Annotated in this window: 56 protein-coding genes (1 of these 56 only partly in view); 52 read left to right on the forward strand and 4 right to left on the reverse strand. The window is 44.3% G+C overall.

Going from position 1 to position 57,671, the window contains the following annotated elements; translation table 11 throughout:
- From plsX to purH, 8 genes are all read left to right on the forward strand, one after another.
- Nucleotides 1-186: the 3' end of a phosphate acyltransferase PlsX gene (gene plsX, locus SM122_RS07710; protein WP_049506930.1), read on the forward strand. Its footprint begins 810 nt before the window's first position; the window shows 186 of its 996 coding nt (coding positions 811-996); its start codon lies off the left edge, out of view; its stop codon occupies nucleotides 184-186.
- A gap of 3 nt (nucleotides 187-189) precedes the next feature.
- A complete protein-coding gene (locus SM122_RS07715) occupies nucleotides 190-438 on the forward strand; it encodes a phosphopantetheine-binding protein (RefSeq protein ID WP_031574126.1) in 249 nt (82 codons plus the stop codon).
- 150 nt (nucleotides 439-588) lie between these two features.
- Nucleotides 589-1,296, forward strand: coding sequence for a phosphoribosylaminoimidazolesuccinocarboxamide synthase (gene purC, locus SM122_RS07720; RefSeq protein ID WP_031574118.1), 708 nt, complete (start codon nucleotides 589-591; stop codon nucleotides 1,294-1,296).
- Nucleotides 1,297-1,351: 55 nt separating this feature from the next.
- Nucleotides 1,352-5,077 carry a phosphoribosylformylglycinamidine synthase gene (locus SM122_RS07725; RefSeq protein WP_195327283.1) on the forward strand — a complete coding sequence of 1,242 codons (3,726 nt, stop codon included), beginning with the start codon at nucleotides 1,352-1,354 and terminating at the stop codon, nucleotides 5,075-5,077.
- Between the two features lie 12 nt (nucleotides 5,078-5,089).
- Nucleotides 5,090-6,529, forward strand: coding sequence for an amidophosphoribosyltransferase (gene purF / locus SM122_RS07730; RefSeq protein ID WP_003009289.1), 1,440 nt, complete (start codon nucleotides 5,090-5,092; stop codon nucleotides 6,527-6,529).
- Nucleotides 6,530-6,559: 30 nt separating this feature from the next.
- Nucleotides 6,560-7,582 carry a phosphoribosylformylglycinamidine cyclo-ligase gene (purM, locus tag SM122_RS07735; protein WP_023920029.1) on the forward strand — a complete coding sequence of 341 codons (1,023 nt, stop codon included), beginning with the start codon at nucleotides 6,560-6,562 and terminating at the stop codon, nucleotides 7,580-7,582.
- A 184-nt stretch (nucleotides 7,583-7,766) separates the two neighbouring features.
- Entirely contained in the window at nucleotides 7,767-8,315 is a 549-nt protein-coding gene (gene purN, locus SM122_RS07740) for a phosphoribosylglycinamide formyltransferase (RefSeq protein WP_155169918.1), read from the forward strand.
- 76 nt (nucleotides 8,316-8,391) lie between these two features.
- Complete coding sequence (gene purH / locus SM122_RS07745) at nucleotides 8,392-9,939, forward strand: bifunctional phosphoribosylaminoimidazolecarboxamide formyltransferase/IMP cyclohydrolase (RefSeq protein WP_155169916.1); 1,548 nt, start codon at nucleotides 8,392-8,394, stop codon at nucleotides 9,937-9,939.
- 324 nt (nucleotides 9,940-10,263) lie between these two features.
- Here purH and SM122_RS07750 read toward each other — a convergent pair whose 3' ends face one another.
- Nucleotides 10,264-11,283 carry a GBS Bsp-like repeat-containing protein gene (locus SM122_RS07750; protein ID WP_155169914.1) on the reverse strand — a complete coding sequence of 340 codons (1,020 nt, stop codon included), beginning with the start codon at nucleotides 11,281-11,283 and terminating at the stop codon, nucleotides 10,264-10,266.
- A 182-nt stretch (nucleotides 11,284-11,465) separates the two neighbouring features.
- On the opposite strand from SM122_RS07750, the gene purD reads away from it, so the two are divergent.
- From purD to purB, 7 genes are read left to right on the forward strand one after another with little or no spacing between them, the layout of a single operon-like run.
- Entirely contained in the window at nucleotides 11,466-12,728 is a 1,263-nt protein-coding gene (purD, locus tag SM122_RS07755; protein ID WP_324737930.1) for a phosphoribosylamine--glycine ligase, read from the forward strand.
- 39 nt (nucleotides 12,729-12,767) lie between these two features.
- Nucleotides 12,768-13,070 carry a hypothetical protein gene (locus tag SM122_RS07760; RefSeq protein WP_080554440.1) on the forward strand — a complete coding sequence of 101 codons (303 nt, stop codon included), beginning with the start codon at nucleotides 12,768-12,770 and terminating at the stop codon, nucleotides 13,068-13,070.
- Entirely contained in the window at nucleotides 13,030-13,518 is a 489-nt protein-coding gene (gene purE, locus SM122_RS07765; protein WP_003015335.1) for a 5-(carboxyamino)imidazole ribonucleotide mutase, read from the forward strand. The genes SM122_RS07760 and purE overlap by 41 nt, the downstream gene beginning before the upstream one ends.
- Nucleotides 13,505-14,596 (forward strand): 5-(carboxyamino)imidazole ribonucleotide synthase, encoded by a 1,092-nt coding sequence (gene purK / locus SM122_RS07770; RefSeq protein WP_324737931.1) that lies wholly within the window; start codon nucleotides 13,505-13,507, stop codon nucleotides 14,594-14,596. The genes purE and purK overlap by 14 nt, the downstream gene beginning before the upstream one ends.
- The gene (locus SM122_RS07775; protein ID WP_324737932.1) at nucleotides 14,597-15,547 is read left to right on the forward strand and encodes a ketopantoate reductase family protein; all 951 of its coding nucleotides are present in this window, start codon (nucleotides 14,597-14,599) and stop codon (nucleotides 15,545-15,547) included.
- 8 nt (nucleotides 15,548-15,555) lie between these two features.
- Entirely contained in the window at nucleotides 15,556-15,783 is a 228-nt protein-coding gene (locus SM122_RS07780) for a phosphoribosylaminoimidazole carboxylase (RefSeq protein WP_324737933.1), read from the forward strand.
- Nucleotides 15,784-15,838: 55 nt separating this feature from the next.
- The gene (gene purB / locus SM122_RS07785) at nucleotides 15,839-17,137 is read left to right on the forward strand and encodes an adenylosuccinate lyase (protein WP_031572837.1); all 1,299 of its coding nucleotides are present in this window, start codon (nucleotides 15,839-15,841) and stop codon (nucleotides 17,135-17,137) included.
- Nucleotides 17,138-17,600: 463 nt separating this feature from the next.
- On the opposite strand, the gene SM122_RS07790 is transcribed toward purB, so the two are convergent.
- On the reverse strand, nucleotides 17,601-18,317 hold the full coding sequence (locus tag SM122_RS07790; RefSeq protein WP_049472675.1) for a GntR family transcriptional regulator: 717 nt from the start codon (nucleotides 18,315-18,317) through the stop codon (nucleotides 17,601-17,603).
- 132 nt (nucleotides 18,318-18,449) lie between these two features.
- On the opposite strand from SM122_RS07790, the gene SM122_RS07795 reads away from it, so the two are divergent.
- From SM122_RS07795 to SM122_RS07920, 26 genes are all read left to right on the forward strand, one after another.
- Nucleotides 18,450-20,237, forward strand: a complete 1,788-nt coding sequence (locus SM122_RS07795) for a glycoside hydrolase family 35 protein (protein WP_324737934.1) — start codon at nucleotides 18,450-18,452, stop codon at nucleotides 20,235-20,237.
- Complete coding sequence (locus SM122_RS07800) at nucleotides 20,234-20,710, forward strand: PTS system mannose/fructose/N-acetylgalactosamine-transporter subunit IIB (RefSeq protein ID WP_003009322.1); 477 nt, start codon at nucleotides 20,234-20,236, stop codon at nucleotides 20,708-20,710. Before SM122_RS07795 ends, SM122_RS07800 begins: the two co-directional genes overlap by 4 nt.
- A 26-nt stretch (nucleotides 20,711-20,736) precedes the next feature.
- Nucleotides 20,737-21,651 (forward strand): PTS mannose/fructose/sorbose/N-acetylgalactosamine transporter subunit IIC, encoded by a 915-nt coding sequence (locus SM122_RS07805; protein WP_003013827.1) that lies wholly within the window; start codon nucleotides 20,737-20,739, stop codon nucleotides 21,649-21,651.
- Nucleotides 21,638-22,459, forward strand: coding sequence for a PTS system mannose/fructose/sorbose family transporter subunit IID (locus SM122_RS07810; protein ID WP_003002374.1), 822 nt, complete (start codon nucleotides 21,638-21,640; stop codon nucleotides 22,457-22,459). The genes SM122_RS07805 and SM122_RS07810 overlap by 14 nt, the downstream gene beginning before the upstream one ends.
- A gap of 11 nt (nucleotides 22,460-22,470) precedes the next feature.
- Nucleotides 22,471-22,875: a PTS sugar transporter subunit IIA gene (locus SM122_RS07815; RefSeq protein WP_003002366.1), complete on the forward strand. Its 405-nt coding sequence runs from the start codon at nucleotides 22,471-22,473 to the stop codon at nucleotides 22,873-22,875.
- Nucleotides 22,876-22,958: 83 nt separating this feature from the next.
- Entirely contained in the window at nucleotides 22,959-24,128 is a 1,170-nt protein-coding gene (locus SM122_RS07820; protein WP_324737935.1) for an SIS domain-containing protein, read from the forward strand.
- Between the two features lie 81 nt (nucleotides 24,129-24,209).
- Entirely contained in the window at nucleotides 24,210-25,250 is a 1,041-nt protein-coding gene (locus SM122_RS07825) for an aldose epimerase family protein (RefSeq protein ID WP_324737936.1), read from the forward strand.
- A gap of 496 nt (nucleotides 25,251-25,746) precedes the next feature.
- Nucleotides 25,747-26,745 (forward strand): Holliday junction branch migration DNA helicase RuvB, encoded by a 999-nt coding sequence (ruvB, locus tag SM122_RS07830; protein ID WP_021154208.1) that lies wholly within the window; start codon nucleotides 25,747-25,749, stop codon nucleotides 26,743-26,745.
- A 6-nt stretch (nucleotides 26,746-26,751) separates the two neighbouring features.
- Entirely contained in the window at nucleotides 26,752-27,318 is a 567-nt protein-coding gene (locus tag SM122_RS07835; RefSeq protein WP_324737937.1) for a nucleotidyltransferase family protein, read from the forward strand.
- 174 nt (nucleotides 27,319-27,492) lie between these two features.
- Nucleotides 27,493-27,918, forward strand: a complete 426-nt coding sequence (locus SM122_RS07840; RefSeq protein ID WP_324737938.1) for a low molecular weight protein-tyrosine-phosphatase — start codon at nucleotides 27,493-27,495, stop codon at nucleotides 27,916-27,918.
- A 25-nt stretch (nucleotides 27,919-27,943) separates the two neighbouring features.
- On the forward strand, nucleotides 27,944-28,348 hold the full coding sequence (locus SM122_RS07845) for an MORN repeat-containing protein (RefSeq protein ID WP_070586627.1): 405 nt from the start codon (nucleotides 27,944-27,946) through the stop codon (nucleotides 28,346-28,348).
- Nucleotides 28,338-30,140 carry an acyltransferase family protein gene (locus SM122_RS07850; protein WP_324737939.1) on the forward strand — a complete coding sequence of 601 codons (1,803 nt, stop codon included), beginning with the start codon at nucleotides 28,338-28,340 and terminating at the stop codon, nucleotides 30,138-30,140. The genes SM122_RS07845 and SM122_RS07850 overlap by 11 nt, the downstream gene beginning before the upstream one ends.
- Before the next feature lie 403 nt (nucleotides 30,141-30,543).
- On the forward strand, nucleotides 30,544-33,195 hold the full coding sequence (adhE, locus tag SM122_RS07855; protein WP_324737940.1) for a bifunctional acetaldehyde-CoA/alcohol dehydrogenase: 2,652 nt from the start codon (nucleotides 30,544-30,546) through the stop codon (nucleotides 33,193-33,195).
- Between the two features lie 251 nt (nucleotides 33,196-33,446).
- The gene (locus SM122_RS07860) at nucleotides 33,447-33,998 is read left to right on the forward strand and encodes a hypothetical protein (protein WP_195327300.1); all 552 of its coding nucleotides are present in this window, start codon (nucleotides 33,447-33,449) and stop codon (nucleotides 33,996-33,998) included.
- A gap of 9 nt (nucleotides 33,999-34,007) precedes the next feature.
- Complete coding sequence (locus tag SM122_RS07865; RefSeq protein ID WP_023920072.1) at nucleotides 34,008-34,313, forward strand: hypothetical protein; 306 nt, start codon at nucleotides 34,008-34,010, stop codon at nucleotides 34,311-34,313.
- Nucleotides 34,313-34,636: a hypothetical protein gene (locus SM122_RS07870; RefSeq protein WP_003009394.1), complete on the forward strand. Its 324-nt coding sequence runs from the start codon at nucleotides 34,313-34,315 to the stop codon at nucleotides 34,634-34,636. The genes SM122_RS07865 and SM122_RS07870 overlap by 1 nt, the downstream gene beginning before the upstream one ends.
- Nucleotides 34,637-34,799: 163 nt before the next feature.
- Complete coding sequence (locus SM122_RS07875) at nucleotides 34,800-35,852, forward strand: zinc-dependent alcohol dehydrogenase family protein (RefSeq protein WP_061590918.1); 1,053 nt, start codon at nucleotides 34,800-34,802, stop codon at nucleotides 35,850-35,852.
- A gap of 158 nt (nucleotides 35,853-36,010) precedes the next feature.
- On the forward strand, nucleotides 36,011-36,397 hold the full coding sequence (locus SM122_RS07880) for an ABC transporter permease (protein ID WP_324737941.1): 387 nt from the start codon (nucleotides 36,011-36,013) through the stop codon (nucleotides 36,395-36,397).
- Nucleotides 36,398-36,567: 170 nt separating this feature from the next.
- On the forward strand, nucleotides 36,568-37,266 hold the full coding sequence (locus SM122_RS07885) for an N-acetylmannosamine-6-phosphate 2-epimerase (protein WP_009731987.1): 699 nt from the start codon (nucleotides 36,568-36,570) through the stop codon (nucleotides 37,264-37,266).
- 162 nt (nucleotides 37,267-37,428) lie between these two features.
- Nucleotides 37,429-37,881: a YhcH/YjgK/YiaL family protein gene (locus SM122_RS07890; protein ID WP_023920078.1), complete on the forward strand. Its 453-nt coding sequence runs from the start codon at nucleotides 37,429-37,431 to the stop codon at nucleotides 37,879-37,881.
- 113 nt (nucleotides 37,882-37,994) lie between these two features.
- On the forward strand, nucleotides 37,995-39,344 hold the full coding sequence (locus SM122_RS07895; RefSeq protein ID WP_023920080.1) for an ABC transporter substrate-binding protein: 1,350 nt from the start codon (nucleotides 37,995-37,997) through the stop codon (nucleotides 39,342-39,344).
- A 53-nt stretch (nucleotides 39,345-39,397) separates the two neighbouring features.
- Nucleotides 39,398-40,282 (forward strand): carbohydrate ABC transporter permease, encoded by an 885-nt coding sequence (locus SM122_RS07900; protein WP_023920083.1) that lies wholly within the window; start codon nucleotides 39,398-39,400, stop codon nucleotides 40,280-40,282.
- Nucleotides 40,282-41,115, forward strand: coding sequence for a carbohydrate ABC transporter permease (locus SM122_RS07905; protein WP_045760232.1), 834 nt, complete (start codon nucleotides 40,282-40,284; stop codon nucleotides 41,113-41,115). The genes SM122_RS07900 and SM122_RS07905 overlap by 1 nt, the downstream gene beginning before the upstream one ends.
- Nucleotides 41,116-41,140: 25 nt before the next feature.
- A complete protein-coding gene (locus SM122_RS07910) occupies nucleotides 41,141-42,247 on the forward strand; it encodes a Gfo/Idh/MocA family protein (protein ID WP_324737942.1) in 1,107 nt (368 codons plus the stop codon).
- Between the two features lie 31 nt (nucleotides 42,248-42,278).
- The gene (locus SM122_RS07915) at nucleotides 42,279-43,196 is read left to right on the forward strand and encodes a dihydrodipicolinate synthase family protein (protein WP_324737943.1); all 918 of its coding nucleotides are present in this window, start codon (nucleotides 42,279-42,281) and stop codon (nucleotides 43,194-43,196) included.
- 15 nt (nucleotides 43,197-43,211) lie between these two features.
- A complete protein-coding gene (locus tag SM122_RS07920; RefSeq protein ID WP_324737944.1) occupies nucleotides 43,212-44,099 on the forward strand; it encodes an ROK family protein in 888 nt (295 codons plus the stop codon).
- A gap of 98 nt (nucleotides 44,100-44,197) precedes the next feature.
- Here SM122_RS07920 and SM122_RS07925 read toward each other — a convergent pair whose 3' ends face one another.
- Nucleotides 44,198-45,037 carry a MurR/RpiR family transcriptional regulator gene (locus SM122_RS07925; RefSeq protein ID WP_023920093.1) on the reverse strand — a complete coding sequence of 280 codons (840 nt, stop codon included), beginning with the start codon at nucleotides 45,035-45,037 and terminating at the stop codon, nucleotides 44,198-44,200.
- A 292-nt stretch (nucleotides 45,038-45,329) separates the two neighbouring features.
- Here SM122_RS07925 and SM122_RS07930 point away from each other — a divergent pair, with 292 nt between their 5' ends.
- The 11 genes from SM122_RS07930 to SM122_RS07980 all read left to right on the forward strand — a co-directional run bounded on the left by SM122_RS07930 (nucleotide 45,330) and on the right by SM122_RS07980 (nucleotide 56,281).
- Entirely contained in the window at nucleotides 45,330-45,653 is a 324-nt protein-coding gene (locus tag SM122_RS07930) for a hypothetical protein (RefSeq protein ID WP_154859268.1), read from the forward strand.
- Entirely contained in the window at nucleotides 45,643-47,604 is a 1,962-nt protein-coding gene (locus SM122_RS07935) for a V-type ATP synthase subunit I (protein ID WP_324737945.1), read from the forward strand. Before SM122_RS07930 ends, SM122_RS07935 begins: the two co-directional genes overlap by 11 nt.
- Nucleotides 47,605-47,634: 30 nt before the next feature.
- A complete protein-coding gene (locus tag SM122_RS07940; protein WP_003009435.1) occupies nucleotides 47,635-48,114 on the forward strand; it encodes a V-type ATP synthase subunit K in 480 nt (159 codons plus the stop codon).
- A 69-nt stretch (nucleotides 48,115-48,183) separates the two neighbouring features.
- The gene (locus SM122_RS07945) at nucleotides 48,184-48,774 is read left to right on the forward strand and encodes a V-type ATP synthase subunit E family protein (RefSeq protein WP_195424255.1); all 591 of its coding nucleotides are present in this window, start codon (nucleotides 48,184-48,186) and stop codon (nucleotides 48,772-48,774) included.
- Between the two features lie 9 nt (nucleotides 48,775-48,783).
- A complete protein-coding gene (locus tag SM122_RS07950; RefSeq protein WP_324737946.1) occupies nucleotides 48,784-49,803 on the forward strand; it encodes a V-type ATPase subunit in 1,020 nt (339 codons plus the stop codon).
- Nucleotides 49,784-50,104 (forward strand): V-type ATP synthase subunit F, encoded by a 321-nt coding sequence (locus SM122_RS07955; RefSeq protein ID WP_155169861.1) that lies wholly within the window; start codon nucleotides 49,784-49,786, stop codon nucleotides 50,102-50,104. The genes SM122_RS07950 and SM122_RS07955 overlap by 20 nt, the downstream gene beginning before the upstream one ends.
- The gene (locus tag SM122_RS07960; RefSeq protein WP_155169858.1) at nucleotides 50,101-50,805 is read left to right on the forward strand and encodes a GNAT family N-acetyltransferase; all 705 of its coding nucleotides are present in this window, start codon (nucleotides 50,101-50,103) and stop codon (nucleotides 50,803-50,805) included. Before SM122_RS07955 ends, SM122_RS07960 begins: the two co-directional genes overlap by 4 nt.
- Before the next feature lie 33 nt (nucleotides 50,806-50,838).
- Complete coding sequence (locus SM122_RS07965; protein WP_324737947.1) at nucleotides 50,839-52,629, forward strand: V-type ATP synthase subunit A; 1,791 nt, start codon at nucleotides 50,839-50,841, stop codon at nucleotides 52,627-52,629.
- Complete coding sequence (locus tag SM122_RS07970; protein ID WP_155169852.1) at nucleotides 52,616-54,001, forward strand: V-type ATP synthase subunit B; 1,386 nt, start codon at nucleotides 52,616-52,618, stop codon at nucleotides 53,999-54,001. Before SM122_RS07965 ends, SM122_RS07970 begins: the two co-directional genes overlap by 14 nt.
- Before the next feature lie 3 nt (nucleotides 54,002-54,004).
- On the forward strand, nucleotides 54,005-54,628 hold the full coding sequence (locus SM122_RS07975; RefSeq protein ID WP_003002380.1) for a V-type ATP synthase subunit D: 624 nt from the start codon (nucleotides 54,005-54,007) through the stop codon (nucleotides 54,626-54,628).
- Nucleotides 54,629-55,147: 519 nt separating this feature from the next.
- A complete protein-coding gene (locus SM122_RS07980; RefSeq protein WP_324737948.1) occupies nucleotides 55,148-56,281 on the forward strand; it encodes a LysM peptidoglycan-binding domain-containing protein in 1,134 nt (377 codons plus the stop codon).
- A gap of 107 nt (nucleotides 56,282-56,388) precedes the next feature.
- Here SM122_RS07980 and SM122_RS07985 read toward each other — a convergent pair whose 3' ends face one another.
- Nucleotides 56,389-57,558, reverse strand: coding sequence for a CynX/NimT family MFS transporter (locus SM122_RS07985; protein WP_324737949.1), 1,170 nt, complete (start codon nucleotides 57,556-57,558; stop codon nucleotides 56,389-56,391).
- Between the last annotated feature and the right edge of the window lie 113 nt (nucleotides 57,559-57,671).

Genomic DNA, 57,671 nt, shown 5'->3' on the forward strand with positions numbered 1-57,671 from the left:
TTGAAACAAACCTTGGATTTCTCAGATGTTGGAGGAGCGGTTTTATTTGGCCTTCAAGCACCTGTTGTTAAAACGCATGGTTCGAGTGATGCAAAAGCAGTCTATAGTACCATTCGTCAGATTCGGACTATGTTAGAGACAGATGTTGTTGGAAAATCAGTGAAGGAATTATCGAAGGAAGGATAATGTATGAGTAAACAAAACGAAATTTTAGCTACAATTGAGGAATTTCTCAAAGACCGCAAGGGACCAGATTTCCAAGTTTCTTTGAAATCAGATTTGCGCAAGGATTTACAAGCCGACTCTGTTGAATTGATGGAATTTATTATCAATCTTGAGGATGAATACCAATTGGAGATTCCAGACAAGGCTATTGATGACTTTAACACGGTAGGAGATGTCGTTGACTATATCGAAAAACGAACTGCTAGTAAGTAGTTGAAAAGGGATCGTTCAGAGATTGTTCTGGATGATCTTTTTTTCTGTCCTTTTCATTCGGTTTCTGCCTATATTGTACGGAAATTTATTGAAAATCCACTTTGTATGTGATAGAATGAAGGTGATAAAATACGAAAGGCGAACAAAGTCATGACCAATCAACTGATTTATACTGGAAAAGCTAAGGATATCTATACTACTGAGGACGAAAATGTGATTAAGTCGGTCTATAAGGACCAGGCAACCATGCTAAATGGGGCTCGTAAGGAGACTATTAAGGGAAAAGGTGTGCTAAATAATCAGATTTCGTCTCTTATTTTTGAAAAATTGAATGCTGCGGGAGTAGCTACTCACTTTATCGAACGTATTTCTGATACTGAACAACTCAACAAGAAAGTGAAAATTATTCCTTTGGAGGTTGTTCTTCGTAACGTGACTGCGGGTTCTTTCTCAAAACGTTTTGGCGTTGAAGAAGGTTTGGACTTAAAAACTCCAATCGTTGAATTTTACTATAAGAACGATGATTTGGATGACCCATTCATCAATGACGAGCATGTGAAGTTTTTGGATATTGCTAACGACGAACAAATTGCCTATATCAAGGAAGAAACGCGTCGTATCAATGAATTGCTGAAAGATTGGTTTGCACAAATTGGTCTTCGTTTGATTGACTTCAAATTGGAATTTGGCTTTGATAAGGATGGCAAGATCATCTTGGCAGACGAATTCTCACCAGATAACTGCCGTCTTTGGGATGCTGAAGGGCACCACATGGATAAGGATGTTTTCCGTAGAGATTTGGGCAATCTAACGGATGTTTATAAGGTTGTGTTAGAGAAATTGCAGGGATTGAAGTAAAGTTATACTTGGTCGTCACTACAATCTTTAAGTAGAAATAGATAAAGGAACTAAAATGGATAAACGTATTTTCGTTGAGAAAAAAGCTGATTTTCGTGTCAAATCTGACTCTTTAGTAAAAGAATTACAGCATAATCTTCAGTTGAAAACTTTGAATGATCTTCGGATTGTTCAGGTTTATGATGTTTTTGGTTTGGCAGAGGATTTGTTTGCGCGTGCGGAAAAACATATTTTTTCTGAGCAGGTGACCGATACTGTTTTGGATGAAGCTGAGGTTCAGGCTGATCTTGAGAAGGTTGCTTTCTTTGCGATCGAAAGTTTGCCTGGTCAATTTGACCAACGTGCGGCGTCTTCACAAGAAGCTTTGCTTTTGCTTGGTAGTTCAAATGATGTAACGGTGAATACAGCACAACTTTACTTGGTCAATAAGGATATTGATGCGAATGAATTGGAAGCTGTCAAAAACTACCTCTTGAACCCAGTGGACTCTCGTTTCAAAGATATCACTGTTGGTATTGCGAAACAGGATTTCTCTGAGTCTGACAAGACCATTCCAAACTTGGATTTCTTTGAAACTTATACAGCAGAAGATTTTGCACAGTATAAGGCCGAGCAAGGATTGGCCATGGAAGTGGATGACCTTCTATTTATTCAAGATTACTTCAAGTCTATTGGACGTGTGCCAACTGAAACTGAGCTTAAGGTTTTGGATACTTACTGGTCTGACCACTGTCGTCATACTACTTTCGAGACTGAGTTGAAAAATATCGACTTCTCAGCTTCTAAATTCCAAAAACAATTGCAAGCGACTTATGACAAGTATATTGCCATGCGTGATGAGTTGGGACGTACAGAAAAACCTCAAACCTTGATGGATATGGCGACTATTTTTGGTCGTTATGAGCGTGCCAATGGTCGTTTGGACGACATGGAAGTGTCTGATGAAATCAATGCCTGCTCTGTTGAAATTGAAGTGGATGTCAATGGTGTGAAAGAGCCATGGCTTCTCATGTTCAAGAACGAAACCCACAACCACCCAACGGAGATCGAACCATTTGGTGGGGCTGCTACTTGTATCGGTGGGGCCATTCGTGACCCATTGTCAGGTCGTTCCTATGTTTATCAAGCCATGCGTATCTCAGGTGCTGGTGATATTACAACACCAATTGCTGAAACTCGTGCTGGTAAATTACCACAACAAGTGATTTCTAAAACAGCAGCCCACGGTTATTCTTCATATGGTAACCAAATTGGTCTTGCAACAACTTATGTTCGTGAATACTTCCACCCAGGTTTCGTTGCTAAGCGTATGGAGCTAGGTGCGGTTGTCGGTGCGGCTCCTAAGGAAAATGTTGTCCGTGAAAAACCTGAAGCTGGTGATGTGATTATCTTGCTCGGTGGTAAGACTGGACGTGACGGTGTCGGTGGTGCGACAGGTTCTTCTAAAGTTCAAACGGTTGAATCTGTTGAAACAGCTGGTGCTGAAGTTCAAAAAGGGAATGCCATCGAAGAACGTAAGATTCAACGTCTTTTCCGTAATGGGGAAGTGACCCGTTTGATCAAGAAATCAAATGACTTTGGTGCTGGTGGTGTCTGCGTGGCTATCGGTGAATTGGCAGATGGTCTTGAAATTGATCTAGACAAAGTGCCATTGAAATACCAAGGTTTGAACGGTACAGAAATTGCCATTTCTGAGTCTCAAGAACGGATGGCTGTGGTGGTTCGTCCAGAAGATGTAGACGCCTTCGTTGCTGAATGTAACAAAGAAAATATTGATGCTGTTGTCGTTGCAACAGTAACTGAAAAACCAAATCTTGTCATGCACTGGAATGGTGAAACAATCGTTGATTTGGAACGTCGTTTCCTTGATACAAACGGTGTACGTGTGGTTGTAGATGCTAAGGTGGTTGACAAGGATGTCAAGCTTCCAGAAGAACGTCAAACATCTGCTGCAACCCTTGAAGCGGATACTCTTGAAGTCTTGGCTGACCTGAACCATGCCAGTCAAAAAGGGTTACAAACCATCTTTGATAGCTCAGTTGGTCGTTCAACAGTCAATCACCCACTCGGTGGTCGCTACCAAATCACACCAACGGAAGCTTCTGTACAGAAATTGCCAGTCCAACATGGCGTGACAACAACTGCATCTGTTATGGCGCAAGGATTCAACCCTTATGTAGCAGAATGGTCTCCATATCATGGCGCTGCTTATGCGGTCATCGAAGCAACTGCTCGTTTGGTTGCTGCTGGTGCCAACTGGTCTAAGGCTCGCTTCTCTTATCAAGAATATTTCGAGCGGATGGATAAACAAGCAGAGCGTTTTGGTCAACCAGTCTCAGCTCTCCTTGGATCAATCGAAGCTCAGATTCAACTTGGTTTGCCATCTATCGGTGGTAAGGACTCTATGTCTGGAACCTTTGAAGAATTAACAGTTCCACCAACCTTGGTTGCTTTTGGGGTGACAACTGCAGATAGCCGTAAGGTTCTTTCTCCAGAATTCAAAGCTGCTGGTGAAAATATTTACTACATCCCAGGTCAAGCATTGGCACAAGAAATTGACTTCGATCTTATTAAATCTAACTTTACTCAATTTGAAGCCATCCAAGCTGACCACAAAGTGACAGCAGCATCAGCTGTTAAATATGGTGGTGTGGTTGAAGCTCTTGCCCTTGCAACATTTGGGAACCATATCGGAGCTAACGTTGAATTAGATGATCTTGACACTAGCTTGACAGCCCAATTGGGTGGATTCGTCTTCACATCGCCTGAAGAAATTGAAGGTGTTGCCAAGATTGGACAAACAGTGACTGACTTTACACTTACTGTCAACGGTGTAACGCTTGATGGACACAAACTTGACAGTGCCTTCCAAGGTAAATTGGAAGAGGTTTACCCAACGGAATTTGCACAGGCAACTGAGTTGGAAGAAGTACCTGCTGTAGCATCAGATGCTGTGATCAAAGCTAAAGAAACAGTTGATACACCAGTGGTTTACATCCCAGTATTCCCAGGTACTAACTCGGAATATGACTCCGCTAAGGCCTTTGAAAAAGAAGGTGCAAAAGTCAACTTGGTACCATTTGTCACACTGAATGAAGAAGCTATTGTCAAGTCTGTTGACACTATGGTTGACAATATCCAAAAAGCTAACATTATCTTCTTTGCTGGTGGCTTCTCAGCAGCGGATGAACCAGATGGATCAGCTAAATTTATCGTTAACATCTTGCTTAATGAAAAAGTACGTGCAGCCATCGATCACTTCATTGAACGAGGTGGTTTGATTATCGGTATCTGTAACGGATTCCAAGCCCTTGTTAAATCAGGTCTTCTTCCATACGGTAACTTTGAAGATGCAAGTAGCACCAGTCCAACCCTCTTCTACAATGATGCCAACCAACACGTGGCTAAGATGGTTGAAACACGGATTGCCAACACCAACTCACCATGGCTTGCCGGAGTAGAAGTTGGTGACATCCATGCCATCCCAGTATCACACGGTGAAGGTAAATTTGTCGTGACAGCTGAGGAATTCGCAGAGCTTCGTGACAATGGTCAAATCTTTACCCAATATGTTGACTTCGAAGGTAAACCAAGCATGGATTCAAAATACAATCCAAATGGTTCTGTCAATGCGATCGAAGGTATCACAAGTAAGAATGGTCAAATTATTGGTAAGATGGGTCACTCAGAACGTTTCGAAGATGGTCTCTTCCAAAATATTCCAGGAAATAAAGACCAACATCTCTTTGCATCAGCGGTTAAATACTTTACTGGAAAATAAAAGGTATACAAAATGACATACGAAGTTAAATCTCTTAATGAAGAATGTGGTATTTTTGGGATCTGGGGACACCCAGATGCTGCAAAACTGACTTATTTCGGATTACACAGTCTTCAACACCGTGGTCAAGAAGGGGCAGGGATCCTTTCAAATGATGCGGGTCAACTAAAACGGTATCGTGACACGGGGCTTCTCTCAGAAGTATTTCGAAATCCTGCTAACTTGGATAAGTTGACGGGGACGGGAGCGATTGGCCATGTTCGCTATGCGACAGCTGGGGAAGCTTCGGTGGATAACATCCAGCCCTTCCTCTTTCGCTTTCATGATACCCAGTTTGGACTGGCTCACAACGGGAATTTGACCAATGCCAAGTCCCTCAAACGGGAGTTGGAAAATAACGGGGCGATCTTTAGCTCAACTTCTGACTCAGAAATTTTGGCCCACTTGATTCGTCGGAGCCACAACCCTTCTTTCATGGGTAAGGTGAAAGAAGCCCTGAATACGGTGAAAGGTGGATTTGCTTACCTTCTCATGCTGGAAGATAAGCTGATTGCGGCCTTGGATCCAAATGGTTTCCGTCCTCTTTCGATTGGGAAAATGGCCAATGGCGCTATCGTAGTTTCCTCTGAAACCTGTGCCTTTGAAGTGGTTGGTGCTGAGTGGATCCGCGATGTGAATCCGGGTGAAGTCGTGATCATCGATGATAACGGCATCACTTACGATAACTATACAACGGACACCCAATTGGCTGTTTGCTCAATGGAGTATATCTACTTTGCCCGCCCAGACTCCAATATCCAAGGGGTCAATGTCCATACAGCCCGTAAACGTATGGGGGCTCAATTGGCACGTGAATTCAAACATGAAGCAGATATTGTGGTCGGTGTACCTAATTCATCACTTAGCGCAGCCATGGGATTTGCGGAAGAATCTGGCCTACCAAATGAAATGGGCTTGATTAAAAACCAATATACCCAACGGACCTTTATTCAACCAACACAAGAACTACGAGAGCAAGGGGTTCGGATGAAGCTCTCTGCCGTATCCGGTGTCGTGAAAGGCAAACGGGTTGTCATGATCGATGATTCTATCGTACGTGGGACAACATCACGTCGAATTGTGAAGTTATTGAAAGAAGCAGGAGCTACAGAGGTCCACGTAGCAATCGGTAGCCCAGCCCTTGCCTACCCATGTTTCTACGGGATCGATATTCAAACACGTAAGGAATTGATTGCTGCCAATCACACAGTAGAGGAAACACGCGATATCATTGGTGCAGATAGCTTGACGTATTTGTCAATCGATGGCTTGATTGATTCTATTGGAATTGATACAGATGCTCCAAATGGCGGTCTTTGTGTGGCTTACTTTGATGGAAAATATCCAACGCCTTTGTATGACTACGAAGAACGCTATGTGGAAAGTTTGAAAGAACATACTTCTTTCTATTAAGAGCAGTGCAAAAGAAAAGGAATGAAACAAATGACAAATAAAAATGCGTATGCACAGTCTGGTGTGGATGTTGAAGCAGGTTATGAAGTTGTTGAACGGATCAAAAAACACGTTGCTCGTACGGAACGTGCGGGTGTCATGGGAGCTCTTGGTGGTTTTGGTGGCATGTTTGACCTTTCAAAAACAGGTGTCAAAGAGCCCGTTTTGATCTCAGGTACAGATGGTGTCGGTACTAAGCTGATGCTTGCCATCAAGTACGACAAACACGATACCATCGGTCAAGATTGTGTCGCTATGTGTGTTAACGATATCATCGCTGCAGGTGCGGAGCCCCTTTACTTCCTTGACTATATCGCAACTGGTAAAAATGAACCTGCTAAATTAGAGCAAGTCGTTGCTGGTGTTGCAGAAGGTTGTGTGCAGGCTGGTGCAGCCCTTATCGGTGGGGAAACAGCTGAAATGCCTGGCATGTATGGTGAAGATGACTATGATTTGGCTGGGTTTGCTGTCGGTGTTGCAGAAAAATCTCAAATCATCGACGGTTCAAAAGTAGCTAAAGGGGATGTGATTCTTGGACTTGCTTCAAGCGGAATCCACTCAAATGGTTACTCACTTGTTCGTCGTGTCTTTGCAGATTACACAGGTGAAGAAGTTCTCCCAGAATTGGAAGGGAAGAAACTTAAAGACGTTCTTTTGGAACCAACTCGTATCTACGTCAAAGCAGCTTTGCCACTCATCAAAGAAGAATTGGTGAATGGGATTGCTCACATCACAGGTGGTGGTTTCATCGAAAATGTACCACGTATGTTCTCAGATGACTTGGCTGCTGAAATTGATGAAAGCAAAGTGCCAGTTCTTCCAATTTTCAAAGCCCTTGAAAAATATGGCCAAATCAAACATGAAGAAATGTTTGAAATCTTCAACATGGGAATTGGTCTCATGCTTGCAGTGAAACCAGAAAATGTGGAACGTGTCAAAGAACTTCTTGACGAACCTGTTTATGAAATTGGTCGGATTGTGAAGAAAGATGGCGCAAGTGTGGTGATTAAATAATGGTGATATCACCATTTTATACGGAGAAATTGTAGAAAGGAGTGTTTAGTTAGCTAGCCTAACTGAACACGGGACTCATTTTCTAGGAAAAAAGAGAAATCATTTTGTGTGCAAGCACCCAGCAATGATTTCCTATTTTTCTACGAAACTGTTCGGCTAGCCGAAACGTCCCTTTGTATCGAATATGAAAATTGCTGTTTTTGCCTCTGGCAACGGCTCAAACTTTCAGGTGATTGCGGAACAATTTCCAGTAGAATTTGTCTTTTCCGATCACCGGGATGCCTATGTCTTAGAACGTGCCAAAAACCTTGGCGTGGTGAGTCATGCCTTTGAACTCAAGGAATTTGACAATAAAGCAGCTTATGAAGAAGCTATTGTCAAACTTTTGGATGAGCACCAGATTGACCTAGTTTGTTTGGCCGGCTATATGAAAATCGTCAGTCCAACCTTGCTAGCAGCTTATGAAGGCCGTATCATCAATATTCACCCGGCTTATCTCCCTGAATTCCCTGGTGCTCATGGTATTGAGGATGCTTGGAATGCAGGCGTTGCTGAGAGCGGTGTGACCATTCACTGGGTGGATTCTGGCGTTGATACTGGTAAGGTTATCAAACAAGTCCGTGTGCCACGTCTTGAAGGTGATACCCTTGATACTTTCGAAACTCGCATCCACGAAACAGAGTACAAGCTCTATCCAGAAGTCTTGGAACGTTTGGGAGTAGCACGAAAATAAGGAAGCCATTGATCGGAAAGAACATTTTCGACTGTAGCAGATAAAGAACTTTTTAAAAAAGGAAAAGAAAGAAAAAATGACTAAACGCGCACTAATTAGTGTTTCAGACAAAGCGGGCATTGTTGAATTTGCCCAAGAACTCAAAAAACTCGGTTGGGACATCATCTCGACAGGTGGGACTAAAGTTGCCCTTGACAATGCTGGTGTTGATACCATTGCTATCGACGATGTGACTGGTTTCCCAGAAATGATGGACGGTCGTGTGAAGACTCTCCACCCAAATATCCACGGTGGTCTCCTTGCTCGTCGTGACCTCGATAGCCACCTTCAAGCGGCCAAAGACAATAATATCGAATTGATTGACCTTGTTGTGGTCAACCTTTACCCATTCAAGGAAACCATCCTTAAACCAGACGTGACTTACGCGGATGCGGTTGAAAATATCGATATTGGTGGGCCATCTATGCTTCGTTCAGCAGCTAAAAACCACGCTAGCGTAACAGTTGTGGTAGATCCGGCTGACTATGCTGTTGTGCTTGACGAATTGGCAGCAAACGGCGAAACAAGTTACGAAACTCGTCAACGGTTGGCAGCGAAAGTCTTCCGTCATACAGCAGCCTATGATGCTTTGATTGCAGAATACTTCACTGCTCAAGTGGGTGAAGAAAAACCTGAAAAACTCACATTGACTTATGACCTTAAGCAACTAATGCGTTATGGTGAAAACCCTCAACAAGACGCAGACTTCTACCAAAAAGCTTTGCCAACGGATTACTCCATCGCTTCAGCGAAACAGTTGAACGGGAAAGAATTGTCCTTCAACAATATCCGTGACGCTGATGCGGCTATCCGGATCATCCGTGATTTCAAAGACCGTCCAACCGTTGTGGCTCTTAAACACATGAACCCATGTGGCATTGGTCAAGCTGACGATATCGAAACTGCGTGGGACTACGCTTATGAGTCTGACCCAGTATCGATTTTCGGTGGAATCGTGGTTCTCAACCGTGAGGTAGATGCTGCGACAGCTCAAAAAATGCACGGTGTCTTCCTTGAAATCATCATTGCGCCAAGCTATACAGACGAAGCGCTTGAAATCTTGACTACCAAGAAGAAAAACTTGCGGATTCTTGAGCTACCATTTGACGCTCAAGATGATAGTGAAGTGGAAGCAGAATACACTGGTGTTGTTGGCGGTCTCCTCGTTCAAAACCAAGACGTGGTGAAAGAAAGTCCAGCTGACTGGCAAGTGGTGACGAAACGCCAACCAACTGAGACAGAAGCGACAGCTCTTGAGTTTGCTTGGAAAGCGATCAAGTATGTCAAATCAAATGGTATCATCGTGACCAATGACCACATGACACTTGGTGTCGGCCCAGGTCAAACCAATCGTGTGGCTTCAGTCCGTATCGCTATTGACCAAGCTAAAGACCGTCTTGACGGCGCTGTTCTTGCTTCAGATGCCTTCTTCCCATTTGCGGATAATGTGGAAGAAATCGCTAAAGCAGGGATTAAAGCGATCATCCAACCAGGAGGATCCGTTCGTGACCAAGAGTCAATCGAAGCGGCTGATAAATATGGTTTGACCATGATCTTTACAGGCGTGAGACATTTTAGACATTAATCAAAAAAGGCTGGGCAAAAAATGTCCAGCCTTTGATGTTTGATAGGAATAGCTGCAAGACGCAGTGGTTGATTGCTCAAAGCACTGCTTTGAGGTGGCGGATAGGACTTGCGAAGCAAGTTTCCTAAATCTTTTTTCGCTTTTTAAGCTCCAAAGATAACCTAATGAAGGAAACAAAGTTTCCTTTATCCACAACCTTCAACAGTCTCCCAGACTGTTGAAGCTGTGCGGGGTGGGAAGATTGAAAAGGTTTGGGGAACCTTTTCAACCTTTTTTAAATAGTCTGAGTTCTTTCCCACTCCCTTTCTGCTGGTTATGAAGGCCTTAATCTGGGTAGATATAGGTGACGGTTCCCCAGATGGGGTTGGTTGGATCGAACCAACCGCGGAAGTTGTCGATATAGCGATGGCCGTTGTAGTTAGCCTCTTGGATCTGAATTTTTTGGTCATGTTCGACATCCGTAACCAAGGCGACGTGCCCATATCCCCCATTGTCCCAACAGGCGATGGCACCGACCTCTGGGATGTCTCCTGTCCGGAATCCCGCAGCGCGTGCACTAGTTGCCCACATGCCACCGTTTCCCCACCAGTTATGGGCCCAAGGGGCTAATTCTTTGGCTCCCCAGGTACATTCACCAATGGGATAGGTGTTCCCTGGATGTGTCGCGAGTGGCGTGAGCTTTGGCTTTGCCTTTTCCACTTGAAAGGTAGTGGGGAATAGTCCTTTTAGTTGTCCTTGGCTTTTCTGATAGACATGTAGGTGAAATAGCCCATTTCCCTTGTGTTTTTGAGCTTGAAAGCGCAGTTGGAAATGTCCAGGTGCGACCTTCTTTGCGGGATACCAGACCAGATCATCCTGCCCATTTTCTTCAGACCAGATGGGGAAGACAATCTCGTCAACGTCTTCGAACAACTTTAGGTCTACCTCAAATTCTTGTTGGGAGATGGGTGTGATCGTAATCTTTGGCTGGGAGGAAGCCAGGTCTTTTTGCTGGACGCTGGTCGTGAGAGGGTAAAGACCGGTTAGCTGTTCATTTGCCTCCACTCCATAGACATGGACATGATAAAGTCCAGCTTGATCAGAATGATTGGTCAATGGCACTTGTAGATCAAATCCTTTGTCACTGCGTTCCACTGGATACCAAATCAGGTCATCTTGGCCATTTTGGTCAGACCAGACGGGAACTTGGATTTTTTGATACTTATCCGGGACGTTTCCAAGATGAATCACCAGCTGCCCTTTTTCGGCATAGATAGCATTGGTCGCTTGATTTGCATGGGCAATAGAGGCTTGCATCCCCCATGTCGCACAAGTCAGTACAACAAATTTTTTGATTGTTTGCATAATACTCCTTTTCGTCAATTAGTAGGTCTCACCTATACTATTCGGAAAAAAATGAGAAATAGGAGGAAATAGCAAAAAATGTTTGGATTCTACTGAAAATAGGAGGCTTTTGCTGAAATCATTAGAATAAAACGAACGATTATGATATAATTTAATAAAATAATTCGCAAAAGAGGTTCGAGATGAAACTTTTGGTTGTTGGATCTGGCGGTCGTGAGCATGCGATTGCTAAGAAATTGTTGGAGTCTACAGACGTTGAGCAGGTTTTTGTGGCTCCTGGTAATGACGGGATGCGATTAGATGGTCTAGATTTGATCAATATCGGAATATCCGAACATTCTAAGCTGATTGACTTCGCAAAAGTCAACGATATTGCTTGGACCTTTATCGGTCCAGATGATGCCCTTGCGGCTGGTATCGTGGATGATTTCAATGCGGCTGGACTCAAAGCCTTTGGTCCGACCAAGGCTGCGGCTGAGCTTGAGTGGTCTAAGGATTTTGCAAAGGAAATCATGGTCAAATACGACGTTCCGACAGCAGCCTATGGGACTTTTTCAGATTTCGAAGAAGCCAAGGCCTACATCGAGGAAAAAGGTGCTCCAATCGTCGTCAAGGCAGACGGCTTAGCTCTTGGGAAAGGTGTCGTCGTTGCGGAGACGGTTGAGCAAGCCGTCGAAGCCGCTCACGAGATGCTTTTGGACAATAAATTTGGGGACTCTGGTGCGCGTGTGATCATCGAGGAATTCCTTGACGGGGAAGAGTTCTCTCTCTTTGCCTTTGTCAATGGGGACAAGTTCTACATCATGCCAACAGCTCAGGACCACAAACGTGCCTACGATGGTGACAAGGGTCCTAACACTGGTGGAATGGGTGCCTATGCGCCAGTTCCTCACTTGCCACAGAGCGTGGTTGACACAGCGGTTGACACCATTGTCAAGCCAGTTCTTGAAGGCATGATCAAAGAAGGGCGTCCGTACCTAGGTGTCCTTTACGTGGGGCTAATCTTGACAGCTGATGGACCGAAAGTCATCGAGTTCAACGCTCGTTTTGGAGATCCTGAAACGCAAATCATCTTGCCTCGTTTGACATCTGACTTTGCGCAAAATATCACTGACATTTTGGATGGCAAAGAGCCAGCCATCACTTGGACGGACAAGGGTGTGACATTGGGCGTGGTTGTAGCCTCAAACGGCTACCCACTCGCTTATGAGAAGGGTGTCAAACTTCCAGCCAAGACAGATGGGGACATCATCACTTACTATGCTGGTGCCAAATTCGCTGAAAATAGCCAAGACCTCCTCTCAAACGGCGGACGTGTCTACATGCTGGTCACAACCGCAGACACCGTCAAAGATGGTCAAAACATCATCTATAACCAACTCAACAAACAAAACACAGAAGGCCTCTTCTACCGAAACGATATTGGTAGTAAGGCTAACAAATAAAACTCTTTGAAAACCTTCGATTGCCTGTGTTAAAGCTCCTTGCTGAACGTTAGTTCTATCTTCGTCGCTTTGCCTTGTCACTCTGTGGTTTTCTTCGAGTTTTCAAATATCATTGCTATTTTAGGCGACGAAGTCGCCAAACCCGATAATGGTCGCCGTGGTGAAAAGACCAGAACAGTGAATGTTCTGGTCGGGGGAAACTTTGAGACCTTAGGCTCAAAGTTTAGGAATGAAACCGAAGGTTTGCTTCCGTCCCCACCACCTAAGACCATTATCAAAAAAGAAAAGGATATTATTAACTATGAAACCAGTAATTTCCATCATCATGGGCTCAAAATCTGACTGGGCAACCATGCAAAAAGCCGCTGAAGTCCTCGATAACTTTGGTGTCGCTTACGAAAAGAAAGTTGTTTCCGCACACCGCACACCAGATCTCATGTTCAAACATGCCGAAGAAGCACGTAGCCGTGGCATCAAGGTCATCATCGCGGGTGCGGGTGGTGCAGCTCACTTGCCAGGGATGGTCGCAGCTAAAACGACCCTTCCGGTTATCGGGGTACCCGTCAAATCACGTGCCCTTAGCGGTGTGGATTCGCTCTATTCCATCGTTCAGATGCCAGGTGGTGTGCCAGTCGCAACCATGGCGATTGGTGAAGCTGGAGCGACTAACGCAGCCCTCTTTGCCCTTCGTCTTCTTTCAGTAGAGGACCAGGCTATTGCGACAGCGTTAGCGGATTTCGCAGAAGAACAAGGAAAAATTGCAGAGGAGTCTACAAATGAGCTCAACTAAAACCATTGGGATCATCGGTGGTGGCCAGCTCGGTCAGATGATGGCGATCTCAGCTATCTACATGGGACACAAGGTTATCGCCTTGGATCCAGCAGCTGATTGCCCGGCCTCTCGTGTGGCGGAAATCATCGTGGCCCCTTACGACGACGTAGATGCTCTTCGTCAGTTGGCGGATCGCTGTGATGTTCTCACTTATGAATTTGAAAATGTGGATGCTGACGGTTTGGATGCTGTTATCAAAGATGGTCAGCTTCCTCAAGGGACAGACCTACTCCGCATCTCTCAAAATCGAATCTTTGAGAAGGACTTTCTTTCTAACAAGGCCCAAGTCACTGTAGCACCATACAAGGTCGTGACCTCAAGCCAGGATTTGGCAGATATCGACCTGTCGAAAAACTATGTCCTCAAGACGGCGACCGGTGGTTATGATGGCCATGGTCAAAAGGTTATTCGTTCAGAAGCAGATTTGGAAGAAGCCTATGCGTTAGCTGATTCAGCAGACTGCGTTTTAGAAGAGTTTGTCAACTTCGACCTTGAAATTTCTGTCATCGTATCTGGAAATGGCAAGGATGTGACAGTCTTCCCCGTTCAGGAAAATATCCACCGTAACAACATTCTTTCAAAAACCATTGTGCCTGCTCGCATTTCAGAAAGTCTAGCTGAAAAAGCCAAAGCCATGGCAGTACGAATTGCAGAACAGCTTAACTTGTCTGGAACTCTCTGCGTGGAAATGTTTGCAACCGCTGATGACATCATTGTCAACGAAATTGCTCCACGTCCACACAACTCAGGCCATTACTCGATTGAAGCTTGTGACTTCTCCCAATTCGACACCCATATCTTGGGTGTTCTCGGAGCACCACTTCCAGCAATCCAGCTTCATGCGCCTGCTGTTATGCTCAATGTTCTCGGCCAACACGTCGAGGCTGCTGAAACATATGTGACAGAAAATCCAAGCGCTCACCTCCACTTATATGGTAAACTAGAAGCAAAGCACAACCGCAAAATGGGACATGTGACTTTGTTTAGTGATGTGCCAGATGAGGTTGAGGAGTTTGGGAAAGGGATTGATTTTTAAGTGAGAATAGCGATTCTAGGACTTGGAGTCATCGGGACCACTTATGCCTACGCCTTTCAAAAAGCAGGCCATCAAGTGGAACACGTGCTGAGAGATAGTAAGAAAAGCACAGCTCCGAAGGAGTTGTCGGTTGATCTGCTAGATGGTCGCTATCATTCCAAGGGTGAGAACAAGCATGATACCTATGAGGTTCATGTGGCGGAAGCTGATTCGGAATATGATTTTATTTTTCTGAGTGTGCGTCATGGGTGTGTCAAAGAAGCTGTGGAGACCTTGCGAAAAAATAATATCAAAGGTACCCTTGTTTTCTTCTGCAATTTCTGGGATACTCGAAAAGAGGTCCAAGAGTGGGCAGGGGATTACGACTATATTCTGGCCTTTCCGACAGCTGGAGGTCACATGCAGGAGGACCATTTGGATGGTGTCTTGTTTGACCATTTAATGCTAGAAGCTGAGCAAAAAGCACACATTTCTAACTATTCTGATTTGACGACTTTACTGACTTCTGCAGATTTGAAGTGGGAAGTGCCTCATGATATGGTCGAGTGGATTTGGATTCACATGGCGATTAACGCAGGTGTTACTTCGACAGCCGCACGTTCGGGAAATCTGGAAAATCCAGAAGAATTGGCTTTGAACTTGATGAATAGTTCTTCGGAATTATCATTAGCCATCAAGGCCATTCGAGAGGCTTTGAAAGTTGTAGAAGCGCGTGGCGTGAATTTGAAGCTTTATAAAGCCGAGCTCTTGCCATACAAAATCCCTGCTTGGATAGCCGGAAAAGCCATGAAAATCATGTTTGCGAAAAATGAGCTGACTCGAAAAATTATGACCTTACACAATGATAAACAGGATATCTTCTATTGTTGTCAAAGTGTCTATCAGACTGGTCAGGAGTTAGGTGTGAAGATGCCTATTCTGGAAGCAAATATGAAGGGCATTTCGATTTAGGAGGTTTTATGATTCAACTCATCGTCAACGCATTTGTTGAAAAAGATAAGACTGGAGCAGTCGTCGAAGTCTTGTATGCTAGTAGTGATCATGAAAAAGTGAAAGCTAAGTATGAAGAGCTAGTTACACAATATCCTGAAAACTATTTAGCCATCTATGATCTACCGTTAGATACGGATTTGAATACACTGGATCATTATCCATCAGTGTGGATTGGGAAAGAAGAATTTGAATAAAACGACTGTTGGTTGCTAACTGATGTGAAACATCAAAAGAAAGGAAAATAATAATATGATCGAACGTTACTCTCGCCCAGAAATGGCGAACATTTGGACTGAAGAAAATAAATACCGTGCTTGGCTTGAGGTGGAAATCTTGGCTGACGAAGCCTGGGCTGAGTTGGGGGAAATCCCTAAGGAAGATGTGGCTTTGATTCGCGAAAAAGCGGACTTTGACATCGACCGTATTCTTGAAATCGAGCAGCAAACGCGTCACGATGTGGTGGCCTTCACACGTGCGGTTTCTGAAACGCTTGGTGAAGAACGTAAGTGGGTTCACTATGGTTTGACTTCTACTGACGTGGTAGATACGGCCTATGGTTACCTATACAAACAAGCCAACGACATCATCCGCAAGGACCTTGAAAACTTCCTCAACATCATCGCTGACAAAGCGAAAGAACACAAGTTCACTATCATGATGGGTCGTACCCACGGTGTGCACGCTGAGCCGACAACATTTGGTTTGAAATTGGCGACTTGGTACAGCGAAATGAAGCGCAACATCGAGCGTTTCGAGCATGCGGCTGCTGGCGTGGAAGCTGGTAAGATTTCTGGTGCGGTTGGGAACTTTGCCAACATCCCACCATTCGTTGAAAAATACGTCTGCGATAAATTGGGTATCCGTGCTCAAGAAATCTCTACACAGGTCCTTCCTCGTGACCTTCATGCTGAGTACTTTGCAGTTCTTGCGAGCATCGCAACTTCTATCGAGCGGATGGCAACTGAAATCCGTGGTCTTCAAAAATCTGAACAACGTGAAGTGGAAGAATTCTTTGCCAAAGGTCAAAAAGGATCTTCAGCAATGCCTCACAAGCGCAACCCGATCGGTTCTGAAAACATGACCGGTCTTGCGCGTGTGATCCGTGGTCACATGGTCACAGCTTACGAAAATGTGTCACTCTGGCATGAGCGTGATATCTCTCACTCATCAGCTGAGCGTATCATCGCACCAGACACAACCATCTTGATTGACTACATGCTCAACCGTTTTGGAAACATCGTTAAGAACTTGACAGTCTTCCCAGAAAACATGATCCGCAACATGAACTCTACATTTGGTTTGATCTTCAGCCAACGTGCCATGTTGACTTTGATTGAAAAAGGCATGACACGTGAGCAAGCTTACGACCTTGTTCAACCGAAGACTGCTCAATCATGGGATAACCAAGTAGACTTCAAACCACTTCTTGAAGCAGATCCAGAAGTGACTTCTCGTCTCACTCAAGAAGAAATCGACGAAATCTTCAACCCAAGCTACTACACCAAACGGGTGGATGAAATTTTTGAACGCATCGGTTTGGGTGACTAATCGCAACGAAAAAGGGAATTTGAAAAATAGACGAAAGAGGCTGGGCAAAAACTGTCCAGCCTTTGATGTTTGATAAGAATAACTGCAAGACGCAGTGGTTGATTGCTCAAAGCACTGCTTTGAGGTGGTGGATAGGAGTTGTGAAGCAAGTATCCTAAGTCTTTGTTCGCTTATGAAGCTCCAAAGATGACCTATGGTGACGGAAGCAATGTTTCCTTGATCTGCAGCCTTCAACAGTCTCCCAGACTGTTGAAGCTATGAGGGGGTGGGAAGATCGAAAAGGTTCGGGGAACCTTTTCGATCTTTTTTAATTCTTCAGAGTTCTTTCCCACTCCCTTTTTAAACTTTTTATAGCTAAACTATCACTAATTATATATATTTTTAAAGAGGTCTTTAGAAATCGTTTTCAACATGCTATACTGGAGTTATAAAAAAGACCGAGATGTCTCAGTCTTTTTGGTTCTTAGTGATCGCGGTCACAGGAGATGAACTTGATCTTGTAGTAGTCACCGCGTTTATAGGTTTCCGTGTATTCAAGGATTTGGCCAGTCGCTTCTAGCTTGGTCGTCTTCACTTGTTTGACCGTTGGGAAATTTTCGTCGATCTTCAATACTTTAGCAACCTTGCTTGGTGTAGGAAAGACGATTTCGTTGACTTCTTCGAAGTGTTCGTCATTCATATGAATGTGGTAGTCTTCTTTGAAGCGATCATAGATAGAGCTGTAGTATTCCAAATTTGGATAGTTTGGATTGATGTATTGTTCAGGAACATAGGTTTGGTGGAAGATATAGGTATCATCCCCTGTCTGGCGAGTCCGTTCGATCTTATAGTAGAATTGCGTTGGGTTGAGGCCTAGTTTGTCTAGGATGCTTAAGGTATTTCCACGTTTAATAGAGAGAACTTTGACTTTGGCCTTTTGGATTGGGAAGGTTTCAACATCTGAAAATTCAACCAGTTTGTGTTTTCGAGCACGAGAAACAAAGGTTCCTTTTCCTTGCTGGCGGACAATGTAACCATCAGCAGCGAGGTCGTTCAAAGCACGGACAACGGTGATAGAGCTGACATCATAAATTTTAATGAGTTCAGCTTCAGTATAAAATTTATCTCCATTTTCAAATTTTCCGGAGATAATTTGCTGCTTCAATTCATCTTTGATGTGTTGGTACTTTGGAATTGCCATAGTGCTACCTCTCTTTAGATTTCTCTTATTTAACCCTATTTTAACATATTTTTTATAAAAGTGTTGACATTTTTTAAATAATTTATTATATTAATAAATGAAAAGGGTTACATATAAGAAAGGGGGGCGTTTATGGGAGTTTTTGAGATTCGCGATGCTTTCTATTTAAAAGGTCAACCCTTCAAGATTTTGTCCGGAGCGATCCATTATTTCCGAATTGACCCAGCAGACTGGTATCATTCCTTGTATAATCTAAAGGCTTTGGGGTTTAACACGGTTGAGACCTATGTCCCTTGGAATGCGCATGAACCCCGCAAAGGGCAGTTTGACTTTAGTGGTCGATTGGATCTAGAGCGTTTCATTCAAACCGCCCAATCCCTTGGACTTTACATGATTGTAAGGCCGTCGCCCTTTATCTGTGCAGAGTGGGAATTTGGTGGATTACCAGCCTGGCTCTTGGAAGAAGACCTGCGAATTCGCTCATCAGACCCAGCCTTTATCGAAGCAGTGGATCGTTATTATGATCGCTTGCTTGGGTTGTTAACACCCTACCAAGTGGATCAAGGTGGTCCAATCCTCATGATGCAGGTGGAAAATGAGTACGGCTCTTATGGAGAAGATAAGGATTATCTGCGTGCCATTCGGGATTTGATGAAGGAAAAAGGCGTGACCTGTCCTCTCTTTACATCGGATGGGCCATGGCGAGCAACGCTAAGAACAGGAACCCTGATTGAAGAAGACCTCTTTGTGACGGGAAACTTCGGTTCCAAAGCAGCCTATAACTTTGGTCAGATGAAAGAATTCTTTGACGAATACGGCAAGAAATGGCCCTTGATGTGTATGGAATTCTGGGATGGCTGGTTTACCCGCTGGAAGGAACCCGTGATTCGAAGGGACCCAGAGGAGTTGGCAGAAGCTGTACATGAGGTCTTGGAGCTCGGCTCCATCAATCTCTATATGTTTCATGGCGGAACCAATTTCGGCTTCATGAATGGTTGCTCAGCTCGGGGTACGCTTGATTTGCCACAGGTGACATCCTATGACTATGGGGCTTTGCTCAATGAGCAGGGCAATCCGACGGAGAAGTATTATGCTATTCAAAAAATGATGGCGACCTATTATCCGGAATACCCACAGCAAGAACCACTCATCAAAGAGTGTTTGCCAGAGCAGACTTTACATTTGGCAACCAAGACTAGTCTTTTTGGGAATCTGGACAATTTGGCTCAAGTCAAAACCAGTCTCTATCCGGAAAAGATGGAAGGGTTAGGGCAAACCACAGGTTATCTGCTATATGAGACAGACCTTGAGTTGGATGCGGAAGAAGAAAAACTGCGCATCATTGATGGCCGGGATCGGGTACAGATTTACCTGGATGATCAACATGTAGCAACGCAATACCAAACAGAGATCGGTGAAGATCTTTTTATCAAAGGAAAAAAGAAAGCGGTTACGAATTTAAAAATCTTGCTTGAGAATATGGGACGTGTCAACTACGGCCACAAGCTCTTAGCTGATAGCCAGCACAAGGGCATTCGCACAGGTGTCTGTGTGGATTTGCATTTCCACCTTCATTGGAAGCAGTACCCACTGGATTTACAAGATCTCAGTCAGCTCGATTTTTCAAAGGAATGGCAGACAGGTGCTCCAGCCTTTTACCGATATGATTTTCAGCTGGACCACACCCTTGACACTTATCTGGATATGACAGGATTTGGGAAAGGGGTCGTCTTTGTCAACGGCCATAACCTTGGTCGCTTCTGGGAGGTCGGACCGACCACTTCACTTTACGTGCCTCATGGCTTCCTCAAAGAAGGAGCCAATAGCCTGATCGTCTTTGAGACAGAAGGGCGGTACCAAGAGACACTTCAACTTGTTCAACAACCTACATTCAAAGAAGTAAAGGGGGAAAACTTATGACTATTGTAGGATGCCGTATCGATGGACGTTTGATCCACGGGCAGGTAGCCAATCTTTGGACTACCAAACTAAATGTTTCACGTATCATGGTGATCGATGATGAAGTCGCTCAAAATGATATTGAAAAAAGTGGCTTGAAACTAGCGACACCACCTGGTGTTAAGCTCAGTATCTTGCCAGTCGCAAAGGCTGCGGAAAATATCTTGGCTGGAAAATATGATAGCCAACGACTCTTTATCGTAGCTCGCAAACCTGATCGTTTCCTTCGTTTGATCGAAGCAGGTGTTCAGCTTGAAACGCTGAATGTCGGCAATATGTCTCAATCTGATGAGACACGTGCGATTACCCGCTCGATCAATGTGGTGGACGCGGACGTGGAAGACTTCAACAAGATCCACGAAAAAGGTGTAAAGATTACGTCTCAGATGGTGCCAAACGACACTGCAGAAGACTTTATGAAGTTATTAAAGTAAAAGAAAATTTTTAGGAGGAAATTGTCATGATACAATGGTGGCAAATTTTACTACTTACTTTGTACTCAGCTTATCAAATCTGTGATGAGTTGACGATTGTTTCATCAGCAGGCTCACCAGTCTTTGCTGGTTTCATTACAGGACTTGTTATGGGGGATTTAGGAACAGGTCTCTTTATCGGAGCGTCTCTCCAATTGACAGTGCTCGGTGTAGGTACTTTCGGTGGAGCTTCTCGTATTGACGCCACTTCTGGTGCCGTTCTTGCAACTGCCTTTTCAGTAGCGCAAGGTATTAAACCAGAAATTGCGATTTCAACTATTGCCGTTCCCGTAGCTGCTCTCTTGACCTATGCAGATATCCTTGGCCGTATGAGTACTACTGCCTTTGCACACCGTATTGATGCGGCGATCGAACGCTTTGATTATAAAGGAATTGAACGCAACTACCTTCTTGGTGCTGTTCCTTGGGCTCTCTCTCGTGCTCTTCCAGTCTTCTTGGCTCTTGCCTTTGGTGGTGCTTTTGTCCAATCTGTTGTTGACTTTGTTGCAAAATATCAATGGTTCGCAAACGGCTTGACTCTTGCAGGACGTATGCTTCCTGGTCTTGGATTTGCGATCTTGCTTCACTACTTGCCTGTGAAACGTCACCTTCACTATCTTGCCCTTGGTTTTGGCTTGACAGCGATGTTGACAGTGCTTTACAGCAATGTTCAAAGTGTTGGTGCTGCAATTTCTGCTATGCTTGGAACAGATGCGTTTGCAAAACTTCCAAAAGAACAAATGGTTGCCTTCACAAACAACTTCAAATCTGTATCTATGATCGGGGTTGCCATCATCGGTATCTTCCTTGCAGTGCAACACTTTAAAAACAGCCAACGTACAGTTGTAGCTGCTCCAGCAAGCAATGTAGAAAGCGGGGAAATTGAAGATGACGAATTCTAATAACTACAAACTCACTAAAGAGGATTTTAAACAAATCAACAAACGTAGCCTCTTCACCTTCCAATTAGGTTGGAACTACGAACGGATGCAGGCTTCTGGTTACCTTTACATGCTTCTTCCACAATTGCGGAAAATGTATGGAGATGGCACACCTGAATTGAAAGAAATGATGAAATTGCATACGCAATTCTTCAATACTTCTCCATTCTTCCACACCATTATCACTGGTTTTGATTTGGCTTTGGAAGAAAAAGATGGTGTCAACTCTAAAGATGCGGTTAACGGGATCAAGACAGGTCTCATGGGACCATTTGCCCCTCTTGGAGACTCTATCTTTGGATCTTTGGTTCCAGCTATTATGGGATCTATTGCAGCAACCATCGCGTCACAAGGTCAACCATGGGGTATCTTCCTTTGGATTGCTGTGGCAGTTGCTTATGATATCTTCCGTTGGAAACAGTTGGAATTCGCTTATAAAGAAGGTACCAACTTAATCAACAACATGCAAAGTACCTTGACAGCTTTGATCGAAGCAGCTTCTGTACTTGGTATCTTCATGGTCGGTGCCTTGATTGCAACGATGATCAATGTGGATGTAACCTGGATGCCACACATCGGGGACAAAGCCATCGATATCCAAGACATGCTCAATTTGATCTTCCCACGCTTGGTTCCAGCTATTATCACAGGTGTGATTTACTGGTTGCTTGGACGTAAAGGAATGAACTCAACTAAAGCTATCTTGTTGATTATCGTCGCAGCGATTGCCTTCTCTGCCTTTGGTCATTTCTGCTTCGGCATGCAGTAATGGAGTAGGGTATGGCAAAAGAGTTAGTACTGGTCAGCCATGGTCGCTTTTGTGAAGAGCTCAAAGCGAGCACAGAGATGATTATGGGGCCACAAGAATCCATCCATACGGTTGCACTCTTACCAGAAGAAGGGCCAGAAGACTTTACCGCTAAATTTGAAGCAACCGTCCAAGGTCTAGAAGACTATATTGTATTTGCCGATCTCTTGGGAGGAACTCCTTGCAACACCGTGAGCCGCTTGATCCTTGAAGGACGTGCGATTGACTTATACGCAGGGATGAATCTTCCGATGGTCATCGAGTTCATCAATAGTAGCCTGACTGGTAATGAAGGGGACTACCCTGAACGTGCAAAAGAAAGTATTGTCAAGGTCAATGACCTCTTGTCAAACCTTGATGATGATGAAGATGAGTAGGTTGGTATGGGAGTCTGGGAGCATCATCTCAGGCTCCTTTCCCATTTATCAACGTTAGATTGTAGAAAGGAACAACAGTTTCTATGTTAGACTATACAAAAGAAGACTTGCAGGAGCTAGGAGCAGAGATCACCACTCGTGAGATCTACCAACAACCAAGTGTTTGGAAAGAAACGGCTCGCTTGTACCAAGAAAGAAAAGCGGAAATAAAAACTTTCTTAGAAAAAATTGGGCAAGAGCATGACTATATCAAGGTCATCTTGACAGGGGCAGGGACCTCAGCCTATGTGGGAGATACCTTGGTTCCTTACTTGCAGGAAGTGCATGATGAACGCCACTGGAATTTTCAATCCATTGCGACGACGGATATCGTAGCTCATCCTCAAACCTATTTGAAAAAAGAGGTTCCGACAGTTTTAGTATCCTTTGCCCGGAGTGGCAATTCGCCAGAAAGTGTCGCAACCGTGCAGTTGGCTCAAGATCTAGTCGATGAGCTCTATCAGATCACCATTACCTGTGCCGAAGAAGGAAAACTGGCCCAGCAAGCCCACGGGGATGAGCGCAATCTCTTGCTTCTCCAACCAAAAGAAACCAACGATGCTGGCTTTGCGATGACCTCTAGCTTTACCTCCATGCTTTTGACAGCTCTCTTGGTCTTTGATCCAAGCGAGGAAGAGATCAAGGAAAAACGAGTAGAAGAGCTGGTTGATCTGTCTGAGCAAATCTTGGAGAAGGACCGTGCGGTCAAGGAAGTGGTCGATCTAGACTTCGAGCGCGTCATCTATCTGGGGGCAGGACCTTTCTTTGGTCTAGCCCATGAAGCCCAGCTCAAGATTTTGGAATTAACAGCAGGCAAAATCGCAACCATGTATGAGAGTCCTGTCGGATTCCGTCACGGTCCGAAATCCCTCATCAATGACCAGACCCTCGTCTTGGTCTTTGGATCCATTGATCCTTATACCCGACAGTATGATCTGGACTTGGTTCGAGAAGTTGCAGGGGATCAGATTGCCCGTCAGGTCGTCCTCTTGACCGACCAAGCTGCTGGGATTGAGCATGTGCGGGAAGTTTTTGTAGCATCTTCAGCAGACTCCCTAGATATCTACCGTGCCTTCCCATACATTATCTATGGCCAATTGATTTCTCTTTTGACTTCGCTCAAGGTGCAAAATCGCCCAGACACACCTTCACCGACTGGTACCGTCAATCGGGTTGTTCAAGGGGTAATCATTCATCCATTTCATAAAGAATAGCCACTAATTTTCTATAAAAAGTGGAGTGTTTCTTCTTGTGAAACTGATACAATGGAGAAAAACTGTGAGAGGAGAAGGTTTGTGAAACAGTATCAAGAAAGCGTGTTTGGGGAATGGAAGAATCAGGAAGTTCGTGCTTATCGCTTCGAAAATGATAAGGGCTACCAATTATCTGTCATGACCTATGGGGCGACGATCTTAGAATATGTGACGCCTGATAAAGAAGACCAGTTTACGAATATTATTTTAGGCTTTGATCGCTTTGAGGACTATGTGGGCAATAGCCCTAAATATGGGGCTAGTATTGGCCCGGTAGCAGGCCGGATTGCAGGGGCCAGCTTTGAGCTTAATGGTCAAACCTATCACTTGGAAGCCAATAACGGTGCCAACTGCAACCACAGTGGACCGACGGGTTGGGACAGCGCTTTGTTTAGCGTGGAATCGGTAACGGATCAGGAAATCACTCTCTATACAGAACGGGCGGATGGAACCGGTGGTTTCCCTGGAAATCTCAAGATCTGGGTAACCTATGGTTTGACGGAAGATGGTGAACTCGAGATTGCTTATCGGGTAGAAACGGATCAAGATACTCTAGTTAACCCGACCAACCACAGCTATTTCAACCTATCTGGGAACTTCACCCAACCGATCAATGACCATGTCTTTCAGATCAACCATCAAGGGCTTTACCCTATCCATCCAGACGGTGTTCCTCTTCAGACCGTGGATAGAGAAAGTCCGGTTGTTCAGCATCTCTACCAAGCTATGCTCTTGGAGGATCTTTTTAAGGACTCTGATCCGCAAATCCGTCTGGTAGAAGGATTAGACCATCCATTTGCTCTTCCAGAAGGGCATGAAAATGCTGGCTTTCTTTACCATCAGCCATCTGGACGTTTCTTGACCTTCAAGTCAGAAGCCCCAGCCTTGGTAGTGTATTCAGCTAATTTCGTAGATGAAACCGTTCGTCTGCAAGGCCAACCAATGGTTCAACACAATGGCTTGGCTCTAGAATTCCAAACAGTGCCAGATGCCATTCACAGTGACCAGGCTGAAAAGGTTATCTTGAGAGCAGGTCAAGTCTTCACAAGCAAGACTAGCTACCATGCCATCGCTAAGAAATAAGGAGGAAAGGGGTGACCCAAACAAGGATGTGAAATCCTTGCTTGGGACATCCTCTTTTTCTCGAAAAAAATTTTTTAGAAAAACTATAAGGAAATTTTAAGCTTCCTATCGTATACTAATACCATCATCAAAGACCTCCTAACTTTGAATGATAAAACTCCTAAAACTTTTTCATAATAATCTCCCTATAAGAGTCACCAAAACCGGTGGCTTTTTTTCTGGGAGTGAGACAGAACAATTTTTTAAAATTGTTCGTTGTCTCACCCCCGCACAGTTGATTAGGTAATCTTTGGAGCTATAAGAGCGAACAAAGATACCAATCAACCACTGCGTTATGTAATTATTACTAAACCTATTTCATCTAACCAAGCCTGATAGGGACGTAGACGAGTTTAGGTACGTTGACGCAGTTCGAACGACGGTGAGAACCAGGATCTTTAAAAAACACATTCTATTTATGGTAGCGAAGGTATCATTTTTTGCTATAATAGACTGTATGAGTAGAATTTTAGACAATGAAATCATGGGCGATGAAGAGGCCGTTGAACGGACGTTGCGCCCGCAATATTTACATGAATATATCGGTCAAGATAAGGTTAAAGACCAGCTAAAAATCTTTATTGAGGCGGCGAAGCTTCGGGATGAAGCGCTGGATCATGTCCTTCTTTTTGGCCCTCCGGGGCTGGGGAAAACCACCATGGCCTTTGTCATTGCCAATGAACTGGGCGTCAATCTCAAGCAGACTTCTGGTCCTGTCATTGAAAAGGCTGGTGACTTGGTAGCTATCCTCAATGATCTAGAGCCAGGCGATGTCCTCTTTATCGATGAGATCCACCGTCTTCCTATGTCAGTCGAAGAAGTGCTTTACAGCGCCATGGAAGATTTTTACATCGACATTATGATTGGCGCTGGTGAGAGCAGCCGGAGTGTCCATCTGGACCTTCCTCCTTTCACTCTGATTGGGGCGACAACGCGAGCTGGTATGTTGTCCAATCCCTTGCGCGCTCGCTTTGGGATTACCGGACACATGGAATACTATGAGCAAGATGATTTGACAGAGATTGTCGAGCGGACCGCCGAGATCTTTGAGATGGAAATTACCCACGAGGCTGCCGAAGAGCTTTCTCTTCGTAGTCGTGGGACTCCTCGGATTGCCAACCGCTTGCTCAAACGGGTGCGCGATTTTGCCCAGATCATGGGCGATGGCTTAATTGACGATACTATTACAGACAAGGCCCTCTCTATGCTGGATGTGGACCATGAAGGACTGGACTATGTCGATCAAAAGATCCTGCGTACCATGATTGAAATGTACGGCGGTGGCCCGGTCGGGCTTGGGACTCTATCGGTCAATATTGCTGAAGAGCGAGAGACCGTTGAGGACATGTATGAGCCTTACTTGATTCAAAAAGGCTTTATCATGCGGACCCGGACAGGGCGCGTGGCGACCCGCAAGGCCTACGAACACCTCGGTTATCCCTACAATGGAGACTAGAAGAAGATGCTGACGGAAGAAGCAATAGTAGAACAAATTCAAGCGGATCCGGAGATGATGACTGTCTTGGCTATCATTCGAGATCTCAACCTAACAGATGCCTGGTTAGCGGCGGGCGCGGTGCGCAATTTCATCTGGAACCAGCTCTCTGGAAAACCAGGGTTTGACGCGACGACGGATATGGATCTGGTCTTTTATGACCCTGCGATCAGTTATGAGGAGACTCTCCAGATCGAGCAGGAATTAAAGAAGACCTATCCCCAGTACGCTTGGGAAGTGAAAAATCAAGTCTACATGCACCAGCATAGCCCGGGGACAGCTCCATATCGCAGTGCCTGTGATGCGGTTTCCAAATACCCCGAGCAGTGTACGGCACTTGCAGTTCGCCTAAGGAAAGATGGTCAGCTAGAGCTCTTTCTCCCTTATGGGACAAAGGATATCGAAGACTTCATCGTTCAGCCGACTCCGCATTTTTTAGCCAGTCCAGAGCGTTTAGCGGTTTATACAGAGCGGATGAAAAAGAAAAATTGGCAGAGTAAATGGCCTCCATTAGAGGTTCGTTTTCCAAAATAGAGAAACAGATCAGATTTGAAAAAAGGAATCTGATTTTTCTTTAAAATGATGGAGCCCCTTTGTCATCTTTCTGTCACATTTTTGTTATAATAGTAATAGTATGCTGGTTTTCCATAGTGGAAAGCGAAGGGCTCAGCTAGGTTGGGCAGTCCGAACAAGGAGTTAGGTGGAATCATGAAAAAAATCGTCTTTGTCTGCTTAGGAAATATTTGTCGGAGCCCCATGGCGGAGTTTGTCATGAAGGACTTGACGGATCAGTATGAGATTGAAAGTCGGGCCACCTCGAGCTGGGAACATGGCAATCCCATCCATCGGGGAACCCAGAAAATCTTTCAACAACACCAGGTCCCATATGATCCAGCCAAGACGTCCTTACAGATCAAGGAAGAGGATTTTTACAACTTTGATTTGATCCTAGGGATGGACGAAAACAATGTAGCAGATCTGAAGCAAATGGCTCCTGCAGGAACAGAACACAAGATTCATCTTTTTGCTGCTGAATGTGTGCCAGATCCGTGGTATACCGGTGATTTTGAGGAGACCTATTCCAGAGTCCTGAGCGGCTGTAAGGCTTGGTTAGATCAGTTAGCAACTTCCTAAGAGTTTGATATGTGAGAGAATGAATATGAAAGAATTTTATGAGACTTATAAGGTCTATCTGACGCGAAAAAATTTAGAAATAGCAGCATTAGTCGTGATTATTCTATCTGCTTTGCTGGTTTTCCTTTCAGCCATTCCAGGTCAGGGCGTCTTGACCTTGGATAAGGGGGCGATCCGTTACGACGGAAGTTTGGTCCGTGGCAAGATGAATGGCAAGGGAACCGTCACCTTTAAAAATGGGGATACCTATACAGGTAACCTCGTCAACGGCTCTTTTAGCGGCTATGGTAAGTTTAAGTCCAAGGATGGTTGGACCTATGAAGGGCAGTTTGTTAACGGCCAGCCGGAGGGCAAAGGCACCTTAACCACAGAAGCCAACGTCGTATACAAAGGAACATTCAAGCAGGGGATTTATCAAAATGCGCATTAAATGGTTTTCACTAGTCCGTGTTACAGGACTCTTATTGGTATTGCTCTACCATTTCTTCCAAAAAGCCTTTCCTGGAGGCTTCATTGGGGTAGATATTTTCTTCACCTTCTCAGGATTTTTGATTACAGCGCTCTTGATCGATGAATTTGCGCGCAAGCAAGGAATCGACTACCTGGCATTCTTGAAACGGCGCTTTTACCGGATCGTACCACCCCTTGTCTTTATGGTCTTGGTCGTGATGCCCTTTACCTTTATGGTCCAACGGGACTACGTGGCTGGTATTGGGACTCAGATTGCGGCGGTCTTCGGTTTTGTGACCAATTTCTTTGAGATGGCAACGGGTGGTAGTTACGAAAGTAACTTCATTCCACATCTCTTCCTTCATACCTGGAGTTTGGCCCTAGAAGTGCATTACTATGTGCTCTGGGCACTTTTGGCATGGTTCTTGGCTAAGCGGGCTAAGACGGTTGGAAAGTACCGAGGTATGTTCTTCCTGGCATCCAGCGGGCTCTTTCTCTTCACCTTCTTGTCCATGTTCATCCGTGCCTTTCTGACAGCCAATTTCTCTACCATCTATTTTTCTAGCTTCACTCACATCTTCCCCTTCTTTGCGGGATCATGCCTAGCAACGGTGACAGGGATTGCTAATGTCAGCCCGAACTTTACAAAGCTGGTGCAGTCTTGGAGCATGAAAAAGACCTTATCGGTCTTGGGTGGAAGCTTTGCCTTCTTGTTTGTGCTCAGTCTTTTCTTGCCATTTGATAGCTTGTGGACCTATCTGTTTGGCTTTTTAGCAGCGACAATCGCAGCTTGTGCTATGATTCTGTCGGCCCGCATTCTCCATGAGAAGACGCCAGATAAAAAAGAACCAGCCATCCTCAATTTCTTGGCAGATACCAGTTATGGTGTCTATCTTTTCCACTGGCCTTTCTTTATCATCTTCTCTCAACATTTGGGAAATATGATGGCAGCCCTTGTGACGACGATCGTTTCCTTGATTCTAACGGCTCTGTCCTTCTATATTTTGGAGCCAACCATTGCAGGCAAGGAGCCTCGTGTCTTTGGCATGAAGATGGATCTCAGTTTTTTGACCAAACCGATCTTTTACCTCATGATTCCACTGGCTCTCTTGATGGTTGGAATCTCCGCCTTTGCACCAACCGTCGGAGCTTTTGATGAGAGTTTGGTAGTGAGTGGGCTCAATCAAGCAGACAGCAAAATGCAGGTCACACGGACGCAAGTGGATAATGCGACTGCAACAGACTATAACGTCTCAAATGGTGTGACCATGATCGGTGATTCGGTTAACTTGCGAGCGCAGGACTACCTGACTAAAGCCATCCCTGGCATCCAGATTGATGCAGTGGTGAGTCGTCAGTTGGAAAATGGAATGAAGGTCTTTGAGACTGACATCTCCAATAAAGTTCTCCTAAAAAATGTGGTCATTGCCCTAGGAACCAATACTGTAAGCAACTACAAAGAATTGCTGGATCAGTATGTTGAGAAACTTCCAAAAGGCCGTCGCCTGATCCTTGTGACACCATATGATGGTCGCTATGCCAACGATCAGTCCAGTGAATCGGTTCAAACCCGTCTTTATGAGTTGGAACTAGCAAAGAAATACGACTTTATCACCATTGCGGACTGGTACCAAGTAGCAATTGAAAATCCAAACATTTGGGTGGGAACAGACTCTGTTCACTTCAATATGGAAACCAATGGTGGGGAACTCTATGCTCAAACAGTCAAAGAAGCCCTTGATAAGGCCGAAAAGGGTCCGGTCAAGAAGTAAAAATGCTTCTCTGAAACTGAAACAAAACAAATCCTAACAAAATAAAACAAAAAGCAACTTTTTACTTGTAAAAAGCTGCTTTTTTTAGTAAGATTAAGAAAACGCTTACATAAATCAATTGAAAATATCACTTTGTGAAGAAAAAAATTTTTTAATTATTTTTTCACAATTTTGCTAGATGATTACTTTCACAGCAATAGGATTGATAAAATTTTCACAAACTTCAAAAAAATCTTTGTGAAAGTTGCTTGGAAGTGTTTACAAAAATCTCAAAATAGAGTACAATTATATTGTGAAATAATTAACAAATCGAAATTTCTTACACTATTCTTGAAAATTTCCGAAAACATGAAAAAAGTTCTAGAAAAGGATAAGGGTTTCAAACATTGGAGGAAAGCATCAAATGGCTGATAAAAAAACTCTCTCACCTGAAGAAAAGAAACTCGCTGCTGAAAAACACGTAGACGAGTTGGTGCAAAAAGCGCTCGTAGCGCTTGAAGAAATGCGCAAATTGAACCAGGAGCAAGTGGACTACATTGTAGCGAAAGCATCTGTAGCTGCTCTTGACGCACACGGTGAGCTCGCTCTTCATGCTTATGAAGAAACTGGTCGTGGGGTCTTTGAAGACAAGGCGACGAAGAACTTATTCGCTTGTGAACACGTTGTGAACAACATGCGTCACACCAAGACAGTTGGTGTCATTTCAGAAGATGATGTCACTGGTTTAACTTTGATTGCGGAGCCAGTCGGAGTTGTCTGTGGGATCACTCCTACAACAAACCCTACTTCAACAGCAATCTTTAAAGCATTGATTTCCTTGAAGACACGGAACCCTATCGTCTTTGCCTTCCACCCATCTGCTCAAGAATCATCTGCTCATGCGGCACGAATCGTACGCGATGCGGCAATTGCAGCTGGAGCACCTGAGAACTGTGTGCAATGGATTACCCAACCTTCTATGGAAGCAACCAGTGCCCTTATGAACCATGAAGGAGTTGCTACGATCCTTGCGACTGGTGGGAATGCCATGGTTAAAGCGGCATACTCATGTGGGAAGCCAGCTCTTGGGGTAGGTGCCGGAAACGTTCCTGCCTATGTTGAAAAATCAGCTAACATCCGCCAAGCAGCACACGATATCGTTATGTCTAAATCATTTGACAATGGTATGGTCTGTGCATCTGAACAAGCGGTTATCATCGATAAAGAAATCTACGATGAGTTTGTTGAAGAATTCAAATCTTACCACACTTACTTTGTCAACAAAAAAGAAAAAGCCCTTCTTGAAGAGTTCTGCTTCGGTGTGAAAGCCAACAGCAAGAACTGTGCGGGTGCGAAATTGAATGCGGACATCGTTGGGAAACCAGCAGCATGGATCGCAGAACAAGCTGGCTTCTCAGTTCCAGAAGGAACCAATATCCTTGCGGCAGAATGTAAAGAAGTTGGTGAAAAAGAGCCTTTGACTCGTGAAAAATTGTCACCAGTCATCGCTGTCTTGAAATCTGAAAGCCGTGAAGACGGAATTAACAAAGCTCGCCAAATGGTTGAATTCAACGGTCTTGGTCACTCAGCTGCTATCCATACAGCAGACGAAGAATTGACCAAAGAATTTGGTAAAGCAGTTAAAGCCATTCGTGTGATCTGCAACTCTCCTTCGACTTTCGGTGGTATCGGGGATGTTTACAATGCCTTCTTGCCATCATTGACACTTGGATGTGGTTCTTACGGACGCAACTCTGTTGGGGACAACGTTAGTGCCATCAACCTCTTGAATATCAAAAAAGTCGGACGCCGGAGAAATAACATGCAATGGATGAAACTTCCTTCAAAAACATACTTTGAACGTGATTCAATTGAATACCTACAAAAATGTCGTGACGTTGAACGTGTCATGATCGTTACAGACCACGCTATGGTAGAGCTTGGTTTCCTTGATCGTATCATCGAACAGCTTGACCTTCGTCGCAACAAGGTAGTTTACCAAATCTTTGCAGACGTTGAACCAGATCCAGATATCACAACTGTTGAACGTGGTACAGAGATCATGCGTGCCTTCAAACCAGATACTATCGTCGCTCTCGGCGGTGGATCTCCAATGGATGCGGCTAAAGTAATGTGGCTCTTCTATGAACAACCAGAAGTGGACTTCCGTGACCTTGTACAAAAATTCATGGATATCCGTAAACGTGCCTTTAAATTCCCATTGCTTGGTAAGAAAACTAAATTCATCGCGATCCCAACTACATCTGGTACAGGATCTGAAGTAACTCCATTTGCCGTTATCTCTGATAAAGCAAACAACCGTAAATACCCAATCGCTGACTACTCATTGACACCAACTGTGGCAATCGTAGACCCTGCCTTGGTATTGACAGTTCCTGGATTTGTTGCGGCTGATACTGGTATGGACGTCTTGACGCACGCGACTGAAGCTTACGTATCACAAATGGCTAGCGACTTCACAGATGGTCTTGCTCTTCAAGCTATTAAACTTGTCTTTGAAAACTTGGAAAGCTCAGTGAAGAATGCGGACTTCCATTCACGCGAAAAGATGCACAATGCGTCAACCATCGCAGGTATGGCCTTCGCCAATGCCTTCCTCGGTATTTCTCACTCAATGGCCCACAAGATCGGTGCGCAATTCCATACCATCCACGGACGGACCAATGCGATCTTGCTTCCGTACGTTATCCGCTACAACGGTACACGCCCAGCTAAGACAGCTACATGGCCTAAGTACAACTACTACCGTGCAGATGAAAAATACCAAGATATCGCTCGTATGCTAGGACTTCCATGCTCTACTCCAGAAGAAGCCGTTGAAGCTTATGCAAAAGCTGTATACGAACTCGGTGAACGCTGTGGTATCGAAATGAACTTCAAAGCACAAGGCATCGATGAAAAAGAATGGAAGAAACATTCTCGTGAATTGGCCTTCCTTGCTTATGAAGATCAATGTTCACCAGCTAACCCACGTCTTCCAATGGTAGACCATATGCAAGAAATCATCGAAGATGCTTACTATGGTTACAAGGAACGTCCAGGACGTCGTAAATAAGACGCCAAGGAACAACTGATGTTTATCAGCTACCCCCACTCGAAAGAGCGGGGGATTTTTGCTATTTGGGTCCAAAACTCGTTTTTTCATAAAAAATTAGACTTTTTTTCAGAAATTGTGTTATTTTTATAGCATTCCGAGCTATTTTATGTTACCCTATAGTGTGTGAATCTGCTTGTAGCTGAAGGGTTAGGATCCTTTTTCAGTTATAGGAAACGAAAAAACAAATCCAAGAAAGGAGGCCATCTCAAATGGAGTTAGAAGGTGAAGTGCAAGATCAGGCCCAGAAAATTATTGAAATGCCCCAACGAGATCGGGCAACGTCCGCTTCAGAAAATCAGCCATCATCTGCTTCGGTGGTCTCCATGTATGGGCAGGAAAGGCCCAGCATTCCGAGTCTCCATCAGCAATTGGCAGGAGCATCTGGTACCCAGACCATTCAATTACGAGAGGAATTGGTACTGGCAGTAGCGCAAAATGCTTCAGCGCAAGCGACGGTCTTTGAGGCCGAGCTCAAAGATCAGCTAGAAGTGGCCAAGGAGACGGTTTCCCATAAGGTTGCTGAGGTGTCTCAAATGGCCCACAGCATGGCTCAATTTTTAACAGATGCAGAAGTGGAGCAATTATTAGGAGAGTTCTCCATGGATACTTGCTGGGACCAAGCGGTCGAGGCGGAAAACCTGGCCCAAGCAAAGGTCTACTCGACACGTCTGTCAGATTTGGCAGGCCAACTGGAAGCTGCATCAGCCCAATTGGTGAACTTGGATAAGGGACAAGCAGTGGCCTTTGATTTTCATAAGTAGGAGAAAAAGATGTTAGAGATCCTGGGAGAGGATAGAGAACGAATTGAGGAGCTCCATCGAGAGATTAAAAAGGAGCAAGAGCGGATTGCAATTCGGAGTTTGATTGCAACGCAAAAAGCCTTGATGATGTTGGAAGGGATGAGTTTGCAGGTGACTTTGAGCGGTCAATCCGAAAAAATGCGCTCTTTTGCTACAACAACTCTAGTTAATGATTTGAAAGATGGATTTACAGGAGGAGCAGCGGACGCGGCAGAAGCAGCACTGAAATCAGTGAAAAAGCCGATTTTATTGAGTCCGATTAAAGGAGGTATGTGATGTACCATTCAGGAAATAGTGAATTAGAACAACTAGAAGATCGACATTACCGCTTCAACCAGAAACTTAGCGAGTTGGAGTGGGATTATGCGGATATGCGTATGGATGTCCGCCAACATACAGAAAATTTAGTAGACTGGCTGAGTGCCCTGCATTTTCAAGCCCCAAGTGCGGAGGCTCAAAGTGGCTTGGAGCGTTTATTTGCCTTGCAAGAAGAGTTTGAGGCAGAACTCAAGCGCTATGAAGAGCGTTTAGAAGAAGAACGTGAGCGCGAGCAGCAAGAGTACTATAAGCAGCGCCAACAATTAGAACAAGGTGATTGAAACATTCCTCTGGTAGAGATAAGAGGAATGTTTTTGTTTGCTCAAAAAACTTTTAAAAATGTGCTCATAAAATATTGTAAGCCTTTACTTAATATGTTATAATATTCACAAAGAAACGAAAATAAAATGGTTTTATCAAACCAACAAAGAAAAGGAGTCGCTTATGAAAGCTGCAACTTATGTATCTGCAGGCAATCTGCAACTGCTGGATCAACCAAAACCAGTGATCAAAAATCCAACGGATGCCATTGTGCGTGTCTTGAAGACAACCATCTGTGGGACAGACCTTCACATCCTAGGAGGAGATGTGCCAGCTTGTAAGGAAGGCACAATTTTAGGCCACGAAGGAATCGGGATCGTTGAAGAAGTCGGCGATGCGGTTACTAACTTCAAGGTGGGCGACAAGGTCATTATCTCTTGTGTCACAGCTTGTAATACCTGCTACTACTGTAAACGTAGTCTGCCTTCTCACTGTGAAGATGGTGGTTGGATTTTGGGTCACTTAATCAATGGGACCCAAGCAGAATATGTGCATATTCCACATGCGGATGGCAGTCTTTATCATGCGCCTGAAACTGTGGATGACGAAGCCTTGGTCATGCTCTCAGACATTCTCCCAACATCTTATGAAATCGGAGTGCTTCCATCTCATGTGAAACCAGGGGACAATGTCTGTATCGTTGGAGCTGGTCCGATTGGCCTTGCGGCTCTTTTGACCGTTCAATTCTTCTCACCAGCTACGATTATTATGGTGGACTTATCTGAATCTCGTCTTGAAGCAGCTAAGAAATTTGGGGCAACTCACACCATCTGCTCCAGTGATATCGCTGAAATTAAGGCCTTTATCAATGATGTGACGGATGGTCGTGGTGTCGATATTTCAATGGAATGTGTGGGTTATCCTGCTACCTTTGATGTCTGCCAAAACGTCATCTCTGTCGGAGGTCATATTGCCAATGTCGGTGTTCACGGAAAACCAGTTAGCTTCAATTTGGACGAATTGTGGATCAAGAACATTACCCTCAACACCGGTCTCGTCAATGCCAACACCACTGAAATGTTGCTCAATGTCCTAAAATCTGGTAAGATCGATGCTACTAAGCTCATCACCCACCACTTCAAACTCTCAGAAGTTGAAAAAGCCTATGATGTCTTTAAACATGCGGGTGAAAACCATGCTCTCAAGGTGATTATCGAAAATGATATCAGTGAATGAAGTGGCAACTAATATTTGTTCATAGTTTTTTTAGACGGACCAGAGATATTCTGGTCCTATTTTCAACCCCCAAAAGCCAATGATTCCTTGCAAAATAAATTTGTTGTCTTATAATAGAAGTACAGAAAACGATTACATAAAGAGAAAGGTGTGATCTTATGAAACGGTTTTGTTATCATCGTGAATTCTGGATGGACTTCCATTTCTGGATCTTGGTCTTGCTTTTAGCGGCTGTAGCTTTGACGATGCGGGCTCCGCTTTCGGTAGCTAGCCTGGCTTATCTTGCTTTTGTCGGGATTTTGATCCTCCTTCAGGTCTTTCAACCGGCTGTATCGACACGTCAGTATCCAGAAGGTAGCTACCATTTCAATTGGACCTTCTATCGCGATACCCGACTGTATATCGATCTCTTTTTACTAGCAGGTCTCTTGGCAGGCCCAATGGCTTCATCGGATATGGTCTATTGGATCTTGCTTGGAGCCGTCGTCGGCTCTATTGGCTTTGTATTTGTCGTAAAGGAAAAAGCGACTGAAAAGATGGCCTAAGGAATCACCATGTCCTAGATCTCTGAAACTAGTTTCAGAGATCTTTTTATTTTTCCCTAAAATGTGAAACTATAATCCAATTGCACGATTAATATTGTAAGCGCTTTAAAAATAGATTATAATCAATTTACAAGTACTCGAGTTGCCTTATTATCAAAGGAGAAGGAGTTATGTCAAAGATTACAAAAGATGAACTGATTGAACAAATCAAAGATGGCATCATTGTTTCTTGTCAAGCTCTCCCTCATGAACCGCTCTATACAGAAGCAGGAGGAGTCATTCCTCTCTTGGTCAAAGCGGCTGAGCAGGGTGGAGCTGTCGGAATCCGAGCCAATAGTGTCCGGGATATCAAGGAAATCAAGGAAGTGACCAAGTTACCGATCATTGGGATTATCAAACGCGATTACCCACCTGAAGAACCCTTTATCACGGCTACTATGAAAGAAGTCGATGAGTTGGCAGCTTTGGATATCGCGGTCATTGCGCTTGATTGTACCAAACGTCCACGTCATGATGGACTTTCGATTAGTGACTTTATCCATCAAGTCAAAGAGAAATATCCAGACCAACTCTTGATGGCTGATACCTCTACTCTGGAAGAAGGATTGACAGCTGTCGAAGCGGGAGTAGACTTTGTCGGAACGACCCTTTCGGGCTATACGGACTACAGTCCGAAGGTTGATGGGCCAGATTTTGAACTGATCCATAGCCTCTGTCAAGCAGGAGTGGATGTCATCGCAGAAGGCAAGATCCACTATCCTGATCAGGCCAAGAAAATCCATGACCTTGGGGTTCGCGGGATCGTTGTAGGTGGCGCCATTACCCGACCGAAAGAGATCACCGAGCGCTTTGTCGCAGCCTTAAAATGAGAAAACAAAACAGTAGATTGAAGGAGGAGGAGACCCAATAGAGAGTAGTCGAATTCATTTAATGAGAATGTTTCAGTGAAGGGATAACGATGTAGATTTCAAGAAGGAAGTCATATTTGCTTAACTTTCTGTAACATAAATCTAGTGTTAAAGGAGAAATAGATGATATTTGATGATTTAACAAACATAAAATTGTACAAAGGGATTCATCCTAATCTGGATCAAGCGATTGATTTTCTCTATGAACACCGGAAAGATTCTTTTGAGCTAGGGAGATATGATATCGACGGTGACAAGGTCTTTCTCGTTGTTCAAGAAAACACCCTTAACAAAGATGAAAATAATCGCTTTGAACATCATCGCCGTTATGCCGACCTTCATTTATTAGTTGAAGGGCATGAATTCTCTAGCTACGGTTCCCGTATCCTAGATGAAGCTATTCCATTTGATGAAGCAAGTGATATTGGCTTTGTTCATTGTGAGAAATTCTATCCACTTCATTTGGGCTATCATAATTTTGCAGTCTTCTTCCCTGGTGAACCTCACCAACCAAATGGTTATTCAGGTCAGGAAGAAACAGTCAGAAAATATTTATTCAAAATTGCGATTGATTAGATGTCTTAAATAGAAAATGGAGGAGATAGGCAATATAGTTAGTTTTTTCGGAGAAGTTAAGTCTTCAAAGCGCTGATTACATATTTTGTATTTAAAACAGAAAGAGGAAAACAATGAAAAATAGTAAGAAAATTCTTTTCGCTTTGGTTCTCGCGTTATTCGCATTGTTTGTCACTGCATGTTCATCTTCAAAAAATGATGCAGAAGGAAGTAATAAAACTGGAGAATTATCTGGTGAAATTGTAATGTGGCACTCATTTACTCAGGGGCCTCGGTTAGAAAGTATTCAAAAATCAGCTGATGAGTTCATGAAGAAGCATCCAAAAGTTAAAATCAAGATTGAGACATTTTCATGGAATGACTTCTATACAAAATGGACGACTGGATTAGCAAATGGCAATGTTCCAGATATTAGTACAGCTTTGCCAAACCAAGTTATGGAAATGGTAAATTCAGATGCCTTAGTTCCATTGAATGATACCGTTAAGAAAATCGGAGAAGATAAATTTAATAAAACAGCATTAGATGAAGCGAAGGTTGATGGCAATTTTTATTCTGTTCCTTTGTATTCACATGCTCAAGTCATGTGGGTTCGCACTGATTTATTGAAACAATATAATATTGAAGTTCCAAAAACATGGGACCAGTTGTATGAAGCTTCAAAAAAATTAAAAGAAAATGGAGTTTATGGATTGTCTGTTCCTTTTGGGACAAATGACCTGATGGGTACACGCTTCTTAAATTTCTACGTACGAAGCGGTGGCGGAAGTCTGTTGACAAAAGATTTGAAAGCTAACTTGACAAGCAAGCTGGCCCAAGATGGAATTAAATATTGGGTGAAGATGTACAAGGAATTTTCTCCTAAAGATTCATTGAACTTTAATGTCTTGCAGCAAGCTACTTTGTTCTATCAAGGAAAGACAGCCTTTGACTTTAACTCAGGTTTCCATGTAGGTGGTATTCAAGCAAATAGCCCTCAATTGATTGATGCAATTGACGCCTATCCGATTCCAAAAGTAAAAGAATCAGATAAAGATTATGGTATTGAAACTTCTAATATTCCATTGGTAGTTTGGAAGAATTCCAAACATCCAGAAGTAGCGAAAGCATTCTTAGAATCTTTGTATGAAAAGAAAGATTATATTAGCTTCTTAGATTCAACTCCTGTTGGAATGTTGCCTGCCATCAAAGGAATTAGTGATGATCCAGCCTATAAAGATAATGACGTTCGCAAGAAATTCCAACATGCAGAAGAAGTTATTACAAAAGCAGCAGAAAAAGGTACAGCTATTGGATATGAAAATGGTCCAAGTGTTCAAGCTGGAATGTTAACAAACCAACATATCATTGAACAAATGTTCCAAGATATTATTACAAATGGTAAAGATCCAATGGAGGCTGCTAAGGATGCAGAAAAACAATTGAACGATTTATTCGAAACTGTAGCAGTTGATGTTAAATAATAATAGCAGAGGCTACAATAATGTAGCCTCTGTTTTTAGAGAGGAAAAAGCATATGGTCAAAAATAGAAATTTGACTCGATGGGTGTTTGTGTTACCTGCTATTATCATTGTTGGACTATTATTTGTTTACCCATTTTTCTCCAGCATTTATTTTAGCTTTACAAACAAACATTTGATCATGCCGCGGTATAAATTTGTAGGATTAGCAAATTATAAAGCAGTTTTATCGGATCCTAATTTCTACAATGCCTTCTTCAACTCCCTTAAATGGACAGTCTTTTCTCTTGTGGGACAAGTGCTTGTTGGTTTTGTATTAGCACTTGCATTGCATAGAGTTAGACGTTTTAAGAAGTTATATAGGACATTGTTGATTGTTCCTTGGGCGTTCCCAACTATTGTCATTGCCTTTTCTTGGCAATGGATCTTAAATGGAGTATATGGTTATCTACCTAACTTGATTGTGAAATTAGGACTGATGAATCACGTCCCTGGATTTTTGACAGAAAGTACGTGGGCTTTCATCTGTTTAGTGTTTATTAATATTTGGTTTGGTGCCCCTATGATCATGGTCAATGTTCTATCTGCCTTACAAACGGTTCCGGAGGAACAGTTTGAAGCGGCTAGGATTGATGGAGCCTCCAGTTGGCAAGTTTTTCGATTTGTAATTTTACCTCATATTAAAGTAGTAGTCGGATTACTTGTTGTACTTAGAACAGTATGGATCTTTAATAACTTTGATATTATCTATCTGATTACAGGTGGAGGCCCTTCAAACGCAACAACAACATTGCCAATATTTGCATATAATCTCGGATGGGGAACAAAACTCCTTGGGCGTGCCTCAGCGGTAACAGTCTTGCTATTTATTTTCTTATTGGCAGTATGTTTCATTTACTTTGGAGTAATTAGTAAATGGGAGAAGGAGGGTAGAAAATGATGAAGAGAAGAACAAATGTACTCCTTGATATTGGGTCACATGTTGTTTTAGTTATTTCAACTATTATCGCAATTTTTCCTTTAGTTTGGATCCTCCTATCTTCTGTGAAAGGAAAAGGAGAATTAACCCAATTTCCAACAAGATTTTGGCCTAAACAGTTTACTCTAGATTATTTTACGCATGTCATTAATGATCTACATTTTATAAATAATATAAAAAATAGCTTGTTAATCGCATTAACGACAACAGTTATCGCTATTATCATTTCTGCAATGGCTGCTTATGGTATTGTTCGATTCTTTCCAAAATTAGGGGCGATTATGTCCCGGTTGCTTGTAATTACCTATATCTTCCCTCCGATTTTATTGGCAATTCCTTATTCGATCGCCATTGCAAAAGTTGGATTGACCAATAGTTTAATTGGTTTAATGATTGTTTATCTTTCATTTAGTGTTCCTTATGCAGTGTGGTTGTTAGTAGGGTTCTTTCAAACAGTTCCAATTGGAATCGAGGAAGCAGCAAAAATAGATGGTGCGAATAAATTTGTCACCTTCTATAAAGTGGTATTACCAATTGTAGCACCAGGAATTGTTGCTACAGCGATCTATACCTTTATCAATGCCTGGAATGAATTTCTTTATGCATTGATCCTGATCAATGATACAAGTAAGATGACTGTTGCAGTGGCTTTGCGTTCATTAAATGGTTCGGAAATACTGGATTGGGGAGATATGATGGCGGCATCTGTAATTGTAGTATTGCCTTCAATTATCTTCTTCTCAATTATCCAAAATAAAATCGCAAGTGGTCTTTCTGAAGGATCTGTAAAATAGTAAAAATAGAAATAGGAGAAAAACAATGGTTGTAAATTATGGTGTTGTCGGCACAGGATACTTTGGTGCTGAATTGGCAAGATATATGAAAGAAAATGATGGAGCAGTAATTACAGTTGTGTATGATCCGGAAAATGCAGAAGCTGTAGCAGAAGAATTAGGAGCCCGAGTGGCATCATCACTCGATGAATTGGTTCAAAGTGATGATGTGGACTGTGTGATTGTTGCTTCTCCTAATAATCTGCATAAAGAACCCGTTATTAAAGCTGCTCAGAATGGAAAAAATGTTTTTTGTGAAAAACCGATTGCCCTATCATATGAAGATTGTAAAGAGATGGTAGAAACATGTAAAGAAAATGGTGTGATTTTCATGGCTGGTCATATTATGAATTTCTTTAATGGTGTCCATCATGCTAAAGAATTGATCAACCAAGGAGTTATTGGAGATGTTTTGTACTGTCATACAGCTAGAAATGGCTGGGAAGAACAACAACCATCCATTTCATGGAAAAAAATTCGTGAAAAATCAGGAGGACATCTTTACCACCATATTCATGAGTTGGATTGCGTTCAATTTTTAATGGGAGGTATTCCTGAAACAGTTACGATGACAGGTGGAAACGTTGCTCACCAAGGAGAAAACTTTGGCGATGAAGATGACATGATTTTTGTCAATATGGAATTCTCTGGTAAGCGATTTGCTTTGCTTGAATGGGGCTCTGCCTATCGTTGGGGAGAACACTATGTTCTGATTCAGGGAACGAAAGGTGCCATAAAATTAGACCTATTTAATTGTAAAGGTACTCTGAAAGTAGACGGAAAAGAAACTTATTTCTTAATCCATGAATCTCAGGAAGAGGATGATGACCGTACAAGAATTTATCATAGCACTGAGATGGATGGTGCCATTGCTTATGGTAAACCAGGGAAACGAACTCCATTATGGCTATCTTCTGTTATTGATAAAGAAATGAAATATCTTCATGACATAATGAATGGTGCTCCTGTATCAAAAGAATTTGAAAAACTATTAACCGGAGAAGCGGCGTTGGAAGCAATTGCGTCTGCTGATGCTTGTACTCGTTCTATTAATGAGGACCGAAAAGTTAAATTATCAGAGATCATGGGTTAATAATATTACTGATACGGCAAAAGGAGAAAATATGTCAGATTTAAAAAAATATGAAGGAGTCATCCCTGCTTTTTATGCCTGCTATGATGACCAAGGGGAAATTAGCCCGGAGCGGGTGCGTGCTCTCGTAGAATATTTTATCGCGAAAGGTGTGCAGGGCTTGTATGTCAACGGATCCTCCGGCGAATGTATCTACCAGAGCGTAGCCGATCGCAAGTTGGTCTTGGAAGAAGTCATGGCAGTGGCTAAAGGAAAATTGACCATCATCGCTCATGTAGCTTGTAACAATACCAAGGATAGTGTGGAATTGGCACGACATGCAGAAGCACTAGGAGTGGATGCCATTGCGGCCATTCCACCGATCTATTTCCGCTTGCCAGAATACAGTGTGGCCCACTACTGGAATGAAATCAGTGCAGCAGCACCCCATACAGACTTTGTCATCTACAATATCCCGCAATTGGCAGGGGTCGCTTTGACACCGAGCCTTTACAAGGAAATGTTGAAAAACCCACGGGTGATTGGGGTCAAGAATTCTTCGATGCCTGTTCAGGACATTCAAACCTTTGCTTCTTTAGGAGGCGACGACCATATTGTCTTTAATGGTCCAGATGAACAATTCTTAGGTGGCCGTCTCATGGGAGCGCATGCAGGGATCGGTGGTACCTATGGTGCGATGCCAGAACTCTTCTTGAAGCTCAATCAGCTGATTGCTGAGAAAGACTTGGAGACTGCGCGTGCCCTGCAGTTTGCCATCAATGACATTATCGGAGTCTTGACGTCTGCTCATGGCAATATGTATGCAGTCATCAAAGCGGTTTTGCGTATCAATGAAGGTTTGGACTTGGGATCTGTTCGCTCCCCTTTGACGCCAGTAGTAGAAGCGGATCAAGAAGTGATTCAACGTGCTGCTCAACTCATTCAGGACACAAAAGCCAGATTCCTTTGATCAAAGGAGGTCTAGATGAATCCATATGTTGTAATTGATATCGGAGGGACCAGTATCAAGTATGGCCTATCCGATGCAAAAGGGCAACTCCTAGAGACCCATGAAATGCCAACGGAGGCCCAAAAAGGAGGACCTCACATTCTTAACACAACAAAGGAAATCGTAGCCCGTTATTTGAAGAAGCATCCCTTGGCAGGGGTTGCGATTTCTTCGGCCGGAATGGTAGATCCTGATAAGGGAGAAATCTTTTATGCAGGCCCACAAATTCCCAACTATGCAGGCACCCAATTCAAAAAGGAAATCGAAGAGACCTTTCAGATCCCTTGCGAGATTGAAAATGATGTCAACTGTGCCGGTCTCGCAGAGGTCACTACAGGCCATGCAAAAGGATCGAACAATGCTGTTTGCCTGACGATTGGGACAGGGATCGGCGGTTGCCTCTTGCTTGATGGTCAGGTCTTTCATGGCTTTAGCAATTCAGCCTGTGAGGTTGGCTATCTTCATTTGCCAGATGGTGCCTTTCAGGATCTAGCTTCAACGACGGCTTTGGTCGAGTATGTGGCGGCGTGCCATGGCGATCCTTCAGACCAGTGGAATGGTCGCCGTATTTTCAAGCAGGCGACAGAAGGAGATAAGATCTGTATGGCAGGGATTGATCGGATGGTGGCCTACCTTGGAAAAGGATTAGCCAATATCGCCTACGTGGTCAATCCAGAGGTCATCGTTCTTGGAGGGGGGATTATGGCCCAGGAAGCCATCCTCAAACCAAAAATCTATCAAGCTCTGTGCGCCGAACTTGTACCTAGCCTAGCAGATAAAATCCGTTTGGAATTTGCTCACCATCAAAATGCTGCGGGTATGTTGGGGGCCTACTATCACTTTAGACAAAAACATGCAACATAAAACAAGTCGCACAGGCGACTTGTTTTTGCTTCATCATAAAAACCATGAAGGATGAGAGAAGCCCCAACCTTCATGGTTTTTTAAATAGGGAGACCATATTAAGATTTTCGAGAACGTTGACTAGAGAGTTTTTTGTTTTCCCAGTAGCTATTAAAGACGACTTCTTTTTGTTCTCGGTTTTTATTGAGGAAATGGGCATAGACTAAATCCACTACGATGAGGAGAGGGAAAATGGCAGAGATTCGATCGATGTAGGTGCTACTAGGAAGGGGTGCAGCAGGCAATACCTCTGTATATCCTTGGTGGATAGCCGCAGGGTTAGAAGTTATAAGAATCGTCTTGGCCCCTTTTTCCTTGGCTTTTAGAAGACTGTCTGTAATAGAGCTCGTACTTCCTGATAGTGAGAAACCGATGACCAGACAAGAGGAATCGAGAATGCTCGTCGTCCAAGCAAAGCCATCTTGATCTGTCAGAGCCTCACAAACGACGCCCAGTCGCATCAAGCGCAATTTCATTTCTCGAGCTACTAAACCAGAACTACCGATCCCAAAGAAGTAGACCCGGTCCGCTTGGTCGATCAGTTCAGCCACCCGATCCAATTGTGAATCGTTTACTAGGTTTTCAGTGACGTTACTGATATGGTGGTAGCGTTGCAAAACACTGAGAGTAAGTTCGTCATGATCTTGCACTTGTTTTTGATTCTTGGTTTCTTCATTAAAATGATAAACAAACTCCCGATAGCCGGTGAAACCACATTTTTGAGAGAAACGCGTCAAAGCTGCTTTTGAAACATGAAGCAACTCAGTGACACGAGAAGAAGACAGGGAATGCTGTCGCGCTTCTGACGATAAAAAGTATTGGGCAATGTCACGTTCCATATCTGTCAGCTCTGATTCATGACTGGCAATAATCGAGCGTAAATCTTGATCTTGTTTCACAGCAATCCTCCTTCCTCGCAAAATGAAATAACAGGATTCTCCTATAATATATTACACATTATAACATGGCTAACCGCTTTATTCAAGTAAAAGAAATCAAGAAATACTGAAACTAGTAACAGGATATACAAATAAAGAGAACGTTACCAATGTTGAAAAGACGGCCTTAGTGCGTATCCATAATTTTCTGAACATTCTAGATTTAGCCTGAACAAACGATATGAATTGTGGTATAATTTAAGATAATTGTACTGTTGTTGGAAGAACAATGGTTGAATAAGGAGGTGTGACGATGTCGAATGCAACACTTGAAATGATGCAAGAGATCGAACAAGCTGCTCAAGGAGTGATCGCCAGCTATGAAGATCAGGTCGAGCAAATTCGGACGGATTCGCGCGATCGCCTTGCAACAGTGGCGCAGCATTACGATGAGGAAACGGAGCAATTGGTCGCAGAGGCAGAAAATAACGCCCAGGAAAAACTTGTCCGTTTAACGAAAGATCTGGCAGAAACGGTTGCGCGTAATGATGCCAAAGTACAGCAAGCGATGACCGATAAACGAGCTGGGTTAGTTGAAGCCATTGTAGAAAAGGTGGTAGCAAGCTATGGCCGTTAGTCAGATGCAAAAACTGTCTCTCATCTTGCCCAAAGATGACTTGGACAGTCTCCTACTAGCGCTGCAGTCTGAGGCGAAAATCCAGATTTATGACCTAAGTGAACAGGAAGAGTGGCAGGCAGCTTTTGAGGCAAATACCTTGTCTCAACCCTTGACAGAGGACAATCGTCAAGTTTTGGTAGAGCTGCAAAAACGTCAAGAACAAGTTGAAAAAATGATTCAGACTCTGGAGCCCTATATGCCTGAGAAGAAGGCCCTGCAAGCTCTGAAGGAAGAACCTTTAAGTTTGTCTTTTGATGATCTGCAGGCCTACGGGATGATTCGAGATGAGGATCTTCTATTGACCAAGTTGAAACGCCAATTGCGCGTGTTAGACAAGGCCCGGCAGAAGATTGCGGATGCAAAGGGAGAGATAGAGCGCTTAGAAAAATGGCGACCGTTAGAGGTCACACCAACCACTCTAGCCAAGTTTCACTATGTGCACGGTCTGATTGGGACCATCCCGAATAGCGATACAGACGCTGTTCGTTCTTCCTTAAAAGCTCACCCTGAGCTGGAGTTAGAAGAAGTCTTTACATCTGAGACTGAACACGGTTATGTCATCTTGTATCGTTCAGGAGACCGTGTAGCTGTTCAGGAGCTTCTGGAAGAACATGGGTTCAAAGAATTGGACTATGAAGAAGAGCAAGTCCCAGCTGCTTACTTGGATCGCCTAGAAGGGGAAATCAAAGAGCAAGAAGCTGTAGTTGCAGCAACCCTAGCAGAGTTGCAAAACTCCCAGAAGGAGCTGGACCAGCTCAAGTACCAGATGGATTACTTGCTGAGTTTGGGAGCTCGTGAGGAAGCCAAGTCGCTTCTTGCCAGCACGCAAAGCTTGGTAGCCCTAGAGGGTTGGATTGAAACATCGCAAGTGGCCTCGTTACGAGACTTCTTACAAGAAGGCTTTGGTTCTCGGGTCTTACTAGAGACGCGCGATGTGACGGAAAAAGATTGGAATGACGTTCCGATCCAGTTGCGAAATAGTGCCTTGGTAGAGCCCTTTGAGTTGGTGACAGAGATGTACGCCCTGCCTAAGTATTACGAGAAAGATCCGACACCAATCGTGTCTCTCTTCTACTTTGTTTTCTTTGGCATGATGGTCGCAGATATCGGTTATGGACTCTTGCTAACGGTAGCGACAGGCTTTGCCCTCAAAGCTTTCAAACTCAACCCTGGTACGGCAAAGAATCTTCGATTCTTCAGTCTCCTCGGGATTTCAGTTGCCCTTTGGGGTGTGGTTTATGGCTCTTTCTTTGGATTTGAGATGCCTTTTGCCCTGATCAGTACGACCAGCAACGCTATGACCATCCTGATCCTCTCAGTAGTCTTTGGTTTTGTCACGGTCTTAGTGGGCTTGTTCCTAGGAGGAATGAAAAATGTTCGCCTCAAAGACTACACGGAAGCCTACAATGCTGGCTTTGCTTGGGTCTTGATCCTGCTTGGCTTAATGCTTCTAGCAGTAGGCAATATCTTACCAGGAATGAGCCTTCTAGTTCCGATTGGTAAATGGCTGGCTATTCTGAATGCCATTGGGGTCTTGGTTGTCTCCGTTGTCAGTGCCAAGAAGCTGTCCGGTTTAGCGTCCGGTCTCTTTAACCTCTACAATGTCAGTGGGTACGTCGGAGACTTGGTCAGCTTCACCCGTTTGATGGCCTTGGGCTTGTCTGGAGCGAGTATCGGTTCAGCCTTCAACCTCATTGTCAATCTCTTCCCACCGCTTGGACGGTTTACGGTAGGCCTTGTGCTCTTTATCGTCCTTCATGCTATTAATATGTTCCTGTCCTTCTTGTCAGGATATGTGCATGGAGCCCGTTTGATCTTTGTGGAGTTCTTCGGCAAGTTCTACGAAGGAGGAGGCAAGCCATTTCGTCCTCTCAAACCTTCTGAACGCTATATTAAAACAAAAAAATAAGTATTATCTTTAATAAATAGGAGTATATTCATGGAATCTTTAGCATCATATTTTTCAGCCCATGGGGGCGCCTTCTTTGCAGCATTTGGTGTAGCGATCGCCGTCGCACTTAGTGGGATGGGATCTGCCCTTGGGGTTGGTAAAACGGGTCAAGCAGCAGCAGCACTCTTGAAAGAACAACCTGAAAAATTTGCCCAAGCCCTGATTCTGCAATTGTTGCCAGGTACACAAGGTTTGTACGGTTTCGTTATTGGGATCTTGATCTGGTTGCAAATTAAGCCAGATATGCCACTTGAAACAGGGGTTGCATACTTCTTTACAGCTCTTCCAGTAGCGATCGTTGGTTATTTCTCAGCAAAACACCAAGGAAATGTTGCGACAGCAGGGATGCAAATCTTGGCTAAACGCCCTGAAGACATGATGAAAGGGGTTATCCTTGCGGCCATGGTTGAAACTTATGCCATCTTGGCCTTCGTTGTGTCCTTCCTATTGACCCTACGCGTCGGCTAAGAACTAGCTTTGATGAATTCGTCTCGCGAGACGAAAAACAAAAGACGCATGCAATAGGAGAAATAACGAATGGATGAACAAACCCAATTAAAGGATTCGATCTTGGCCCAAGCCCACGAAAAAGGGCGTAAACTCTTAGAAGAGGCCAAGGAAACCATCCTAAAAGAAGAGACGGCGCAAGAAGAGCGTTTGATCCAAGATAAACTCAATCAACGTTCCGAGCAGCTCAAGCGGATTCAACGTCAATTGCAACGTGAAACCCAACAAATCGAAAATAAAAAACGCCAATCAACCCTTGTCACCAAGCAACGAGTCTTAAAGGATCTCTTTGCAGATGCTTATGAAGCAATGGCGGCTTGGCCCCTTGAAAAGGAATTGCAGTTTGTAGATGCGATTTTAGACCGCTATCAAGGGCAAGTTGTGACTCTGACCTTTGGGGCGGTGAGTGCTAGCAAATTTGATCTAGCAGCTCTCGAGAAATTAAAGCAAACTCATCAGAATGTGACAGTTGCGGATGCGACGATTCCAGCTCAGGCAGGCTTTGTCTTGTCGGTTGGGAAGATTGATGACAACTATCTCTACCGTGATTTGGTGGATTCCATTTGGGAGCAAGAAAGCTACCAGATGGCAGCCAGCATTTTCACCGATGAAGAGAACTAGGAGGTTGCAATGAGCGAACGGACCTATTCTCAAGTTAATACAGGAATCAGCGTACGTGAGGCCAGTTTTGTCAGTCCCAGTCAGTTCGAGCAGTTGCTTGCAAGTCCCTCCAGTGAGAGCCGAGAAGGCTTGCTACAAGGGACACCTTATGCTTTAGACAGCCACGAGATCAAGGATTTAGCAGCCCTTGAAGAGCGTCTGATGACAGCCTTGTTGGCGGAATACCAATGGGCTTTTGAGGTAAGCCCTCAGTCAGACTTGGTTAGCCTGTTTACCTTGAAATACACTTATCACAATCTCAAGGTATATCTGAAAAACAAGGCGACAGAGCGCAAGTTGGGGCATTTATTGATCCCCATCGGTCCTTATTCTCTTGATGTGCTCGAGCATTTGGTGGCGACCTTTTCTGCGGAGCATTGTCCGACCTTTATGGCGGAAGAAGTGGCTGCAACTTGGCAAGAATTCCAAGACTATCAGGACTTGCGGGTCCTCGAAATCGGGATGGACTTAGCTTATTTTAAACACCTGAGATACTTAGGAGACAGTCTAGATCATCCGATTTTGAAGCAGTTGGTAGACGTGACCATTGACTTTTACAATGCGATTACGGTCAAGCGGGCCTTGGATCAGCAAAAACCGCATAGTTTTATGCACCAATTGCTCTCGGATGAAGGAAGTCTCAGTGCCCATCAGGTGATCGACCTGCTAGAATCGGGTCAGTGGTTGACCTGGTTTTATCAAGTCAATCCGCTGGAGTACGATCTCGCCTTAGAGAATTATGAAGAAAAGATGCGCACCGGTCAACTCAAGACCGTAGAGTTGGAGTATTTAGAAAGTTTGGTGAAATTCAGTCTTCTAGACGCTGGCCGTTTTGAAGTCGATGGACCACTCCCTCTTGTTCGTTATCTTTACGGAAAAGAGTTAGAGGTGACCAATCTTCGTTTGGTCCTCTCTGGTTTGGACAATGGTTTTCCGCTAGCAGAAATCAAAGAAAGGATGAGACCGATTTATGGACAAACAGACCTATAAGATCGCAGTTGTGGGCAATCGGGACGCCATCCTTCCTTTTCGCCTGATTGGCTTTCAAACCTATCCGATCACAGAGCCGCAAGAAGCGATCAATACCTTGCGAAAACTCAGTCGGGAAAACTTCGGGATTATCTACCTGACAGAGGATATTGCTCAGGCCATTCCAGAAACAGTGGCTTTTTACGACCAGCAGCTGACACCAGCCTTGATTCTTATCCCGACCCATAGAGGGACTACAGGACTGGGCCAACAGCGGATTCGTGATAATGTCGAAAAAGCAGTAGGACAGGATATTTTATGAGAACAAATGAATTTGGTCAAGCGATTGGCGATGCACTGCCGGAGTTTACACCGGGGCGCTTGCCAGCTATTGAGCGGATCGAAGGTCGCTATACCGTGATCGAGCGCCTGTCAAAAGAAAAACATGGAGCAGATCTTTATCAGGTTTACGGGCCGGCCTCTCCAGCAGCGATGTGGACCTTTCTATTTAAAGGTCCTGCCCGCAATGAAGAGGAGTGGGACCGCTTATTAGATGATCTCATGACAGCCCAAGGTCGCTTTTACTATGCGATTGTAGACAAAGATTCAGGCAAGGCTTTGGGGACATTCTCTCTCATGCGGATCGATCAAGCCAACAGGGTGATCGAAGTCGGAGCAGTGACCTACTCATCAGCACTCCAAAAGACACGCATGGCTACGGAAGCCCAGTATCTGTTAGCGCGCTACGTGTTTGAAGATTTAGGCTACCGCCGCTATGAGTGGAAATGCGATGCCTTAAACCAAGCATCTCGCAAAGCAGCTGAGCGCTTGGGATTCACCTATGAAGGCTGTTTCCGTCAGGCTGTTGTTTATAAAGGTCGTACCCGCGATACAGACTGGTTGTCTATCATTGACCAAGAATGGCCAGCAATCAAAGAGCGCTTCGAAGCCTGGTTGGATCCAACTAATTTCGATGCCAATGGCCAACAAAAGCAATCTCTAAGAGAGATAGCACAAAAGTAAAACAAAGAAACAAAGGATTCCCAGGAGGAATACATGACTCAAGGAAAAATTATCAAAGTTTCCGGTCCCTTGGTGGTTGCATCAGGGATGCAGGAGGCCAATATCCAAGATATTTGCCGGGTTGGCGATCTTGGTTTGATTGGCGAAATTATTGAGATGCGGCGGGATGAAGCCTCTATCCAAGTATACGAAGAAACATCTGGAGTCGGTCCAGGAGAACCAGTGGTAACAACTGGAGCTCCCCTTTCTGTCGAGTTGGGACCAGGCTTGATCTCTCAGATGTTTGACGGGATCCAACGCCCCTTGGAACGTTTCCAAGAAGTCACCGCCAGTGACTTCCTCGTTCGTGGGGTGCAAGTTCCTAATCTAGATCGTGACACCAAATGGACCTTCGAACCAAGTGTAGCAGAAGGAACTGAGGTAGTCGCAGGAGACATCGTTGGTACCGTTCAGGAGACCAATATGGTGGAACACCGCATCATGGTACCGTTCGGTGTCAGTGGACGTGTGACCAAGATCGCAGCAGGTTCTTACACAGTAGAAGAGCCGGTCTATGAGATCGAGCAGGCAGATGGTAGCCTCTTTACTGGAAGTCTGATGCAAAAATGGCCGGTTCGTCGAGGCCGTCCCTTTGCACAAAAACTGATTCCGGAAGAGCCTTTGGTTACCGGTCAACGGGTTATTGATACCTTCTTCCCTGTAACAAAAGGTGGAGCTGCAGCTGTTCCTGGTCCTTTCGGAGCTGGAAAGACCGTTGTGCAACACCAGGTGGCCAAGTTTGCCAACGTAGACATCGTGATCTACGTGGGTTGTGGGGAACGTGGAAACGAAATGACGGACGTTCTGAATGAATTTCCCGAATTGATCGATCCAACAACTGGTCAATCCATCATGCAACGGACCGTTCTGATCGCCAACACTTCGAACATGCCAGTAGCGGCGCGGGAAGCGTCCATCTATACAGGGATCACCATTGCGGAATATTTCCGTGATATGGGCTATTCCGTTGCCATCATGGCCGATTCTACATCGCGCTGGGCAGAAGCTCTTCGTGAAATGTCTGGTCGTCTAGAAGAAATGCCAGGGGATGAAGGCTACCCGGCCTACCTTGGTAGCCGGATTGCTGAGTACTACGAACGGGCCGGTCGAGTCAAGACACTCGGAACCACTGCGCGTGAAGGCTCTATTACGGCGATTGGTGCCGTTTCTCCTCCGGGTGGAGATATCTCAGAGCCGGTGACCCAAAACACCCTGCGGATCGTCAAGGTCTTCTGGGGACTAGATGCTCAGTTGGCGCAGCGTCGTCATTTCCCAGCCATCAACTGGTTGAGTTCTTATTCCCTTTACCAAGATGAGGTGGGCCAATATATCGATCAGCATGAGCAGATTAGCTGGGCAGAAAAAGTGACCCGCGCCATGAACCTGTTGCAAAAAGAGAGTGAATTGCAAGAAATCGTCCGCTTGGTTGGTCTTGATTCCTTGTCTGAAAAAGACCGCTTGACCATGAATGCGGCCAAGATGATCCGCGAAGACTACCTGCAACAAAATGCCTTTGATGAGGTCGATACCTATACCTCTTTCAGCAAGCAGGTGGCCTTGTTGACCAACATTTTAACCTTTGACCAAGAAAGTCAAAAAGCGTTGGAATTAGGGGCTTACTTCACAGAAATCATGGAAGGAACCGTGGCTCTTCGGGACCGCATTGCCCGTAGCAAGTTCATCCATGAGGATCAGTTGGCAACCATCCAAGCCCTGAAAGAAGAAATCGTAGAAACCCTACACCAAATCGTCGCAAAAGGAGGAGTAGACAATGAGCGTGATTAAAGAATACCGTACTGTCAGCGAAGTTGTTGGCCCCTTGATGATTGTCGATCAGGTCGAAGGGGTTCACTACAATGAACTGGTAGAAATCAAGCTTCATGACGGAACGACCCGCCAAGGACAAGTCCTCGAAGTCCAAGAAGACAAGGCCATGGTCCAGCTCTTTGAAGGATCTAGCGGGATCAACTTGGAGAAAGCCAAAGTCCGCTTTACCGGACGTCCCCTAGAACTTCCTGTGTCTGAAGACATGGTCGGACGCATCTTTAGCGGGATGGGGAAACCCATCGATGGCGGTCCAGAGATTATCCCAGAGAAGTACTTGGACATTGATGGACAAGCCATTAACCCTGTTTCGCGGGACTATCCGGATGAATTTATCCAGACAGGAATCTCAGCCATTGACCATTTGAATACCTTGGTTCGGGGCCAAAAACTCCCAGTATTCTCAGGTTCTGGTCTTCCTCACAAGGAGTTGGCGGCTCAGATTGCTCGTCAAGCGACGGTTCTTAATTCTGAAGAAAACTTCGCCGTGGTCTTTGCGGCCATGGGGATTACCTTTGAAGAAGCCGAGTTCTTTATGAACGACCTTCGGGAGACAGGTGCCATTGACCGCTCGGTCCTCTTTATCAACTTAGCTAATGACCCCGCTATCGAGCGGATTGCCACTCCTCGGATCGCCTTGACAGCTGCCGAATATTTGGCCTATGAAAAAGACATGCACGTCTTGGTTATTATGACCGATATGACCAACTACTGTGAAGCCCTTCGGGAAGTATCCGCTGCCCGCCGGGAAGTTCCAGGTCGTCGGGGTTATCCAGGTTATCTCTATACCAACCTCTCAACCCTCTACGAACGTGCAGGACGCTTGGTTGGAAAGAAAGGATCTGTGACCCAAATTCCGATCCTCTCTATGCCAGAAGATGACATCACCCACCCCATCCCTGACTTGACAGGCTACATCACCGAAGGTCAGATTATTCTGTCCCGCGATCTCTACAATAGTGGTTACCGCCCACCGATCAATGTTCTTCCATCCCTTTCTCGTTTGAAGGACAAGGGTTCTGGTGAAGGCAAGACTCGGGAAGACCATGCGGCGACCATGAACCAGCTCTTTGCGGCCTACGCCCAAGGAAAACAAGCCAAAGAACTGGCTGTAGTGCTTGGGGAATCTGCCTTGTCAGATACCGACAAGCTCTATGTTAAATTTACAGACCGCTTTGAGCAAGAATACATCAACCAAGGTTTCACTACCAATCGGACGATTGAGGAAAGTTTGGATCTCGGTTGGGAACTCTTATCCATCCTTCCACGAACAGAGCTTAAACGGATCAAGGATGAGATGATTGACAAGTATCTGCCAAACAAAGAGGATTAGCCTATGGCACGATTAAATGTAAAACCAACTCGGATGGAGCTCAATATTCTCAAAGAGCGCCTCAAGACAGCAACCCGGGGGCACAAGTTGCTCAAGGATAAGCGGGATGAACTCATGCGTCGCTTTATTGAAGCTGTGCGAGAGAATAATCGTCTGCGCCAAAAGGTGGAGGCAGCGCTGGTGGGCAATATGCAAGATTTCGTGATGGCCAAGTCCTTGGAGAGTGACCTCATGGTAGAAGAAATCTTTGCCGTTCCCACTCGAGAAGTGATGCTACACATCGAGGAAGAAAATGTCATGAGTGTGCGCGTGCCCAAGCTCCATGCCCGTATCGATAATCCATACGGAGATGATGAAGGGGACGTGGTTTATAGCTACCTCGCCTCCAACAGTCAAATGGATAGCACGATCCAAGAAATGGGGGATCTACTCCCTGATTTGCTCAAGTTAGCGGAAATCGAAAAAAGCTGCCAACTCATGGCAGATGAAATCGAGAAAACCCGCCGTCGAGTGAACGGACTCGAGTATGCGACCATCCCAGACCTCAAAGAGACTATCTATTATATCGAAATGAAACTCGAAGAAGCCGAACGCGCCAACCTCGTCAGAATCATGAAGGTAAAATAAGATACATCAAGATACAAAGCCCGTAAAAAGCAAAGTGAAAATAGGGAGCAGGACAGAAGCACTGTTGTATAGAATGCTTCGTTGTCCTGCCCCCACAAGGCTGATTAGGATTTTTCCGAGCTCTTAAAGCGAGAGAAAAATCCAATCAGCTACTGTGTCTTTGAAGTTAGTACTATTACAGTTTGCGTTTATCACACAGCATTTAGGGCGTGTTCAGTTATAAGATACAAAGCCGTAAAAAGCTATGTTCAATTACTTAAAAAATACAAGAACCTCATCGAGGAACCGCTCCTTGATGAGGCTTTTTTTGCGCCCTCGAACTCTTCTTCCAGGACCCTAATTTTATGTTACTAGTTTGTAACAATGTGACAAGAAAGACGAAATGTTACAAGAAAAATACAGTTTTGTTAAATAGCCAAAAAGGCCTTTTATTATTTTTAAATTGTGATAAGATAGTATGGTAGTTCATTTGTCCAAGAAAATCTTGAGCAAAAAAACAAAGAAAAAAGAGGATAAAAGATGAAATTAAAAGTTAATACGAAAGCCTTGATCGCTTCAACAGTAGCTCTTGCAGTGATTCCCTTTACAAAAGCCACTGCAGAAACACTTGAAGATTGGGTAGCTCGCTCAGTAGATGAAATCAAACATGATATCCAACAAAGCGGTGAAAACCAACAAACTTACACTGTTAAATACGGCGATACATTGAGCTCTATCGCAGAAGCACTAGGAATCGATGTCCATGTGTTGGCAAACTTGAACAACATCAGTAACATGGATTTGATCTACCCAGGTACTGTATTGAAAACAACAGTAAACGATCAAAAAGAAGTAACTTCAGTTGAAATCCAAACTCCTCAAGTAGGTGCGACAGACGCAACCGTTGCAAGTGCCGACTTGACAACGAATCAGGTGACAGTAGCTGATCAAACAGTCGCTGTCAACGATTTGTCAAAACCAGTAAACGAAGATAACAAAGCTGTACCAGTTGCACCTTCAACAGAAGAATCTCCAGCCCAACCAGCGGAGGCTCCAGTTGTTGAAGTTCCAGCAGCAGAAACACCAGCTCAGCCAGCTGTTCCAGAAACACCAAGCTACGGTGCTCCAGCTGTCAATGTTGAAATTCAAAATCAAGAAGTTGCACCAGCGGCTCCTCAATCTGCTCCAGCCGCAGAAGCAGCTCCTGCTGAAACACCAGCACCAGCAGAGGAAGCTCCGGCAGCACAACCTGCAGCAGTAGAAACTGCAGCTGCCCCTGAAGTGCAACCAGTAGCATCAACTCCAACATCTGCAAATGCTATTCCAACTGATCCAAATCTTCAACCGCAAGCGGAAGCTTTCCGTCAAGAAATTGCAGCGAAATTCGGTATCACCAATATCGGAGGATATCGTGAAGGGGATCCAGAAGACCATGGTAAAGGGCTTGCAGTAGACGTGATGGTTCCAACAAATTCAGAGCTTGGAGATCAAGTTGCACAGTATGCGATTGATAACATGGACCGTGCAGGTATCTCATATATTATTTGGAAACAACAATTCTACATGCCAGTAAATAACATTTACGGACCAGCTAATACATGGAACCAAATGCCAGACCGCGGTGGAGATACAGCTAACCACAACGACCACGTACATATCTCATTTAACGGATAATAAAACTATTGAACTAGGCCTAGAGCTTAGTTCTTTTTTTGTGTGCTTGAATTTACAATAAAAGTGCACAAAAAAACCGGAAGACGAATCTTCCAGCCGGTCAATGGTTATAAAATATGATCGACTTTTTCCACCTGATAAAGGGCAATCGCCATGATAATGGTTAAGACCAGTAGCATGAGGATAGCTGGTGTCCAAGAGCGGAAGAGAGATTTGCTGTATCCAAAGAGAATAGGACCAAAAGCAGCAAAGACGTAGCCTCCTGTTTGGGCAAGACCAGAAAGTTGAGCTGTCTTTTCAGGTGTACTGGATTTCATGGAGAAAGCGACCATGAGGTAAGGAAAGAGCGAACTAACGGAACTTCCTATCAGGGCATTGATGACGAGCCAGTAGAAGAAGTTGCTGGTCGGGATTAAGAGCATGGCTACTCCCAGAATCCCTGCTCCAACAACAATGGCAAGCATCAAGCGTCGATTGCGATCGGATAACCGTGTCGTTAAACTTGGGATCGTCAAGGAGAATGGGAGACTGATCAAGGTGAACACTGAGGCAAGTAGTCCAGATTCAACCTTTGAAAGGCCAGCTTGAACAGCCATGGTCGGAAGCCAAGTCATACTTGTGTAGAAAAGTAATGACTGCAAGCCTCCAAAAATCATGATAGCCCAGACATATTTATTGGTATACCATTTGTTACTAGCTTCAGCAGTAGCAGCCTTTTTGAGACGGTGGTTGTAGCGAAGGTTAGGAATCCAGATGACCAAAGCAAGAGCGCACAAGGCAGTCAAAAGAGTCACTAGACCTTGCCAAGAAGTGGCTTTGGTAATAGGAACCGCTACAGAAGAGGCGATCGCTGTGGACATCCCCATAGAGGTGATGTAGAGAGTTGTTAGCACACCGAGTTGCTTAGGCCGATTGGCCTGAATCAAGCTTGGAAGCAGAACATTGAGAAAGGCAATACTTGCTCCAATCAAGATGGTTCCCAGATAGAGAAAGGGAAGATTGATAATCCGAATGGCAGATCCGATCGTCATTGCGATCAAAACAAGAAAGAAGAGGCGCTCAATTCCTAATTTTTGAGCAAACTGAATCGCAAAAGGTGAGAAAATGGCAAAGGTAAGAAGGGGCAAGCTAGTCAATAGTCCCAGAGAGCTCACATCAACCCCCAAACCAGCTGCGATGTCAGACAAGACCGTCGGAAGTGTAGTAAACGGTGTTCGTAAAACAATCCCAAGCATAATGATGCCCGGGACGAATAACATAGAATGTGTTTTTTTCATAAATCCTCCTCAGACAAAAATTCTCTTCATTATAACATAGATTGAGCACAAATTGGAGTAATAATACAAATGAAGGAGAAGGATTGTAGTTCTCACTGTTGTTCGAACTGCGT

Source organism: Streptococcus gingivalis, from assembly GCF_035544715.1.
Classification (GTDB): domain Bacteria; phylum Bacillota; class Bacilli; order Lactobacillales; family Streptococcaceae; genus Streptococcus; species Streptococcus gingivalis.

Bases quoted from the DNA above. Each gene is read 5' to 3' on its own strand.
- SM122_RS07875 (WP_061590918.1), top strand. From the start codon at position 34,800: ATGAAAGCTGCAACTTATGTATCTGCAGGCAATCTGCAACTGCTGGAT.
- SM122_RS07890 (WP_023920078.1), top strand. From the start codon at position 37,429: ATGATATTTGATGATTTAACAAACATAAAATTGTACAAAGGGATTCAT.
- SM122_RS07910 (WP_324737942.1), top strand. From the start codon at position 41,141: ATGGTTGTAAATTATGGTGTTGTCGGCACAGGATACTTTGGTGCTGAA.
- SM122_RS07975 (WP_003002380.1), top strand. From the start codon at position 54,005: ATGGCACGATTAAATGTAAAACCAACTCGGATGGAGCTCAATATTCTC.
- SM122_RS07815 (WP_003002366.1), top strand. From the start codon at position 22,471: ATGGCAAAAGAGTTAGTACTGGTCAGCCATGGTCGCTTTTGTGAAGAG.
- SM122_RS07920 (WP_324737944.1), top strand. From the start codon at position 43,212: ATGAATCCATATGTTGTAATTGATATCGGAGGGACCAGTATCAAGTAT.
- purH (WP_155169916.1), top strand. From the start codon at position 8,392: ATGACTAAACGCGCACTAATTAGTGTTTCAGACAAAGCGGGCATTGTT.
- SM122_RS07885 (WP_009731987.1), top strand. From the start codon at position 36,568: ATGTCAAAGATTACAAAAGATGAACTGATTGAACAAATCAAAGATGGC.
- SM122_RS07835 (WP_324737937.1), top strand. From the start codon at position 26,752: ATGCTGACGGAAGAAGCAATAGTAGAACAAATTCAAGCGGATCCGGAG.
- SM122_RS07715 (WP_031574126.1), top strand. From the start codon at position 190: ATGAGTAAACAAAACGAAATTTTAGCTACAATTGAGGAATTTCTCAAA.
- SM122_RS07955 (WP_155169861.1), top strand. From the start codon at position 49,784: ATGGACAAACAGACCTATAAGATCGCAGTTGTGGGCAATCGGGACGCC.
- purN (WP_155169918.1), top strand. From the start codon at position 7,767: ATGAAAATTGCTGTTTTTGCCTCTGGCAACGGCTCAAACTTTCAGGTG.
- SM122_RS07900 (WP_023920083.1), top strand. From the start codon at position 39,398: ATGGTCAAAAATAGAAATTTGACTCGATGGGTGTTTGTGTTACCTGCT.
- purM (WP_023920029.1), top strand. From the start codon at position 6,560: ATGACAAATAAAAATGCGTATGCACAGTCTGGTGTGGATGTTGAAGCA.
- SM122_RS07980 (WP_324737948.1), top strand. From the start codon at position 55,148: ATGAAATTAAAAGTTAATACGAAAGCCTTGATCGCTTCAACAGTAGCT.
- SM122_RS07780 (WP_324737933.1), top strand. From the start codon at position 15,556: ATGATTCAACTCATCGTCAACGCATTTGTTGAAAAAGATAAGACTGGA.
- SM122_RS07945 (WP_195424255.1), top strand. From the start codon at position 48,184: ATGGATGAACAAACCCAATTAAAGGATTCGATCTTGGCCCAAGCCCAC.
- SM122_RS07965 (WP_324737947.1), top strand. From the start codon at position 50,839: ATGACTCAAGGAAAAATTATCAAAGTTTCCGGTCCCTTGGTGGTTGCA.
- purF (WP_003009289.1), top strand. From the start codon at position 5,090: ATGACATACGAAGTTAAATCTCTTAATGAAGAATGTGGTATTTTTGGG.
- purC (WP_031574118.1), top strand. From the start codon at position 589: ATGACCAATCAACTGATTTATACTGGAAAAGCTAAGGATATCTATACT.
- SM122_RS07805 (WP_003013827.1), top strand. From the start codon at position 20,737: ATGATACAATGGTGGCAAATTTTACTACTTACTTTGTACTCAGCTTAT.
- SM122_RS07880 (WP_324737941.1), top strand. From the start codon at position 36,011: ATGAAACGGTTTTGTTATCATCGTGAATTCTGGATGGACTTCCATTTC.
- adhE (WP_324737940.1), top strand. From the start codon at position 30,544: ATGGCTGATAAAAAAACTCTCTCACCTGAAGAAAAGAAACTCGCTGCT.
- SM122_RS07750 (WP_155169914.1), bottom strand. From the start codon at position 11,283: ATGCAAACAATCAAAAAATTTGTTGTACTGACTTGTGCGACATGGGGG.
- SM122_RS07860 (WP_195327300.1), top strand. From the start codon at position 33,447: ATGGAGTTAGAAGGTGAAGTGCAAGATCAGGCCCAGAAAATTATTGAA.
- SM122_RS07970 (WP_155169852.1), top strand. From the start codon at position 52,616: ATGAGCGTGATTAAAGAATACCGTACTGTCAGCGAAGTTGTTGGCCCC.
- SM122_RS07790 (WP_049472675.1), bottom strand. From the start codon at position 18,317: ATGGCAATTCCAAAGTACCAACACATCAAAGATGAATTGAAGCAGCAA.
- SM122_RS07820 (WP_324737935.1), top strand. From the start codon at position 22,959: ATGTTAGACTATACAAAAGAAGACTTGCAGGAGCTAGGAGCAGAGATC.
- purK (WP_324737931.1), top strand. From the start codon at position 13,505: ATGAGCTCAACTAAAACCATTGGGATCATCGGTGGTGGCCAGCTCGGT.
- SM122_RS07795 (WP_324737934.1), top strand. From the start codon at position 18,450: ATGGGAGTTTTTGAGATTCGCGATGCTTTCTATTTAAAAGGTCAACCC.
- ruvB (WP_021154208.1), top strand. From the start codon at position 25,747: ATGAGTAGAATTTTAGACAATGAAATCATGGGCGATGAAGAGGCCGTT.
- SM122_RS07850 (WP_324737939.1), top strand. From the start codon at position 28,338: ATGCGCATTAAATGGTTTTCACTAGTCCGTGTTACAGGACTCTTATTG.
- SM122_RS07895 (WP_023920080.1), top strand. From the start codon at position 37,995: ATGAAAAATAGTAAGAAAATTCTTTTCGCTTTGGTTCTCGCGTTATTC.
- SM122_RS07865 (WP_023920072.1), top strand. From the start codon at position 34,008: ATGTTAGAGATCCTGGGAGAGGATAGAGAACGAATTGAGGAGCTCCAT.
- SM122_RS07905 (WP_045760232.1), top strand. From the start codon at position 40,282: ATGAAGAGAAGAACAAATGTACTCCTTGATATTGGGTCACATGTTGTT.
- SM122_RS07915 (WP_324737943.1), top strand. From the start codon at position 42,279: ATGTCAGATTTAAAAAAATATGAAGGAGTCATCCCTGCTTTTTATGCC.
- SM122_RS07940 (WP_003009435.1), top strand. From the start codon at position 47,635: ATGGAATCTTTAGCATCATATTTTTCAGCCCATGGGGGCGCCTTCTTT.
- SM122_RS07845 (WP_070586627.1), top strand. From the start codon at position 27,944: ATGAAAGAATTTTATGAGACTTATAAGGTCTATCTGACGCGAAAAAAT.
- SM122_RS07870 (WP_003009394.1), top strand. From the start codon at position 34,313: ATGTACCATTCAGGAAATAGTGAATTAGAACAACTAGAAGATCGACAT.
- purD (WP_324737930.1), top strand. From the start codon at position 11,466: ATGAAACTTTTGGTTGTTGGATCTGGCGGTCGTGAGCATGCGATTGCT.
- purB (WP_031572837.1), top strand. From the start codon at position 15,839: ATGATCGAACGTTACTCTCGCCCAGAAATGGCGAACATTTGGACTGAA.
- purE (WP_003015335.1), top strand. From the start codon at position 13,030: ATGAAACCAGTAATTTCCATCATCATGGGCTCAAAATCTGACTGGGCA.
- SM122_RS07950 (WP_324737946.1), top strand. From the start codon at position 48,784: ATGAGCGAACGGACCTATTCTCAAGTTAATACAGGAATCAGCGTACGT.
- SM122_RS07810 (WP_003002374.1), top strand. From the start codon at position 21,638: ATGACGAATTCTAATAACTACAAACTCACTAAAGAGGATTTTAAACAA.
- SM122_RS07935 (WP_324737945.1), top strand. From the start codon at position 45,643: ATGGCCGTTAGTCAGATGCAAAAACTGTCTCTCATCTTGCCCAAAGAT.
- SM122_RS07985 (WP_324737949.1), bottom strand. From the start codon at position 57,558: ATGAAAAAAACACATTCTATGTTATTCGTCCCGGGCATCATTATGCTT.
- SM122_RS07840 (WP_324737938.1), top strand. From the start codon at position 27,493: ATGAAAAAAATCGTCTTTGTCTGCTTAGGAAATATTTGTCGGAGCCCC.
- SM122_RS07930 (WP_154859268.1), top strand. From the start codon at position 45,330: ATGTCGAATGCAACACTTGAAATGATGCAAGAGATCGAACAAGCTGCT.
- SM122_RS07725 (WP_195327283.1), top strand. From the start codon at position 1,352: ATGGATAAACGTATTTTCGTTGAGAAAAAAGCTGATTTTCGTGTCAAA.
- SM122_RS07800 (WP_003009322.1), top strand. From the start codon at position 20,234: ATGACTATTGTAGGATGCCGTATCGATGGACGTTTGATCCACGGGCAG.
- SM122_RS07960 (WP_155169858.1), top strand. From the start codon at position 50,101: ATGAGAACAAATGAATTTGGTCAAGCGATTGGCGATGCACTGCCGGAG.